Origin of the sequence: Cellulomonas jepli (assembly GCF_047229345.1) — a bacterium.
Classification (GTDB): Bacteria; Actinomycetota; Actinomycetes; order Actinomycetales; family Cellulomonadaceae; genus Cellulomonas_A.
In genome coordinates, this window is the sequence record NZ_JBFTER010000036.1 from 1 (window position 1) to 41190 (window position 41190).

At 75.5% G+C, this 41190-nt stretch carries 39 protein-coding genes and 1 riboswitch; of the genes, 16 read left to right on the plus strand and 23 right to left on the minus strand.

Annotated elements, in window-relative coordinates; genetic code table 11:
- Positions 1-616, minus strand: a 616-nt coding sequence (locus tag AB6N24_RS10405; RefSeq protein ID WP_412869335.1) for a hypothetical protein, incomplete at its 3' end; no start/stop codon positions are given.
- Positions 617-779: 163 nt separating this feature from the next.
- Positions 780-1328 (minus strand): type 1 glutamine amidotransferase domain-containing protein, encoded by a 549-nt coding sequence (locus AB6N24_RS10410; RefSeq protein WP_412869336.1) that lies wholly within the window; start codon positions 1326-1328, stop codon positions 780-782.
- 104 nt (positions 1329-1432) lie between these two features.
- Here AB6N24_RS10410 and AB6N24_RS10415 point away from each other — a divergent pair, with 104 nt between their 5' ends.
- Positions 1433-2230, plus strand: a complete 798-nt coding sequence (locus AB6N24_RS10415) for a CPBP family intramembrane glutamic endopeptidase (protein ID WP_412869337.1) — start codon at positions 1433-1435, stop codon at positions 2228-2230.
- 12 nt (positions 2231-2242) lie between these two features.
- Here the strand turns inward: AB6N24_RS10415 and AB6N24_RS10420 are convergent, their stop codons facing one another.
- The 3 genes from AB6N24_RS10420 to AB6N24_RS10430 form a co-directional block, all read right to left on the minus strand.
- Positions 2243-2926, minus strand: coding sequence for a DNA alkylation repair protein (locus AB6N24_RS10420; RefSeq protein WP_412869338.1), 684 nt, complete (start codon positions 2924-2926; stop codon positions 2243-2245).
- Positions 2927-3031: 105 nt separating this feature from the next.
- Complete coding sequence (locus AB6N24_RS10425; RefSeq protein ID WP_412869339.1) at positions 3032-5083, minus strand: flagellar hook assembly protein FlgD; 2052 nt, start codon at positions 5081-5083, stop codon at positions 3032-3034.
- A 96-nt stretch (positions 5084-5179) separates the two neighbouring features.
- The gene (locus tag AB6N24_RS10430; RefSeq protein WP_412869340.1) at positions 5180-5398 is read right to left on the minus strand and encodes a hypothetical protein; all 219 of its coding nucleotides are present in this window, start codon (positions 5396-5398) and stop codon (positions 5180-5182) included.
- Between the two features lie 262 nt (positions 5399-5660).
- On the opposite strand from AB6N24_RS10430, the gene AB6N24_RS10435 reads away from it, so the two are divergent.
- The 4 genes from AB6N24_RS10435 to AB6N24_RS10450 all read left to right on the plus strand — a co-directional run bounded on the left by AB6N24_RS10435 (position 5661) and on the right by AB6N24_RS10450 (position 10192).
- Entirely contained in the window at positions 5661-6275 is a 615-nt protein-coding gene (locus AB6N24_RS10435) for a DJ-1/PfpI family protein (RefSeq protein WP_412869341.1), read from the plus strand.
- Positions 6272-6811, plus strand: a complete 540-nt coding sequence (locus AB6N24_RS10440) for a MarR family winged helix-turn-helix transcriptional regulator (protein ID WP_412869342.1) — start codon at positions 6272-6274, stop codon at positions 6809-6811. The genes AB6N24_RS10435 and AB6N24_RS10440 overlap by 4 nt, the downstream gene beginning before the upstream one ends.
- A 331-nt stretch (positions 6812-7142) precedes the next feature.
- Positions 7143-9659, plus strand: a complete 2517-nt coding sequence (locus AB6N24_RS10445; RefSeq protein WP_412869343.1) for a lysylphosphatidylglycerol synthase domain-containing protein — start codon at positions 7143-7145, stop codon at positions 9657-9659.
- 95 nt (positions 9660-9754) lie between these two features.
- Positions 9755-10192 (plus strand): VOC family protein, encoded by a 438-nt coding sequence (locus AB6N24_RS10450; protein WP_412869344.1) that lies wholly within the window; start codon positions 9755-9757, stop codon positions 10190-10192.
- Between the two features lie 52 nt (positions 10193-10244).
- On the opposite strand, the gene AB6N24_RS10455 is transcribed toward AB6N24_RS10450, so the two are convergent.
- Positions 10245-10769: a Rieske (2Fe-2S) protein gene (locus AB6N24_RS10455; RefSeq protein ID WP_412869345.1), complete on the minus strand. Its 525-nt coding sequence runs from the start codon at positions 10767-10769 to the stop codon at positions 10245-10247.
- A gap of 154 nt (positions 10770-10923) precedes the next feature.
- Positions 10924-11091, minus strand: coding sequence for a hypothetical protein (locus AB6N24_RS10460; protein WP_258725417.1), 168 nt, complete (start codon positions 11089-11091; stop codon positions 10924-10926).
- A gap of 17 nt (positions 11092-11108) precedes the next feature.
- Positions 11109-11184, minus strand: a riboswitch (cyclic di-GMP riboswitch).
- Between the two features lie 531 nt (positions 11185-11715).
- Between AB6N24_RS10460 and AB6N24_RS10465 the strand changes: the two genes are divergently transcribed.
- Entirely contained in the window at positions 11716-12549 is an 834-nt protein-coding gene (locus AB6N24_RS10465) for a phosphotransferase enzyme family protein (RefSeq protein WP_412869346.1), read from the plus strand.
- Between the two features lie 198 nt (positions 12550-12747).
- A complete protein-coding gene (locus AB6N24_RS10470) occupies positions 12748-13077 on the plus strand; it encodes a hypothetical protein (RefSeq protein WP_412869347.1) in 330 nt (109 codons plus the stop codon).
- On the opposite strand, the gene AB6N24_RS10475 is transcribed toward AB6N24_RS10470, so the two are convergent.
- Together AB6N24_RS10475 and AB6N24_RS10480 are read right to left on the minus strand one after the other, a co-directional pair.
- Positions 13014-15092 (minus strand): penicillin-binding transpeptidase domain-containing protein, encoded by a 2079-nt coding sequence (locus tag AB6N24_RS10475; protein WP_412869348.1) that lies wholly within the window; start codon positions 15090-15092, stop codon positions 13014-13016. The two genes, AB6N24_RS10470 and AB6N24_RS10475, sit on opposite strands and share 64 nt — an antisense overlap.
- A 191-nt stretch (positions 15093-15283) precedes the next feature.
- Positions 15284-15850 carry a TetR/AcrR family transcriptional regulator gene (locus AB6N24_RS10480; protein WP_412869349.1) on the minus strand — a complete coding sequence of 189 codons (567 nt, stop codon included), beginning with the start codon at positions 15848-15850 and terminating at the stop codon, positions 15284-15286.
- Between the two features lie 85 nt (positions 15851-15935).
- Here AB6N24_RS10480 and AB6N24_RS10485 point away from each other — a divergent pair, with 85 nt between their 5' ends.
- Complete coding sequence (locus AB6N24_RS10485) at positions 15936-16400, plus strand: VOC family protein (protein WP_412869350.1); 465 nt, start codon at positions 15936-15938, stop codon at positions 16398-16400.
- A gap of 56 nt (positions 16401-16456) precedes the next feature.
- Here the strand turns inward: AB6N24_RS10485 and AB6N24_RS10490 are convergent, their stop codons facing one another.
- The 7 genes from AB6N24_RS10490 to AB6N24_RS10520 form a co-directional block, all read right to left on the minus strand.
- Positions 16457-16819, minus strand: coding sequence for a cupin domain-containing protein (locus AB6N24_RS10490; protein WP_412869351.1), 363 nt, complete (start codon positions 16817-16819; stop codon positions 16457-16459).
- Between the two features lie 8 nt (positions 16820-16827).
- On the minus strand, positions 16828-17853 hold the full coding sequence (locus tag AB6N24_RS10495) for an alpha/beta hydrolase (RefSeq protein WP_412869352.1): 1026 nt from the start codon (positions 17851-17853) through the stop codon (positions 16828-16830).
- Positions 17854-17857: 4 nt separating this feature from the next.
- Entirely contained in the window at positions 17858-19312 is a 1455-nt protein-coding gene (locus AB6N24_RS10500; protein WP_412869353.1) for an MFS transporter, read from the minus strand.
- A gap of 18 nt (positions 19313-19330) precedes the next feature.
- Entirely contained in the window at positions 19331-20773 is a 1443-nt protein-coding gene (locus AB6N24_RS10505; protein ID WP_412869354.1) for an MFS transporter, read from the minus strand.
- Positions 20774-20920: 147 nt separating this feature from the next.
- Positions 20921-24013 (minus strand): glycoside hydrolase family 13 protein, encoded by a 3093-nt coding sequence (locus tag AB6N24_RS10510; protein ID WP_412869355.1) that lies wholly within the window; start codon positions 24011-24013, stop codon positions 20921-20923.
- A 136-nt stretch (positions 24014-24149) separates the two neighbouring features.
- Complete coding sequence (locus AB6N24_RS10515; RefSeq protein WP_412869356.1) at positions 24150-26546, minus strand: glycoside hydrolase family 31 protein; 2397 nt, start codon at positions 26544-26546, stop codon at positions 24150-24152.
- Between the two features lie 14 nt (positions 26547-26560).
- Positions 26561-26701: a hypothetical protein gene (locus AB6N24_RS10520; RefSeq protein WP_412869357.1), complete on the minus strand. Its 141-nt coding sequence runs from the start codon at positions 26699-26701 to the stop codon at positions 26561-26563.
- 248 nt (positions 26702-26949) lie between these two features.
- On the opposite strand from AB6N24_RS10520, the gene AB6N24_RS10525 reads away from it, so the two are divergent.
- The 3 genes from AB6N24_RS10525 (at position 26950) to AB6N24_RS10535 (ending at position 29582) form a co-directional block, all read left to right on the plus strand.
- Positions 26950-28011: a LacI family DNA-binding transcriptional regulator gene (locus tag AB6N24_RS10525; RefSeq protein ID WP_412869358.1), complete on the plus strand. Its 1062-nt coding sequence runs from the start codon at positions 26950-26952 to the stop codon at positions 28009-28011.
- Positions 28012-28060: 49 nt separating this feature from the next.
- Positions 28061-28609: an ATPase gene (locus AB6N24_RS10530; protein ID WP_412869359.1), complete on the plus strand. Its 549-nt coding sequence runs from the start codon at positions 28061-28063 to the stop codon at positions 28607-28609.
- A gap of 103 nt (positions 28610-28712) precedes the next feature.
- Complete coding sequence (locus AB6N24_RS10535) at positions 28713-29582, plus strand: AraC family transcriptional regulator (protein ID WP_412869360.1); 870 nt, start codon at positions 28713-28715, stop codon at positions 29580-29582.
- Positions 29583-29643: 61 nt separating this feature from the next.
- On the opposite strand, the gene AB6N24_RS10540 is transcribed toward AB6N24_RS10535, so the two are convergent.
- From AB6N24_RS10540 to AB6N24_RS10555, 4 genes are all read right to left on the minus strand, one after another.
- Positions 29644-30756: a family 43 glycosylhydrolase gene (locus AB6N24_RS10540; protein WP_412869361.1), complete on the minus strand. Its 1113-nt coding sequence runs from the start codon at positions 30754-30756 to the stop codon at positions 29644-29646.
- Positions 30705-31220, minus strand: a complete 516-nt coding sequence (locus AB6N24_RS10545; protein WP_412869362.1) for a family 43 glycosylhydrolase — start codon at positions 31218-31220, stop codon at positions 30705-30707. Before AB6N24_RS10545 ends, AB6N24_RS10540 begins: the two co-directional genes overlap by 52 nt.
- 99 nt (positions 31221-31319) lie before the next feature.
- Positions 31320-32165 (minus strand): ATP-grasp domain-containing protein, encoded by an 846-nt coding sequence (locus tag AB6N24_RS10550; protein ID WP_412869363.1) that lies wholly within the window; start codon positions 32163-32165, stop codon positions 31320-31322.
- A gap of 166 nt (positions 32166-32331) precedes the next feature.
- Positions 32332-32727: a hypothetical protein gene (locus AB6N24_RS10555; protein WP_412869364.1), complete on the minus strand. Its 396-nt coding sequence runs from the start codon at positions 32725-32727 to the stop codon at positions 32332-32334.
- Positions 32728-32814: 87 nt separating this feature from the next.
- Between AB6N24_RS10555 and AB6N24_RS10560 the strand changes: the two genes are divergently transcribed.
- On the plus strand, positions 32815-33936 hold the full coding sequence (locus tag AB6N24_RS10560) for a GNAT family N-acetyltransferase (RefSeq protein WP_412869365.1): 1122 nt from the start codon (positions 32815-32817) through the stop codon (positions 33934-33936).
- Positions 33937-33994: 58 nt separating this feature from the next.
- On the opposite strand, the gene AB6N24_RS10565 is transcribed toward AB6N24_RS10560, so the two are convergent.
- Positions 33995-35794: an FAD-dependent oxidoreductase gene (locus AB6N24_RS10565; protein ID WP_412869366.1), complete on the minus strand. Its 1800-nt coding sequence runs from the start codon at positions 35792-35794 to the stop codon at positions 33995-33997.
- Between the two features lie 105 nt (positions 35795-35899).
- On the opposite strand from AB6N24_RS10565, the gene AB6N24_RS10570 reads away from it, so the two are divergent.
- Positions 35900-37525 carry a PP2C family protein-serine/threonine phosphatase gene (locus tag AB6N24_RS10570; protein WP_412869367.1) on the plus strand — a complete coding sequence of 542 codons (1626 nt, stop codon included), beginning with the start codon at positions 35900-35902 and terminating at the stop codon, positions 37523-37525.
- Positions 37526-37588: 63 nt separating this feature from the next.
- A complete protein-coding gene (locus tag AB6N24_RS10575; protein ID WP_412869368.1) occupies positions 37589-38233 on the plus strand; it encodes a GNAT family N-acetyltransferase in 645 nt (214 codons plus the stop codon).
- A gap of 40 nt (positions 38234-38273) precedes the next feature.
- Here the strand turns inward: AB6N24_RS10575 and AB6N24_RS10580 are convergent, their stop codons facing one another.
- Positions 38274-38636 carry an ArsR/SmtB family transcription factor gene (locus tag AB6N24_RS10580; RefSeq protein WP_412869369.1) on the minus strand — a complete coding sequence of 121 codons (363 nt, stop codon included), beginning with the start codon at positions 38634-38636 and terminating at the stop codon, positions 38274-38276.
- 130 nt (positions 38637-38766) lie between these two features.
- Between AB6N24_RS10580 and arsM the strand changes: the two genes are divergently transcribed.
- Positions 38767-39753, plus strand: coding sequence for an arsenite methyltransferase (gene arsM / locus AB6N24_RS10585; RefSeq protein WP_412869370.1), 987 nt, complete (start codon positions 38767-38769; stop codon positions 39751-39753).
- A 134-nt stretch (positions 39754-39887) separates the two neighbouring features.
- Here the strand turns inward: arsM and AB6N24_RS10590 are convergent, their stop codons facing one another.
- A complete protein-coding gene (locus AB6N24_RS10590; RefSeq protein ID WP_412869371.1) occupies positions 39888-40415 on the minus strand; it encodes a MarR family winged helix-turn-helix transcriptional regulator in 528 nt (175 codons plus the stop codon).
- Between the two features lie 91 nt (positions 40416-40506).
- Here AB6N24_RS10590 and AB6N24_RS10595 point away from each other — a divergent pair, with 91 nt between their 5' ends.
- Entirely contained in the window at positions 40507-41148 is a 642-nt protein-coding gene (locus AB6N24_RS10595; protein ID WP_412869372.1) for an FMN-dependent NADH-azoreductase, read from the plus strand.
- Positions 41149-41190: the final 42 nt, after the last annotated feature.

Genomic DNA, 41190 nt, shown 5'->3' on the forward strand with positions numbered 1-41190 from the left:
GCCCCGGACCGGACGCGCCGGCCACCGGCTCCTCGCCGGGGCGCGGCGGCGTGCGGTGCGCGTGCGACGCGGGCCGCAGGACCTCGTCGAGCACCGGGGAGATCGCGGGTCGCGCGTCGAGGGCGTGCAGCGCCGCGGCCCGGGTGGTCACGACGCCCAGCGCCACGAGCCGCAGCAGGTGCAGCGTGCGGAGCGCCGCGGTCGGGATGTCCAGCCGGCCGCCCGCGCCCGGGCCGGTCGCGTGCGCGACGTAGAGCGCGTCCCACAGCGCGTCCACGACCGGGGCGTCCGGGTCGACGTCGTTCAGTCCCGCCGCCGTCACGAGGTCCGCGGCGGGCAGCGGGACGTCCGGGTCGAGCGCCCGGCACGCGTCCACGAGCACGCGGCGCGCGTCGGCGAGCGGACGGAAGGGCGTCAGGTCGACCTGCGCCCACGCGCGGAGCGCGACCTCGGGCGAGGACGCGTACTGCCGGGCGGCCTTCGCGAGCTCCTCGAGCCGCGCCGGGTCGCCCGCACGCCGGTCCCGGACGACGCCGAGGCGCCCCTCCTCCTCGGAGGCGAGCCGGACCGGCCGGACGGCGACGAACTTGAGGATGTCGGACGACGAGGGAGCCATGTTCGAGGGCACCAGCGCGGCCCGGCCGCGTCAACGGTCCACGGCGGGGCGCGGCCCGCTCGGGCACCGATCGTGCGCCATCGGGAACGGGCGCACCGGACGGCGACGGCCCCGCCGCGCACGTGCACGCGGCGGGGCCGTCGTCGGCGTCGAGCACCCCGGGTCAGGCGGTCTGCTCCGCGTGCTCGCCCTCGCCGATCTCCTCGACGAGCTTGGCGTTGAACGCCGGCAGGTCGTCGGGCACGCGGCTGCTCACGAGCCCGGAGTCGACGACGACCTCCTCGTCGACCCACGTCGCGCCCGCGTTCGTCAGGTCCGTGCGCAGGCTCGGGTAGGACGTCAGGGTCCGGCCGCGCAGGACGTCGGCGTCCGTGAGGATCCAGCCGCCGTGGCAGATCACGCCCACGGGCTTGTGCTGGGCGAACACGTCGCGCACGAACGCGACGGCCTTCTCGTCGAGGCGGATCTTGTCGCCGTTCGCGACGCCGCCGGGCAGCACGAGCGCGTCGAAGTCCGTGGCGGCCGCGTCGGCCGTCGTCCGGTCGACCTGCGCCTCGTGGCCGTTCTTGCCGGTGATCGTGCCGCCCTCGGACGACACGAGCACCGCGGTCGCACCGTGCTCGGTGACCGCCTGCCACGGGCTCGTCAGCTCGCTGTCCTCGAAGCCGTCCGTGGCCAGGAACGCGACCGTCTTGCCGGTGAGGTGGGACATGCGTGCGGCTCCTCTCGCTGGGGTGTGCGGTCCTTCGACGGTAGGCGCGCCCGCGCGCGACGGCACCCGGAGCGACACCCCGGGCGACCACCTACCCTCGGACCATGACGACGGCACCGGGGACCGCGCCCGCGCCGTCGTTCCCGGCGCTCCGGCGCCGGCTCACGACCGAGATCTGGATCGTGCTCGGCCTCTCGCTCGGCCGCTCGGGCGTCTACGCGGTCGTCAACATCGTCGCGCGGCTCACCGAGGGCACGCCGCTCGCCGAGCAGTCCGCGACGCTCAACGCGAGCCGCTCGCCGCGCCCGTACCTCGACCTGACCTACCAGCTCCTGAGCATCGGCTTCGCGCTCCTGCCCGTCGCGCTCGCGCTCTACCTGCTCTCCGCGCACGGCCGCAGCGCGGTCCGGCGCATCGGGCTCGACGGCACGCGACCCGGGCGCGACCTCGGCGTCGGCGTCGGGCTCGCCGCGCTCATCGGCATCCCGGGCCTCGCGCTCTACGCCGCCGGGCGAGCGCTCGGCGTGACCGTCGAGGTGCAGGCGTCGGCCCTGAACGCCGCGTGGTGGACCGTCCCCGTGCTCGTCCTCGCCGCGCTGCAGAACGCGCTGCTCGAGGAGGTCATCGCCGTCGGCTACCTGACCGAGCGCCTGCGCGAGCTGCGCTGGCGGACGCCCGCGATCATCGCCGCGAGCGCCCTGCTGCGCGGCTCGTACCACCTCTACCAGGGCTTCGGGCCGTTCGTCGGGAACGTCGTCATGGGGGTCGTGTTCGCCGAGTACTACCGGCGCAGGCGGCGGGTCATGCCGCTCGTGGTCGCGCACACCGTGCTCGACGTCGTCGCGTTCGTCGGGTATGCGCTCGTGCCCGCGGAGTGGCGCGACGCGCTCGGGCTGAGCTGACGGGCCGGCCCCTCAGCCCTGGCGGCGGACCATCTCCCCGATCCAGATCGGCGCGTACGGCGACGTGCAGCCGGGCGGCGTCGGGTAGTCCTTGAGGACCTCGAGCCGCTCGCCGATCGCGAGCGCACGGGCCCGGAGCGCGGGGTGGTGGATGCCGATCATCGCGAGGCACTCGTTCATCGCCCACTGCAGGTTCTCGGGCGCGTCCTTCATGTGCGCCTCGACGAGGTCGAGCAGCCCCGGGAGGTCGAGGCCGTCGGGCGCCTTGGCGACACGGTCGCTGGTCAGGGCCCAGCCCGAGCCCGCGACCGCCGGGTCGGGGTCGTCGAACCACGCCGTGCGCAGCTGCTCGACGTGCGGGCTCTTCTTGACCACGTAGCCGACGAGCCAGTCCCGCACCTTCGGCACCCGCGCGTCCCGGAGCATCGCGTCGAGCTCGGCGGCGGAGAGGTCCTTGGGGCGGCAGACCAGGATCGCGACGAGCCGGGCCGCGGTGTCGCCCGTCGCCCACAGCTCGAGCGCGAGGTCGTGCTGCGTCCTGAGCCGCTTCGCGACCGCACGGAGCTGCGTGAGGTTGACCCCGTGGTCGTCGCCGTGGCGCTCGTTGACCGCGCGGATGCGGGGGTCCTCGAGGGCCGCGAGCTCGGCGCGCACCTCGTCGACGCTGACCTGGGGTGGTGCGGTAGGTGCCGCCACGGTGACCTCCTCGTGCTGGGTGTGGTCCCAGCATGCACGGCGGTGCGGCGGGCGTGCGGCGGCACGCCCGGCGCACGCGGGGGTCGGCCGCGCGGGCGGGCCGGGTCAGCCGAGGCGGCGCCGCAGCCGCGCGGCACCCACGAGGGCGGCACCCACGGCCACCATGCCGAGCCCGACGAGCCCCGGGGTGACGTCGGTCCCCGTCCGGGCCAGCGCCGACGTGCGCCCCTCACGGGAGACCGGCGCGCGGGTGCCCGGGTCGGGCCGGACCGCGGACGGCGCGCCCGGCCGGGCGGACGGAGCGGCGGGGTCGACCGGCGCCACCGGAGCGGCAGGCACCCCGGGGACGGCCGGGTCGACCGGGTCCACCGGGTCGGCCGGGGGCGCCGGGTCCTGCGGAGCCGGCTCCGGGGCGGCGGGGACCACCACCACGACCGAGGTCCGCGCCTCGCCGGGGACGTAGGACCACAGGTCGAGCCCCTTGGCGTCACCGAAGCTGCCGGTGCACTGCGTGTTGGTGTTGGCACCGCCGCCGGCGCCCGCGCCGAACGCCCGCTGGGTCGAGGTCGTGTCGAAGCCGACGTCGGGGTCCGCGACGGCGACCGACGGGCGCGAGCCGACGCCCGCGCACAGCAGCTCGCCCGGGGTGCCGACCGCCACGCCCGCGCTCGTCACGTACCCGCGGTCGTCGTAGAAGGCGCGCGTGCAGTTCGTGCCCGTGCTCACCTCGCCCGTGAACGGGCACACGCCGCCCGGCGGGTTCTCCAGCGTGATGCTCGGGCCGCCGCGGAGCGCGCTCTCCACGTCGAGGATCGGCGCGTGGTACTCCCCGCCGCGCAGCGTCGCCCGCACCGGGTACTGCCCGGCCGGGAACGCGGCGCCCGTGTTGTCGAGGCCGTCCCAGGCGACGTCGTGCGTCCCCGCGCCGACGAACCCGCGCAGCACACGGTTGCCGGGAGCCCCGGGGTCGAAGTCGGCGCCGTCACGGGAGAGGACGATCTCGTAGGCCCCGGCGGTGCCCGTGCTGAAGCGGAGGCCACCGCCCCGGCCCTCGAACGCGACGTCGCCGCCCGCCGATCCCGCGAACCCGAGCGGTCCCATCGCGGGCTCGGCACCCTGCGTGGGGATCCCGAGCGCGGCGAGCGTCTCGGGCGCGAGCGGCTCGACCGACACCGGGTACTCGGCCCGCGCCAGGTGGACGCCGCCGACCGTGTCCGTCAGCGTCTGCTGGTTGCTGCCCGAGCCGAGCACGTCGCGGTGCAGCGGGGTCACGCCGTCGGCGTCGTAGAAGCCGACGGAGTTGCCGTAGAAGACGAAGCCGAAGGGGTCGAAGGACCGGGTGGAGACCCGGTAGCGGAAGCCGTCGGTCGTCGTGATGTACGTCGAGAAGTCGGTGGGGCGGTCGCTGCCGCCCGTGAAGCCCGCGTAGACGTAGGTGAACGCGCGCCCGGGCAGGTCGGCGGTCGAGGCCGGCGCGGCCGGTCGCACGGTGAGGTCCCACGCGGCGACGGTCGTCGAGCTCTCGGCCTGCGCGACGACGCCCGTCCCGACCTGGGCGCGCGTGGGCACCCCGCCGGAGAGCGCGCCGCCGGGGCCGACGGAGCCGTAGAACGCGACGCGGTGCAGCCCGGTCGTCGTGACGGTGTGGACGCAGGGCACGTAGCCGTCCGGGTTCGCGGTGCCGTCGACGGACCGCGCGCCGGCGAGCTCCTGGGTGCGCGACGAGATCAGGCCGAGCGCGGGGTCGCCGCTCGCCTCGCGCTGCGCCGCGCAGCTCGAGGAGGGAGCGGGCAGCGTCGCCGCCTCGGTGTCGGTGACGACGCCCGGCTCCCACACGACGACGTCCGCGAGCCCGGGCGCGACGCCGAGCGCCGACGAGCCGAGGAGCAGCTGCTCGCCCTGGCGCGCGAACACCGTGAACAGCGTCCGGCGGACGATGTGGGTGCCGTCCGCGGGCCCGTAGGTCGCGACGTTCCACTCGATGGGCGCGCGGCACCCGGCGCCCGTCCCGGTCCCGCACACGGCGTCGTCGGGGAACAGGTCGCCGCTGCCGGTCGCGGCGGCGGGGGCGGCGGTGAGCCCGACGCCGAGGGGCAGCGCGAGGGCGGCCAGGGTGAGCAGGATCCGGTGCCGGCGGAGCGGTCGAGGTCGAGGCATGCCCTACCCTCACCCGGACCACCGAATCCCGTCCAACCGGTCAGTTGTCCAGGTCAGCGGCCCGGAGCGCGGCCGGGACCGTCCGGTGAGCGACCCTCAGCCGACCCGCGAGAACCGCGATCCGCCGTACTTCTTGTGCACCGCCTGCTTGCTGACACCGAGCATCGTCGCGATCGACGCCCACGGGATCCCCGCGACGCGCGCGCGCCGCACGACGACGGCCTCGCGCCGGTCCGCCTCCCGCCGGAGCTGCGCGAGCGCCGCCAGCGCCTGCAGCGGGTCGTCCCCGTCCGCCTGCCGCACGAGCATGCTCATGTCGACCTCCTCCATGTCCGCCTCCGGCTCCGTCGGTCAACCTGGGTTGACGCCATCGACGCTAGGCGACAGCGGTGGTCGGAGTCAACCTGCGTTGACTCGGAGCCGGGGCCGGCCGGCCGCGCGAGACCCGGGGCGCCCCCACCGCACCCCCCCCCGGCACGGGCGCCCCGCACGCTCCACGCGCCCCGCACGGCCACTGTTGACAGCATCCTGTCAATCTCTTAGGTTTGACAGTACGCTGTCAACCAAGGAGGACGACATGGGAACCGTGGTGCTGTACGGCCTGGACACGATGGCCGACTGGGAGTACGCGTACCTGACCGCCGGGCTGACCGTCGCCGCCGAGCAGGGCGACGACCGCTACCGCTTCGTCACGGCCGGCCCCACCGGGACGACGCAGGTCACGACGACCGGCCGGCTCCGCGTGCTGCTCGACACCCAGTTGGACCAGGTCCCGTTCGAGGACATCGCCGCGCTCGTCCTGCCCGGCGGCGAGTCCTGGGGCGAGGGTCACGAGCAGGTGCTCGGCCTCGCCCGCCGCTGCGTCGACGCGGGCGTCCCCGTCGCGGCGATCTGCGGCGCGACGCTCGCGCTGGCCCGCACCGGGCTGCTCGACGACCGCGAGCACACGAGCAACGCCGCCGACTTCCTCGCGCGCGTGCCCGGGTACGCCGGGCACGCGCTGTACCGCGAGGCGCGCACCGTCGTCGACCGCGGCGTCATCACCGCCCCCGCGACCGCACCCGTCGACTTCGCCCGCGCGGTCTTCGAGGCCCTCGAGCTCTTCCCGCCGGCGATCACCGAGGCCTGGTACGGGCTCTACACGACCGGCGAGCGGCGCTTCTACGACCAGCTCTCCGGCGCGGGCGCGTGACGCGACGCACCCCGGCGGGCGGCGCGGGCGGTGCGGGCGGTGCGGACGATCGGCCCGGCGACGCACCGCCGGGCCGCTCCCCCGCGGGCGACGCGCTCACCGCCCTCGTCCTGCCCGTGTTCGAGCTCGACGGCGAGCTGCTCGCCGCCGCGCGCGACATCGCCGAGCCGGCCGGGCTCACCCCCGCGTGGTGGCAGGTGCTCGGCGCGACGCTCGACGAGCCGCTCACCGTCTCGGACGTCGCCCGGCGCGTCGGACTCGGGCTCGCCCGCCAGAGCGTCCAGCGCACCGCCGACCTGCTCGTGGAGAAGGGCTGGGCCCGGTACCTCGACAACCCCCGGCACGCGCGCGCCCGGCTCCTCGAACCGACGTCGCGGGGGCGGGAGACGCTGCTCCGCCTGCGCGAGGCGCAGCACGCGTGGGCCGACGCGGTCGGCGCGGCCGTCGGTGTCGAGGAGCTGCGCGCGTTCCGGGCGACCGCGGAGCGCATCGCGGCGGCCTCCCGGGCGTACCGGGAACGGCAGGCCCCGCGGTAGCGACGCACGGCCCCGACGCTCGGACCTCTCCCGCGGCGAAGTCCACCCTCGCCCCGCGGGACGGCGCGCGTACGGGGCGCAGCTCCGCGTCGTCGCCGTGAGCCCCCGGGGGCCCGTCCTGATCCCGACACGGAGGCGGGGCGCTGCTGCGGACCGTGCGCCCGCGGTCCCGACCCGGGTCCCGCCCCTGAGCCGACCCCGAGCGCGACCCGACCGGGGTAGTCCCCGCGACCGACCCAGGTCGCGCGGCCGTCCTCCTCGGGGCGCAACTTGCCCCGGCGCACGTGAGAACGCCGGGGCCCGGGGGGACCCGCTGCCTACACTCGCCGGTATGCCCGAGCTGCCGACGACCGCCCGCCTCGGTCTCGGCCCGTCGCCCGACGACGACGCCGACCGCCTCGCCGGCGTCGAGATCGTCGACACCCCCGCGGTCCGCGTGCACCACCCCAGCGACCTCCTGGGCGTGGTCGTCGCGACGCTCGGCATCGCGCTCGTGCTCGTCGCCGCGACCTACGCGCAGAACACCACGACGGGCGTCGCCGAGGACGTCCAGGGCTTCCGGTCGCTCCTCGGGCAGATCCTCATCTTCCCCGTGACCGTGCTCGAGCTGGTCGTGGTCGTGCTCGCCCCCGTCGCGGTGCTGACCGAGCTCGCGGTCCGACGGCTCGGGCGCCAGCTCCTGGAGGCGCTCGCCGCGGCGCTCGGTGGGCTGCTGCTGTGCATGGTGCTCGGCTGGGCGGTGCACAGCTTCGGTCCCGAGGAGCTCGTCACCGGGATGTCGGTGCGGCTGCGCAGCGGCGAGTGGGTGCTCACCATCCCCCCGTACGTCTCCCTCATCGCCGCGCTGCTCACGACGGCGGGCCCTCGCACCCGGCGCCGCACGGTCGCGTGGTCGTGGAACCTGCTGTGGGTCTGGGTCGGGGTCGTGCTCATCACCGGCGCCGTGTCGCTGCCCGGTCTCGCCGTGGCGCTGCTCGTCGGGCGCGTCGCCGGGCTCGGGGTGCGCTACCTGTCCGGCGTGCGGTCCGAGCGCGCGTACGGCGTGAGCCTCGTCGACGGCGTGCGGCGCGCAGGCTTCGAGCCGGTCCGCATCGCCCGCGTCCCCGACGCGGACACGGACGCGGAGGACGCCGACGGCACCGCTGCGGCCGCGGGGCCGACGACGGCCGCCCGCGCGATCGCCCGGTACTCCGACCACCGGGTCTACGAGCTCGCGACGGCCGACGGGCAGGACCTCGACGTCGTCGTGCTCGACGGCGACCGCCAGGTCGTCGGCATGCTGTCCCGGCTGTGGCGCTCGCTGCGGCTGCGGGGGCTCGACGGGCGCTCGGTCGTGTCGCTGCGGCAGGCCGCCGAGCGTGCCGCGCTGCTCGCCTACGCCGCCCGCGCGGCCGGCGTCCGGACCCCCCGCCTGCTGAGCATCTCCGAGGCCGAGGACTCGATGCTGCTGGTCCAGGAGGCACCCGGGACCGCGCGCCCGCTCGCGGACCTCGACGCCGAGGACATCACCGACGAGATGCTCGAGGAGGTCTGGGCGCAGCTGCGGCTCGCGCACGGCGCCGGGATCGCGCACCGTGCGCTGACCAGCGACGTCGTGCTCGTCGACGTCGTCGTCGGGCGTCCCGTCGTGTGGCTCGTCGGCTGGGAGCAGGGCGACGTCGCGTCCTCCGAGCTCGCCCGCCGCATGGACGTCACCCAGCTCGTGGCCCTGCTCGCCCTCCGGGTCGGCGCGACGCGCGCCCTGGAGTCGGCGTCGCGGGTGCTGCCCGACGACGACATCGCCGCGGTCGGCCCGCTGCTCCAGACGATCGCCCTCCCCCAGCGCACGCGCGACGAGATGCGCGCCCACAAGGAGGTCCTCGCCGAGCTCCGGTCCGCGCTCGTGCAGCGGCTCCCCGAGGCGGACGTGCACCCCGAGCAGCTCGTGCGGTTCGGGGCCCGCACGCTGCTGACGATCTTCCTCACGACCGTCGCGGTCGTCGTCGTCCTCACGAGCATCAACGTCGACGAGATCACCGACGCGGTCAGCGAGAGCGACTGGCGCTGGAGCCTCGTCGCGTTCGGGCTCGGCCTGCTGACCCTGTTCGGCGCGGGGCTCGCGTTCGTCGCGTTCTCGCCCGTGCGGCTGCCGGTGTGGCGCGCCACGCTCGTGCAGACCGCGGCGACGTTCGTCGCGCTCGCAGCCCCCGCCGGGATCGGCCCTGCCGCGCTCAACCTGCGGATGCTCACGCGGCGCGGGGTGTCGACGTCGCTCGCCGCGGCGACGGTCGCGCTCGTGCAGGTCTCCCAGTTCGTCGTGACGATCCTGCTCCTGCTCGGGCTGTCCGTCGCGTCCGGGACCCAGCAGGCATCTCCGTTGCCCGCGTCGCCGCAGATGTTCCTCGCGATCGGGATCCTCGCGCTGCTCGTGGCCTCGACGCTGCTCGTGCCGGCGGTGCGCGCGTGGGTCGCCTCGAAGACCCTGCCGATGCTGCGTCAGACGTGGCCGCGGCTCATCGAGGTCGTCGGGCAGCCCCGGCGGCTCGCGCTCGCGTTCGGCGGCAACGTGCTCATGACGATGGGCTACGTGCTCGCGTTCGACGCGGCCCTGCAGGCGTTCGGGCAGGACGTCTCGCTCGTCCAGGTCGCGCTGCTCTACCTCGCCGGGAACACGGCGGGCTCGCTCGTGCCGACCCCGGGCGGCCTCGGCACCGTCGAGCTCGCGCTGACCACGGGCCTGACGTCCGTCGGCATCAACGCCGGTGTCGCGGTCTCCGTGGCGTTCCTCTTCCGCGCGCTCACGTTCTGGCTGCGGATCCCGATCGGGTGGGCGGCGATGCGGTACCTGCAGCGCAAGGGCGAGCTGTAGCGGCCGGTCGCGGAGGGCGGCTCACCCCGTGGTGCGCGTCGGACCCCCTCGGTAGCGTCGGGACCCCGAGGGCGGCCGACGAGGTGGGAGCAACCATGGCGCTCGAGTTCCAGGTGACCTTCGACGCGGCCCGGCCGCGCGAGCTCGGCCAGTTCTGGGGAGAGGTGCTCGGCTACGTCGAGCAGCCCGCACCGGAGGGGTTCGCGTCGTGGGACGCGTTCCTCGACGCGCAGGGCGTCCCCGAGGGCGAACGGAACTCCGCGTACTCCGTCGTGGACCCGACGGGGAGCGGCCCGCGCCTGCTGTTCCAGCGCGTGCCCGAGGGGAAGACCGCGAAGAACCGCGTGCACCTCGACGTCACCTGCGGGGGCGGGCGGGGCGTCCCGCTCGACGAGCGACGGCGCCGCGTCGACGAGCGCGCGGCGGAGCTCGTCGAGCACCACGGCGCGCGGCGGATCGGCGACGGCACCGAGCCGGGGGGCTACTGGGTCGTGCTGCAGGACCCCGAGGGCAACGAGTTCTGCCTGCAGTGAGCCCGCGGCGCCCGCGGCGGGACGGCCGACGCGGCCACCGGCCGAACACCGCTCAGGCGGCGACGACCTCGCCGTCCACGACCTCGACCGGGAAGTCCGCGAGCGGCTCCTCGGCCGGACCCACCGTGACCGAGCCGTCCTCCGTCGAGAACACCGAGCCGTGGCACGGGCACACGAGCGCCTCGCCGTCGGCCACGACCGTGCAGCCCTGGTGCGTGCAGACCGCGACCAGCGCCACGACGGTGCCCGCCGTCGGCTGCAGGAGGAGCAGCGGCACGTCGTCGGGCCCCGTGACCGCGAGCGCACCGCCGACGGGGACGTCCGCGAGCTTCGCGAGGACCCCCGAGCCGCTGCCGGCCGACGCCCCACCCGCCGGGTCGGCGGGCTCCTGCCCCGTGCCGGACGGGCCGGCGCACGCGGCGAGCGCGAGAGCGGCGGCCCCGAGCGAGGCGGCTCCCGCGCCGCGGAGCACGCTGCGGCGCGTGAGCCCGTGGCACGCATCCCCGCACGCGCCCGCGGGGTGCGCGGCCCGGTCGGACGCCGGCTCGGTCGACGTCGGGTCGGTGGTCTGCGTCATCGTCGGACTCCTTCGCGCGGTGGGCTCACGGGTACCCAACCACGGGGACGACGGCCGTGGAGACGACGGCCGTGGAGACGACGACGGCCGTGAGACGACTCAGGGCAGCACGCGGGTGCGTGCTGCCCTGGTTCGGGAGAGGAGCGGGGTGCGCTCAGGCGGCGTACTCACGCTGCGTCGGCACGAGGTCGTGACGCGCGGAGCGGACGGCGGCCATGCGGGCCCACGAGGCGAGGCGCGCGGCGGGCGCGGTGTCGCGGTCGGGGCGGGGCGAGTCGGTCTCGGCGGGCTCGTACTGGCCGAAGAATCCACGCTGGTCCATGAGGCACATCCATTTCGTTCGGTAGCCCGGCTGACCTGCGTGGGTCCCGTGGCTTTGCGTCCCCTCCTTGCGGAGGGTTTGCCTGTTCGCTGACAGAGGAGACATTAGAGGACTATGAGAGCGCGTGGAAGCCCCTCGTGCCACTCGAAGCCGGACATAGCCCCGTTTCACCCGCTCGGCGCACGGCGCGCCTGCGTGACGTGCGACAACGATGTCGCCCGGTCGTGGAGTCGTTCGTGCTGTGACTCATGTCACACGGGAGTCACTGTGAGATCGGGGCCCCTGCCGGACATCTCCAGGTGTCGGACCGCTCGGCGCGGTCCGACCGGGGGACGTGGTGCGGACGGCCCGCAGGGGGGACCGTCCGCACCACCCCCCACCACCGCCACCGCGACCCGGGTCTGCGGTGCCCCCGGCCTCCGCAGCCACAGCTGTCACGCCGACTCGAGGGGCGCCGCGGTCGAGGCGTCGCTGCGGTCGAGGCGTCGGCGCGGTTGGTGCGACGCCGCGGTCGGCGCGGTTGGCGCGGTTGGCGCGACAGCGCGGTCGGCCCGACGCCGCGGTCCGCGCGACGCCGCCGCGGGCTCGTGGGAGACGTCGGGCCGGGCTCGGTAGCCTGCCGGGGTGGACGCCGACGAGCCGGAGCTGGTCCTCGCTGCCGACGGCGTCACGCACGTCGTGCGCCGCGGCGACACCGTCCGCCGCCCCGTGCGGCCCTTCAGCGCGACCGTCCAGGCGTTCCTCGCGCACCTGCACGCACGCGGGTTCGACGCCGCCCCGCTCCCCCTCGGTTACGACGAGCAGAGTCGCGAGGTGCTCTCGTTCGTCCCCGGCGACGTCCCCGTGCCGCCGCTGCCCGACTGGGCCGTGTCGCTCGACGCGCTCGCGACGCTGGCCCGCCTCGTCCGCCGCGCGCACGACGCCGCCGACGGCTGGGAGCCGCCCGCCGACGCCGTCTGGGGCGACCTGCCGGGCGGCCCGGCGACCCGGCCGGCACCCACCGACGGGGCACCGCCCGGCGCGCCGCCCGAGCCCGTGCTCGTCGCGCACCAGGACTACTGCCCCGGCAACGTCGTCTTCCGCGACCACCGGCCGGCCGCCTTCATCGACTTCGACCTCGCCCGGCCCACCACACGCGTCGCCGACGCGGTCAACGCCCTGCACTGGTGGGCGCCGCTGGCCGACCCGGTCGACCGCAGCCCCGCGCTGGCCGACGCCGACGCGGCCGAGCGGGCGCGGGTCTTCGCCGACGCCTACGGGATGACCGCCGAGCAGCGCGCCCTCGTCGTCCCGCGGGCGCTGTGGCGCGCGCGCCGCTCGACCGCGAGAATGCGCGCCGCGGCGGAGGTCGACCCCGTGTTCCGCCGCTGGTGGGACGAGGGAGTCAAGGACCGGGGACCGCGCACGGAGCGGTGGCTCACCGCCGAGGCACCGCGGATCGCCGAGCGGCTGCGCTGAGGCCGACGGACCGTGGCCGGCTCACGGCCGGACCAGACGCGTGCGCGCGCTGCGCCGCCCCGGACCGGTGGGCGGCGCCCGGCAGCCGCGCTCCGGCTCCGTGGAGCGACCGCGTTCCGGTCCCGAGGAGCAGCCGCTCCGGCTCCGCGGAGCCCGTGCGCCCGGGCGCGACCTCCCGGACGCTGCGAGACTGCCGGGATGGGCGCCGGGCCGACCGACTGGGTGAGCGGGGAGCGCGTCTTCGCGCCGCCCACCGGCACCGTCGACGTCGACTGGCTCGTGCCGGCCGTCCTCGAGGCGGTGCCGTCCGCCGCCCCCTCCGATGCACGCACGGCCCTCGCGGCCGTGTGGACCGCACGCCGCGCCGGAGAGGCGGCACCGGCGGGTGACGAGCTCGCCCGCGTCGCGCAGACGGTCGTCGACGAGGCCGTCGCGCTGTTCCGCGCCGGACCGGCACATGCGGGTCAGCCGCCGTGGACCGCCGCCAGGAAGGCCTCGAGCAGCGGACCGGACGTCGTCGAGCCGTAGTCGCCCACCTCGACGAAGACCGCGACCGCGAGGTCGTCCTGGACCGCGATCATCCAGGCGTGGTTCTGCAGCGCGTCCGCGGCGCCGAACTGCGCGGTGCCGCTCTTCGCGAGCACCTCGCCGCCGGGCTCGTCCTGCAGGAAGTCCCCGCCGCCCTCGGTCACGAACGCGCGCATGAGGCCCCGCAGCGCCTCGGCCTCGGCGGCGGTGAGCGGCACGGGCGTCGCCGAGCTCGCGGCAGCGGCCTCCGAGGGTGCGGCGGACGCGCCGGCGTCCTCGGTCCCCGCGGCGGGCGCCACGGCCCCACCCTCGGGCGGGACGACGAGGCGCGGGGTCACGAGCGCGCCCGCACCGACGGACGCGGCGACGCGGGCCATCGCGAGCGGCGACGCCTCGGTGCGGCCCTGCCCGATCATCGACGCCGCGTGGTCGGTGCCCTCGGACTCCGCGGGGACGGACCCGAGGAACGCCGGGAAGCCGACGTCGGCCGCGGCCCCGAGCCCGAGCGACGCGGCCGCCGACGCCAGCGCCTCCTGCGGGACCTGGTCGCGCGCGCCGATGAACGCGGTGTTGCACGAGTTCGCGAGCGCCGAGCGCAGCGGGATGTCGCCGATCGCGCTCGCCGGGTAGCCGGGGTAGTTGCGGAACTCGCGACCCTCGACCGCGACGGTCGGCGGGCAGCTCAGCGTCGAGTCCGGGGTCAGCCCCGCCCGCAGCAGCGCGAGGGACGTCGCGACCTTGAGCGTGGAGCCGGGCGCGTACTTCCCGACCGTCGCGGTCGACAGCCCCGCGCTGCCCGGACCGCTCGCGGCCACGAGCACGTCGCCCGTCGAGGGGCGGAGCGCGACGATCGCGGACGGCACCTCGATCGGTTCGAGGATCGACTCGGCCGCGTCCTGCAGCCGGACGTCGAGCGTCGTCACGAGCGGCTGACCGGCGACCGGCTCGGAGCGGAACAGCTCACGCTCGGCCCCGCCGTCGGCCGCGACGGCGACGACCGCGAGCCCGGGCAGGCCGCGCAGCTGTGCGTCGTACTGCCGCTGCAGGCCGCTCAGCCCGGCGACGTCCCCGGCCGCGACCGCCCCCTGCGACTCCTCGACGATCTCGGCGGTCGCCTCGCCGACGGTGCCGAGGAGCGGGCGCGCGAAGCGGCGGGTCGGGGCGAGCGGCAGCGTGCCGGCCACGACGTTGACGCCGGGCAGCTCACCGAGCGCCGCGGGGTCGTACGCCGGGTCACCGGACCGCACGACGATCGCCTGCACGAACGCCTTCTCGCCCGCGGCGGCGACCTGCGCGGCGTACGCGACCGGGTCCATCTCGAGGGCGGTCGCGAGCCCCTCGGCGGCGGCGGGCTGCTCGGGTGCGGCGACCCGCGTCTTGTCGATGCCGATGCGGAACACGTCGCGGCTCGTGACGATGGGCTCGCCGCCGGCGCCGAGCACGTCGGCGCGGGCCGCGGGCGTGCGCCGCACGGCCAGCGTCTCGCCGGGCACGAGGTCACGCGCCAGGAGGTACGTCGACCAGGCCGCCGTCCACTCCTCCTCGCCGCGCGTCAGGCGTGCGGTCGTCTTGTAGGTCCAGTCGGTGTCGCTCGCGTCGACGTCCCACGTGAAGGTGAGCGTCGCCGTCGCCTGGTCGGGCTCGTCCTTCGTGACCTGCGCCTCCGCCGCGGTCACCGTGGGCTGCCAGGGCGCGAGCCCCTCGAACGCCGCGGTGCGCTGCGCGGCGGCCTCCTCCGCGGTCGCGCCGGTGATGGGCACGCCGTCGAACGTGCCCGTGGTCAGGGCCTCCGCGAGCGCCTCGGCGGCGACGTCCGGGTCCGGCCCCTCGGGGGTGCACGCCGTGACCGACCCGAGCGCGAGCACCGCGCCGAGCACCGCCGCCCACCGCCGGCCCGCCGGTCCGCGCCCGCCGTCCCGCCGCCCGGCGTCCCCGCCGCGGCCGGGCTGCTCCTCGTCGGCCCTCGCGGCCGCCCTCGCCCGGTCCTGCACACCACGCTGCACCACGACGCCCACGTCGGATCCCTTCGGCCCCCTGCGGCCGCGCGGCTGCCTCCGTGCGGTCCGCCCGTCATCCTGCCCGATCGGGCGGCCGTTTCCGGCGGGAACGACTGCCGAGGCCGCGCGGGTCGCGCGACGGGCCGGCGGCGGGACGCCTCGCCGCGGGGCCGGCCGACGGACCGTCCCGGTCGGCCGGTCGGTCGGTGTCAGCGCCCGCTCGCCCGCAACCCGCGCAGGACGTGCCGCAGCGTCGCGAGCGCGACCTCGGTGCTGCCCCCGTCCGCGAGCCAGAGCGCGAGCTCGTTCATCGCGCCGCTGAGCACGGCCGTCGCCGCGCCGACGTCCACGGCGAGGTCGTCGAGCGCGTCGAGGCCCTCGCCGAGCAGCCGCTGGGAGCCCTGCGCGTCGAGCCTGCGCCACTCCTGCCAGCCGAGGACCGCGGGACCGTCGGTCAGCAGCACGCGCCGGACGTCCGGGGCGAGGCTCGCCTGCAGGAACGCGACGCAGCCCGCCTCGAGCGCGTCCCACCCCTCGCCCGTCGCGGCGGCGGCCACCGCGGCGGCCACGGACGCGTGCACGTCGGCGAGGACCGCGACGAAGAGGCCCTGCTTGTTCTCGAAGTGGTGGTAGACGGCGCCGCGCGTGACCCCGGCAGCGGCGGCGACCTCGTCGAGGCGCAGCGCGGCGTACCCGTCGCGCACGAGGAGACGGCGGGCCTGGGTGCGCAGCTCACGCTCGGTCCGTTCGCTGGCCTCGCGGCTGGCTCGTGGCATCCTGCCCACCCCCTCGATTTACGTGCACCGTGTATGTATCGTAGCCGTCGTCGATACGTACACGGTGCACGTAAAGGAGCGTCCGATGGTCACGAGCATCTACCCCGTCCTGATGAGCGACCGCGTCGCCGAGACGGCGGAGTTCTTCCGCAGCGCGTTCGGGATGGAGGTCGCGTTCGAGAGCGACTGGTACGTCTCGCTCCGCGCCGGCGCGTGGGAGCTCGCCGTCGTCGACGGGGCCCACCCGACCGTCCCGCCGGCCCACCGGGGGACGGCGAGAGGGGTCCTCGTCAACATCGAGGTCGAGGACGTCGACGCCGAGCACGCCCGGCTCGTCGGCGTCGAGGGCCGCCGGGTCGCGCTCGACCTGAGGTCCGAGGACTTCGGGCAGCGCCACTTCATCCTCGTCGCGCCCGGCGACGTGCTCGTCGACGTGATCCAGCCGATCCCGTTCACCGGACCGTACGAGGGGCTCGACGCCCCTGCCGAGCCCGCCCGCGCCACGCCGGTCACGCAGCCCGCCGCACGCGGCGAACGGCCCACGAGCTGAGCCGCGGCCTCACCGGCCGTCGGTCCGCCGGCCTACCGCCCGACGCCCGGAGGCCGTCAGCTCGTGCGGGCCTCGCGCTCCTCCGCGGGCTCGTCGATCCCCGTGACGGTGGTCAGGAGGAACACCGAGTCCTCGACGGCCGTGACGCCGTGCCGCTCGTGCGTGATCTGGTGCAGGGAGCCCGTCGGCAGCGTGACGTCGTCGTCGCCGCTCGACGAGGTGACCCGGACGAGCCCGTGGAGCACCTGGAGCGTCGCCGCGTGCGGGGCGTTGTGCTCGCCGAGCTCCTGGCCGGCCGCGAGCGCGATGACCGTCTGGCGGAGCTCGCCGTCGTGCACCACCCGCTCGGCGCTGCGCCCGTTCGGTGCCTGCTGCGCGGCCTCGAGGTGTCGCCAGGTCAGGGTCTGCAGGTCGGGCATGTCGCTCCTCAGGTCGTCGTGCGCTCCATGCTGGCCGTGCCGGCGGGCGTGCGCCACTCCCGCGACCGGGCGTCGAGCCAGCCGAGGACGACCGCGAGGTACGTGTCGCGGGCGGGCCGGGCGGACAGCGCGAGGTCGTGCACGGCGCCCTCGATCGGCTCGTACGTCACGTCGGCGCCGAGCAGCGGGGCCCGGTACGCGATCTGGCGGACGTCGAGCACGGTGTCGGAGCAGCGCAGGTCCGGGTTGTCCTCGCTGTTGGGGCCGCTGCGCGCCGCCGAGCACACGAGCACCGGGACCCGGACGTCGAGCCCGCGCGAGAGCCGGGCGTGACCCCGCCGGACGGCCCGCAACCAGCCGGCGCGCGGCGGGTAGCCCCCGGGCGGCTTCAGCGCGAGGTCGTACTCCCACTCGCCGCCGTTGCTCACGTGCAGGCTGCGCGAGTAGGCCGACGGACCGCCGCCGATGACACGGTGCGGGTCGAGCGGCCCGAGCGCGTCGAGCACGCGGGTCGAGACGACCCGGTCGAACCAGTGCGCGTTGAGGTCGAACCACGGCGAGTTGAGCACGAGCGCGTCGAGCAGGTCCGTCTCCCGCACGCTGTGCGCCCAGAGGCTCGCGGTGAGCCCGCCGGTCGAGTGCGCGTTCACCACGAGCCGGTCGTGCCCGAGCTCGTCGCGCAGGACCCGGGCCGCGAGCGTGAGGTCCTCGGCGTACTCGCGCAGGTCGGAGCAGTAGTGCGGCGTCGTCCAGGGGCGGATCGAGCGCCCGCAGCGCCGCAGGTCGAGCGCGTAGAACGTGTACCCGTGGGCCTCGAACGCCGCGGCGAGGTGGGTCTGGAAGAAGTAGTCGTTGTAGCCGTGCACGTACAGCACCGCGGGGCCGCGCCGGACGGGGTCCCCGGCGGGTGGGGCGTCCTCGGCGGGCGGGGTGCGGCGCACGAGGGTCGCGACGACCGGGCCGTCCGCGTCGGCCCCCAGGTCGAGCGTGCGCGCCTGCCAGCCCGGGAGGGCGTCGGGCTGCCAGTCGGTCACGGGGTCATCGTGCCCCGTCCGGGGCGTCACCGAGCGCGGAACCCGACGGACGGGCGGAGCCGGACGCGTCCCGGCCGCCGACCTTCACGGGGAGCAGCAGCACGAGCCCGAGCAGCAGCACGGCCATGATGCCGAGCACGCCCCAGTACTGCTCCCCGGCGATCGCGATGGTCGTCGAGAACGCGAACGACGCGAGGAACCCCGCCGCGCGACCGGTCGTCGCGTACAGCCCGAAGAGCTCGCTCTCGTGGCCCTCGGGGCTCAGGCGGGCGAGCAGCGAGCGGCTCGCGGACTGCGCGGGCCCGACGAACACGCACAGGAGCAGCCCGAAGACCCAGAACGCCCCCTGGCCCGCGTCGTGCAGCAGGAACACCGCGGTGCCCGCGACCACGAGCCCGACGAGCGAGCCCACCACGACCGCCTTGGGACCGATGCGGTCGTCGAGCCAGCCCGCGGCGATCGTCGCGAGCCCGGCGACGACGTTCGCGGCGATCGCGAACTGGATGACCTGCCCCGCGGAGAACCCGAACGTCGTCGAGGCGATGATCGCGCCGAACACGAAGACGCCCGAGAGCCCGTCACGGTAGACCGCGCTCGCGACGAGGAAGCGGACCGTCGGGCGGCTCGTGCGCCACAGGCGGACGACGTCGGCGGCGAGCGACCGGTACGCGGCCACGACGCCGCGGCGCTCCGGCCGGCCCTCGACCGGGAGCTCGGGGACCGCGAAGAACACGGGCAGGGCGGAGATCCCGAACCAGATCGCCGAGACCAGCACCGCGGCGCGGATGTCGAGCCCGTTCTCGCTCGTGACCCCGAACCAGCCCACGTCCGGGTCGATGAACCCGACGAACAGGATCAGCAGCAGCACGATCCCGCCGACGTACCCGGCGCCCCACCCGATGCCGCTGACCTTGCCGACGGTCCCGGGCGTCGAGACCTGCGCGAGCATCGCGTTGTAGTTGACGCCCGCGAGCTCGAAGAACACGTGCCCGACGGCCAGCAGGAAGATCCCGAGCAGCAGGTTCTGCTCGAGCGAGGCCGGGTCGGGGGTGACGAAGAACATCGAGATGCTGATGAGCACGGTGATCGCGGTGTGCACGCCGAGCCACCGCTTGCGCCGCCCGGTGCGGTCGGCGCTCGAGCCGGTGACGGGCGCGAGCAGCGCGATCAGCACCCCGGCGCCCGCGAGCCCCCAGCCGAGCCACGCCGAGTGGTCCGCGAGGGCCGCGTCCAGCAGCGCGTTCGCCGGTCCCTCGCCGCCCGCCTCCGCCTCGGCGGCCGCGACGGTCGCCGGGTCGACGAACGCGTCGGAGGTGATCCACCGCGTGAACACGAACGTCGTGATGACGGCCTGGAACGCGGCGGACCCCCAGTCCCACAGCGCCCACGCGAGCACGCGCCGACGAGGGACGGGGACGGGCGCCGTCGCCCGTGGGGTGTCCTGCGAGGTGTCCGCCACGCGCGCAGCGTAGGTCGTCTACTCGTCCAGCGGGAGACCTTGGCGTTCCGGGAGGGTGAACGCGCCGACCGCGGCGACCACGAAGACGGCGGCGAAGACCCCGAAGAGCAGCGCGGTGCCGCCCGCGTCGCGCAGGAACGGCACCGCGAGCGGGGCGAGCACCGAGGCGATCCGCCCGAAGCCCGCCGCGGCCCCGGCGCCGGTCCCCCGCATCGTCGTCGGGTACAGCTCCGGGGTGACGGCGTACAGCGCACCCCACGCCCCGAGGTTGAAGAACGAGAGCAGCATCCCGGTCACGAGCACGCCCTGCTCGGTGTCCGCGGACGCGAACAGCGCGGCGGCCACCGCGGAGCCGACGAGGAACGTGGACAGCGTGGGCCGCCGCCCCCACACCTCGACGAGCACGGCCGCGGCGGCGTACCCGGGGAGCTGCGCGAGCGTGATCCACAGCGTGTACTCGAACGAGCGCACGAGCGTGAACCCGTCGGCCACGAGGATCGTCGGGAGCCAGATGAACGCGCCGTAGTACGCGAAGTTGACGGTGAACCACACGACCCACAGCGCCACCGTGCGGCGGCGGAGCGACGGCGTGAACAGCTCGGCGAGCCTCGTCCCGCGCGCCGCCGGTCGCGGCGGGCTGGTGGGGGTGCCGTCGGGCACGACGGGGTCGGACTCCTCGGCCGACGGTCGTCGCGGGCCCGGCACCATCGGCTTCGGGGTCCACGACCCGCCCGGGGTCGTCGTCGCGCGGGCCACGAACGCCGGCGCGGGCGCGACGCCGGCGGACCGCTCGAACCGGGTCACGACGGCCTCCGCCTCGACGACCCGGCCGCGCGACTCGAGGAAGCGCACCGACTCGGGCAGCACCGTGCGCACGACCGCGGAGTACAGGGCGGGGAGCGCACCGATCGCGAGGGCCCAGCGCCACCCGTTCTCGGACGCGGGCACGACGAAGTACCCCACGACGGCCGCGAGGCTCCAGCCCACGGCCCAGAACGCCTCGAGCGCGACGACGACCCGGCCCCGGATCCGCGGCGGCGCGAACTCGCTCACGAGCGTCGACGCGACCGGCAGCTCCGCGCCGAGCCCGAGGCCGACGACGAGCCGCAGCACGATCAGCGCGGCGACGGACCCCGCGAGCGCCGACGCGCCCGTCGCGAGCCCGTACACGAGGAGCGTGAGCGCGAACACCGAGCGCCGCCCGACGCGGTCCGCGAGCAGCCCGCCGAGGCTCGCGCCGAGCGCCATCCCGACGAACCCCGCCGACGCGATCCACGACAGCTCCGTCGGCGACGCACCCCACTGCACGGCGAGCTGCGCGAGCACGAACGAGATGAGCCCGACGTCGAGCGCGTCGAGGGCCCACCCGGCGCCCGAGCCGAGCAGGAGGCGCAGGTGCTCGCGCGTGAAGGGCAGGGCGTCGAGACGTTCGGTCCGGGTGGGGGCGGGCGGCGGGGTCATGGGTCTCCTTCCCGGTCGCTTACCTTCCACCGCGGGGCCGACGCGCACAACTCGCCGACCGGGTGCCGAGCCGGGACGCGCACACCGCCCGGGGACTGCCGGGCGGTGCGCGCGTCCGTGCTCAGCCGGGCCCGCGTCGAGTGCCGCTCACTCCGGGGACCAGACCGCGACGAGCGCCTCGGCCTGGCCGCGGAGCCGCTCCAGGGCCTCCGGCGACACCGTGCTGTACCGGCCGGGCGACTCCAGGTGGTCGACGAACCGCCCGAGCTGGCGGACGGCCGCGTCGAGCCGTCCGCGCTCGTGGTGGCGCGCCGCCCTGTCGAGGTCCTGGGTCAGGCGGCGCGAGACCGGGCCGGTGACCTCCCCCGACTCCTGTGCCGCCGCGAGGTCCGCCCGCAGCGCCTCGATGCTCGGGGCCGGGGCCTCGCCCGAGAGCAGCACCGTGCCACCGAGCGGCGGCACGGTGATCGTGAGGCTGCCGTCCACAGGCGTCGCCACGGCGCCGGTGAGCGCGTCGGTGAACGTCTGGTCCCCGTCGCCGGCGGGGATCTCGACGGTCACCTCGTGCGCTTCCGTGTCGTTGTTGTACGCGGTGACGGCCCGCGCGCCCTCGTGCTCGCGCAGGAGCACGACGAGGTGCTCGTCGAGGTGCAGCGGAGCCCCCAGCGACCCGCGACGCAGCACGTCGTGCTCGTTGCGCAGCGCGATGAGCCGCGTGACGTCGTCGAGCAGCTCGGTGTCGGGCTCCCCGCCCTGGTCCGCCCACGGGTAGGTCGCCCGGTTGAACGGGTCCTCGCCGCCGGTGACGCCGACCTCGTCCCCGTAGAACACGGTCGGCGCGCCGGGGAACGTCATCTGGAACAGGACCGCGAGGCGCAGCCGCTGCTTCGCCTCGGCCACCTGCTCCGGCGGCGTGCCCTCTCCGGTGTACCCGAACTGGTGCAGCGCCCGGGCCGAGTCGTGCGTCGAGAGCAGGTTCATCAGGGCGTGGAACGCCTGCGGCGGGTACGCCTCCCGCATCAGCTCGATGTTCTGGTACGCCTCACCGGCGTCCCGGCCGTCGGCGTAGTCGAGCACCGCGTTGCGGAAGATGTAGTTCATCGTCGTGTCGAAGGTGTCCCCGAGGAAGTACTTCGAGGAGTCGAACCAGGTCTCGGCGACGGTCAGCGCCTCCGGGTCCTTCGCCTTGACGGCCGCACGCCACTCACGCCAGAACTGGTCGCTGACCCACGGGGCCACGTCCATGCGCCAGCCGTCGACGCCGCGGTCCTGCCACGTGCTCATGACCGAGTCGGGCGCACCGAACGCGAAGTCCTTGAAGCTGTCGGACTCCGTGAGCTCGGGCAGCGTGCTCACACCGACCCAGCCGGCGTACTGCCGGTCGGGCTCGGTCTCCTCGGGGAAGAACCGGTACCAGTCCGCGTACGGCGACCCGGGGCTGATGGTCTCGCCCTCGAACGCACCGAGGGCGTCGAAGTTGCTGTAGCGGTCGAAGTAGACCGAGTCGCTGCCGGTGTGGTTGAGCGAGGTGTCGAGGATGACGCGCATCCCGCGCTCCTCGGCCTGCTCCGTGAGCCGGGAGACGTCCTCGTTCGTGCCGAAGCCGTCGTCGACGTTCAGGTAGTCCGCCGTGTCGTACTTGTGGTTGCTGCCGGCCTCGAAGATCGGGTTGAGGTACAGCGTGTTGACGCCGAGGTCCTTCAGGTAGTCGAGCTTCTCGATGATCCCCGCGAGGTCGCCGCCGAAGAAGTCGTTGTTGTACTGGTCGTCGTCGGTCGTCGACCCGTCGCTCTCCCCCGGGACCCAGGGCGTGTCGAGCCAGTCCTCGTGCACCTCGACCGGGCCGTCGAGGTACGTGTCCTCGTCCGGACGGGGGTCGTTCGCGGTGTCGCCGTTGCGGAAGCGCTCCGGGAACACGTAGTAGTACACGGCGTCGGCCGCCCAGTCGGGCACGGTGAAGTCCGGGTCGTACGCGGTGTGCCGGTACCGCCGGATCTCCGCGCGGTCCTCCGGGAGGAAGTCGACGCGGCCGACGCCGCCCGAGCCACGCTCGAGCGTCCAGTAGATGGTGTCGGCGTTGTTCTCGTAGACGTACGTCCGCTCGCCGTTGACGAGCTCGACGTAGTAGCCCGAGACGCTCGCCGTGCCGAAGGTGTGCGACGCGGTCCAGCGCTCGACGTCGGCGGCCGGCTCGCGGGTCATCGGGATCCGGACGGGGTCGCGGTACTCGAGGACCTCCTGGTTGCCCTCGAGCACGCGCGTCTCGACGACGAGGGTCGCCGAGTCGAGGCCCGCGGGCGCCTGGATCGCGAACTCGACCGGCGTGCCGGTGGGCTGAGCGCCGAACGGTGCCTTGAACGTGGTGTCCCGCGAGTCGAACCGCACCCCGCGCAGGACGGGATCGGTCACGGGGAGCGGGATCCCGGGGTTGACGAACGTCCGCTCGCCGATCGTCAGGACGGGCCGGGCGTCGTCGCCCTCGAACCCGACCCGGAGCGTGTGCTCGCCGGTGAAGTCGAACGTCAGCGGCTGCACCTCGCCGACGTCCTCGCCGGAGACCAGCGGGAACGGCTCGTCGGCGGTCACGACGTCGTTCTCGGCATCCGGCGCCCCGAACGTCGTGGCGCCGGTGCCGAGGGGGTCGGTGATCGTGAACTCCTGCGTGCCCTCGACGTCGACGTTGAGGTAGTAGGCGTCGCAGGCGTACACGAAGTAGTCGGTCGGTGCGGGCCGACCCCCGTTCAGGCTCCCGGACAGCGCCAGGAGCGCGTCCTCGAGCGGCGGCGCCGGGCACTGCGTGATCGTGAGCGTGGGCGTCTGCGCCGACGCCGACACGTCGAGCACGACCTGCTGGGTGCCGTCGAACGCGAACGTGAGGTTCGGGCCGTGGATCGCCAGCGGGAGCGGCTCGCCGGCCGTGAGCTCGCTGCCGGCGGCGCCACCGCCGAAGTCGGCGTCGGCGGACCACGTCGCGTCCGCGACCTTGAACGAGCTCGTGCCGCTGAGCTCGAGCAGCAGCTCGAACCGGTTGCAGTCGTAGACCATCTCGTACTCCGGCAGCGCGTTCCAGCTGCTGAACCCGCCGCGCAGGTAGATCGAGCGGTCGCCGAAGGGGTTGTCGACGCACACGCCGTCGGCGGCCGAAGCCGGGGCAGGGCGCGCGAGCACCCCGCCGACCACGCTGACGAGCGCCAGCACGACGGCAACAGCCGCCGTCCTGACGCGCAGGGACCTTCGCATCTTCGTCTCCTCACTGGTACCGACCGGTCCGGCGGAGCCGTCGCCGCGGCCAGGAGGCCTCGGACGCGACGCTGCGCCGTGTGCGCGGCCGCAGCCGCGTGGTTCCGTGCTCCCTCCTGCGGGGTGGTACCGCCGCTCAGCCCGGGCGGCGGGTGTCGTCGGACGCGCGCGCCAGCAGCAGCTCCCCGACCGCCGACGCGAGAGCGGCGTCCAGGTCGAGGGCCTGGAGGTGCGAGACCCGGACGGCCAACGGCCGGCTCGACGTCGCGACGTCCATGACCCGCCGCTTCGTCTCGTACGCGATCTGCGCCCGGTCGAGCAGCGTGAACAACCGTCCCGGCACGTCGTTGTCCCGCAGCCGTGGGCGGCCCCCCAGGTCCACCCGCACCGTGGACGTCACGGCGACGTCCGGGGCGGTGACGGACGTCCGGGTGCCGTCGTGGCGGACCGCCGCGTCCACGGGCGCGCCGTCCACCGTCACGGCGGGCTCGACGCGCGGGTCCAGCGCGGGGAAGGTGAGGGTCCAGGTCCTCGTCGCGGGCACGGCGTGCAGCGGGCCCTGCGCCGGGTGGACGACGAGCGAGCCCGTCTCCTGCGTGAACGTCGTCCGCGTGCGGACGAGGTCGCCGGTCGTCGTGTCGTCGTCCTCCAGCAGCTCGAAGGCCCCGTCCGCACCGACCACGACGAGGAGCTCCAGGTGCGCGGGGTTGACCGGGTCGTTGCCGGGCTCGGCGCTCCCGTCGAGCGGGACGACCGCACCGGCGGCCGCGAGGACCGGGACGGTCGTGAGGTCGCGGTGGAGGTGGATCTCGCGACCCCCGTCGTAGACCAGGTCGGTCAGCACGTCGACCCACGTGCCGTCGGGCAGCCACGCCGTGACCCTCCCGAGCCCGGTGCTGCGGTCCGCCGGCGCCGTGACCGCGGCCACGACCAGCTCGGTGCCGAACTCGTACTGCTGGGGCACGCGGTAGGCCTCGTCGGCCCGCGGGTCGCGGTAGTACATGGGCAGCACGAGCGGCAGACCCTGGGCCGCCGCGCGGTGGTTCATCGTGTGCAGGTACGGCACGAGGCGGTGCCGCAGCCGCAGGAACGCGACCATCACCTCCCGGAAGTGCGCGGGGAACGTCCAGGGCTCCTTGGTGAGGAAGGGGTGGCTGCCCGCGTGCAGCCGCATGATCGGCGAGAAGGTGCCGAGCTGCACCCACCGGGTCGCGAGCTCGTCGTCCCGCGCCCCGAAGAAGTGGCCCCCGATGTCGTGGCTCCACCACCCGTAGCCGATGTTCGCGGCCGTCGCGGTGAAGTGCGGCTGGAACGCCAGCGAGTCCCACGAGATGACGGTGTCGCCCGAGAACCCCACGGGGTAGCGGTGGCTCCCCGGACCGGCGTACCGGGAGAACGTCAGCGCCCGGCGGCCGTCGCGGCCGTTGTCCAGGAAGTGGAAGTGGTTGAGCATCCACAGCGGGTCGATCCCGGTGACCCGCGAGTGCGGGCCCGACTGCCAGTCGAGCCACCAGAAGTCGACGCCGTCGGCCTCCAGGCCCCGGTGCAGGACCTCGAAGTAGGCCGTCAGGAACTCCGGGTCGGTGACGTCGAACGCGATCGGCTCCCCAGCGGCCACGTCCCGGCCGAGGGCGGCGGCCATCGCCGGGTACGCCTCCTCGAACGCGCGCACGCCGTCGGCGGGGTGGACGTTGAGCGTGACCCGCAGGCCGTGGTCGTGCAGCCAGGACAGGAACGCCCCCGGGTCGGGGAAGAGGTCGCGGTTCCAGGTGTAGCCGGTCCAGCCGCTGCCGTGCTCCGGGTCGACATCGACGAGGTGCCAGTCCATGTCGACCACGGCCACCGAGAACGGGATGCGCTCGCGCCGGAACCGCGTCATGAGCTCGACGTAGGACTCCGCGGTGTACCGGTGGTAGCGGCTCCACCAGCTGCCGAGCGCGAACCGGGGCAGCACCGGGGCGGGCCCCGACACCGCGTGGAAGGCGCGGAGCGCGTCGGCGTAGTCGTGGCCGTACGCGAACACGTACAGGTCGACCCGGTCCGTGTTGTCGGCCGCGACCCAGCCCTCGTCGTCGAAGAGGAACGAGCCCGAGTCGTCGACCACCGCGAAGCCGGTGCGCGAGACGACACCCGGACCGAGCGGGACGGCCCCGTCGGCCCCGTCGAGCGTCCTCGCCGTCCCGCCCAGGTCCTCCGGCGCCTGCCCGTAGCGCCAGACGGAGTGGTAGCTGCTGATGCCGCCGCGCACCTCGAGGCTCAGGCCGCTGGTCGTGAACGGGCCCTTGTCGTAGGTCAGCCGGAAGCGTGACGTCGTGATCTCGAGGTGCCGGCCCGTGTCCACGACGTGGTGCTCGGGCACGGGGAGCTCCCGGTTCACGGCGAACGTCGACGCCCGGTCCTCGAAGCGGCCGTACGCGGCGTGCTCGAGCCGGACCAGTCCGTCGGTCAGCACCGTGATGCGGTAGCCGTCGCCACGGACGACCGCGGCCGGGTCGGCCACCGGTCGGGACGGGAGCGGGTACGGGAAGCGCATGGTGGGAGGTCCCGTCAGCGCCACGAGCCGGTCGCGGTGCACGCGGTGGTGGTGAGCAGCGCGGCGACGACGCTCGCGACGAGCAGCGGGGTGCGCCGCTCGGAGCGGGTGCGCCGGGTGGTGGTCCGGCTGTGCGGGCGGAGAGTCGGCGTCATCGGGACTCCTGGGTGTGTGCGCGGCCGTGGCGACGGGAGGAGGGGCGGTGCGCGGTGCGCGGGTGGGCTCGGGCCGCGGAGCTCGACGCGTTGCGCATGGTTTCGGAAGCGCTTACGTCGAGCATCGCCGCCCTACCGGCAGGGTGTCAATGGGGGCGTCACGATTCTCGAGACTGCACGACTCGACGCGACACGGGTCTCCACCGCGGTGGACGCAAACGTTTTCGTCCTCGGTATATCGTCGCACCGTGGCGAACAAGGGGACCATGAACATGGCGGACCTGGCCGAGCGGGCAGGGGTCTCGATCGCCACGGTCTCCCGCGCGCTCAGCGGCGCAGCCGGCGTCTCCGACGCGACGCGCGAGCGGATCCGGAGCCTGGCGCAGGACCTGTCGTACACGGTCTCACCCGACGCCGCGCGTCTCGCCCGCGGCTCGAACGGCCGCATCGCCGTCGTGACCCCGGACGTCGCGCACTGGTTCTACGCCTCGATGCTCGACGGCATCGTGACGGCGCTGCACGACTCGGACCTCGACGTCCTCCTCTACGAGGTCCAGGAGGAGCGCGAGCGACGCCGGTTCTTCGACGAGCTCCCCGCCCGCCGGCAGGTGGACGCGCTCGTGCTCATCGCCCTGCCGATCAGCGACGACGAGCGCCGCCGCCTGGACCTCATGGGCGTCCCCGTGGTCATGGCGGGCGGAACCCTCGGGGACCATCCCCACGTCCGGATCGACGACGTGGCCGCGGGACGCCAGGCCGCCGCCCACCTCGTCCTCGCCGGGCACGAGCGGATCGCGATGATCAACGCGACCGGCCACTGGACCCTCGAGTACGCCGCGCCGAGCGAGCGTCTCCACGGCTTCCGCGGTGCGCTCGACGAGGCGGGGCTCGCCCTGCACGACGAGCTCGTGGTGTACGAGCCGTGGGGCAGCACCGGAGGCTCCGACGGCATGAGCCGGCTCCTGAGCGTGTCCCGACCGCCGACCGCCGTCGTCGCCTTCTCCGACGAGATGGCCTTCGGCGCCCTGCGCACGCTGCGTCGCGCCGCCGTCCCCGTCCCGCACGCCGTGGCCGTCGTCGGCATCGACGACCACGCCCTGGCGGACGTGCTCGACCTCACGACGGTCCGCCAACCGGTCGTCGAGCAGGGCAGGGCCGCGGGGCACCTCGTCCAGCAGGTCGTCCAGGAGGGCGGCGCACCCGAGCCGCACGTCACGCTCCCCACCCACCTGATCGTCCGGGCGACGACGGGGCCCCCGCAGCCGCGCGCGCGCCCGGACGCCGCCCCGGCCCCCGGCGCCCGCCGCTGAGCCGACCAGCACGGCGGACGGCGCTCCCCCCACCGGTAACCTCCGACGCGTGGGAGCACCGGAGCACGAGGACGACCACCGCCCCGGCACCGACGCGTCCCACCTCGTCGTGCTCGGCGGCCGGTCCGGCGTGGGCAAGACGACGACCGCGCTCGCGCTGCACGCGCTCCTGCGGGCCGACGACGTCCGGCACGCCGTGGTCGAGGGCGACAACCTCGACCTCGCGTGGCCGCCGCCGTGGGAGCACGGCCTCGACCTGCGCAACCTCGCCGCCGTCTGGGCCAACTACCGCGAGCTCGGCTACCGGCGGCTCGTCTACACGAACACCGTGAGCGTGCTCGCCGCCGGCGCGCTCGCCGCCGCGATGGGCGACTCCCCCGCGGTGACCGCGGTGCTGCTGACCGGCGCGGACGACGTGGTCGACGCCCGGCTCGCGACCCGGGAGACCGGCGCGGAGCTGGCGGCGCACCGCGAGCGCTCGGCCGCCGCCGCGCGCCGCCTCGACGCGGAGGCGCCGGCGGGGACGCACCGGATCGCGACCGAGGGCCTGACGCCCCAGGAGCTCGCCGCGCGCGTGCGGGCGCTCGCCGGGTGGTGACCCGCCGGGCGGTGACGCGCCGCACCGGCTGATCGCACCGGACCAGGACGATCGGGCGCCGGGCCGGGCGGCGGCGGCAGGGTGGGAGTCGGAAGGGAGCACCGTGATCGCCTGGCTCAACCAGCTCGTGGACGTCGTCGAGGAGGACCTCGCGGAGGACCTCGACGTCGTCCGCCTCGCCGCCGCGCTCGGCACGACCGAGTACCACCTGCGCCGCATGTTCTCCGCCCTGGCCGGGATGCCGCTGTCGGAGTACGTGCGACGCCGGCGCATGACCGTCGCCGCGGCGGAGGTCGTCGCGGGGAGCCGGGACCTGCTGGACGTCGCCGTGCGCCACGGGTACGGCTCGACCGAGGCGTTCGGCCGGGCGTTCCGGTCCGTGCACGGCGCCGGCCCCGGCGAGGTCCGGCGCGACGGTGGCCCCCTCCGCACCCAACCCCGCCTCAGGTTCCGCCTGACCGTCGAAGGAGCTCACCCGATGGACGTCCGCCTCGTCTCCCGCCCCGCCTTCCGCCTCGCCGGCCGTGCGGCCCGCGTCCCGCTCGTGCACCACGGGGTCAACCCGGCGATCCAGCGGCACGTGACGTCGCTGGCGCCGGAGGAGCACGCGCGCCTCAAGGCGCTGGGCGACACCGAGCCCCCGGGCCTGCTCGCCGTGAGCAGCGACCTCGACCCCGACCGCCGGGAGGGCAGCGAGCTGACGTACCTGCACGGGGTCGCCGTCACGGACTCGACCGCGGTGCCCGGCGACCTCGACGTGCTCCCGGTCGCGGCGGGCTCGTGGGCCGTGTTCCGCGCGACGGGCCCGTACCCGCAGACCCTGCAGACGCTGTGGGCCGCGACGGCGACCGAGTGGTTCCCGTCGAACCCGTGGCGGCTGCGCGAGGGACCGGAGATCGTCGCGGTGCTCGAGCGCGCGGACGACTTCAGCACCGCGACGGTCGAGCTGTGGCTGCCGGTCGAGGGCGCCTGAGGGCGTCGCGCGCCGGCCCGCGCGCGCCGTCCGGCCTGCGCGCCCCGTCCGGGGGAGCGTCCTACGGCAGCAGGTACTCGACCGTGCGGACCGTGACGGTCGTCGAGGTGGGCCGCCCGTTGCTCGTCCCGTAGACGCCGAGCCACAGCCCGACGAACCCGCCCGTGGCGACCGTGTCGAGCTCCCGGCCGTCGACGACCGCGACCACCTCGCCGTCGCCGTCGCCGCCCGCCCGGGCCGTCGCAGCGGTCAGGGCGTAGTCCTGACCCCGGGCGCGGACCGTGAGGACGAGCGGCTCGTCCGGGCCCGCGGCGAGCGTCACCCGGCCCCGCTCGTGGTCGACGCCACCGCGCCGGTGCACGGCGACGACGTCCCGGACCTGCCCGTCACCCGTCGGCGCCGTCACGTGCAGGCGCACGTGGTCGTCCTCGGACTGACGGATCACGAGCCCGGCCTCCTCGTCCGAGCCCTCGGCCAGGGGTGCGGTCAGGCGGACGCGCAGGTCGACGTCGGCGTGCTGCTGGCGCAGGCCCAGGAACGCGGGAGTGCCGGGCTCGGCGAGGGTCGTCGGGTTCAGGCGGAGCCGCCACGCGTCGCCGTCGGGCGTCGCGACGGTCTCCGCCAGGCCGCGCAGCGAGGTCCACCGCACGTCGTCCGGCCGCACGACCCCCGACGTGGTCCCCTGCGTGACGCCCGGCCGCTGCTCGCCCGCGAAGGGCACGTCGACGGCCGCCGGGACCCGTCCCTCGCCCGGGGCGAACACGGGCCAGCCGTCCTCCCACGCGACCGGTAGCAGGAACGTCTCGCGCCCGAGGTTGTAGTGGTACCCGCCGTAGGGCCGCATGCCGAGCGCGACGGCCCACCAGGAGCCGTCGACCGCCTGCACGAGGTCGGCGTGCCCGACGCCGACGACGTCCGCGCCGCGCCCGAGGTGGCGGTGCGTCAGCACCGGGTTGCCGCGGTACCCCTCGTACGGTCCGGTCGCCGTGTCTGCACGCGCCACGGACTCCGCGTGGTGGAACTCGGTGCCCGCCTCCGCGGCGAGCAGGTAGTACCGGCCGTCGACCGCGTACAGGTGCGGCGCCTCCGCCCACACCGCGTTCTCGAGCGCGCCGTGCCAGATCACGTGCTCGTCGCCGACCAGCCGTCCCGTCGCGGTGTCGAGCTCGCGCACCCACACCTCGGTCTGGTCGTGCCAGAGCGGCTCCGCCGGGTGCCGTGCACCCACACCCGGCCGTCGTCGTCGAACAGGAACGACGGGTCGATCCCCGACTCGTCGAGCCACACCGGGTCCGACCACGGTCCGGCCGGGTCCGTCGCCGTGACGTAGAAGTTGCCGCCGGGGGCACCCTCGGGCTGCCCGACGAGCGTGCAGATCAGCCAGAACGTGCCGTGGTGGTGGCGCAGCGTCGGCGCGAACAGCCCGTGCGACGACCGGACGCCGGTGAGGTCGAGCTGGCCGGGCCGGTGGATCGCGTGCCCGACCGGCTCCCAGCTGACCAGGTCCCGGCTGCGGTGGACCGGCAGGCCCGGGAGGTACTCGAACGTCGAGGTGACGAGGTAGTAGTCCTCCCCGACGCGGCAGATCGAGGGGTCGGGGTAGCACCCCGGCAGGATCGGGTTCCGGGCCGAGCCCATGTGGTGACCTCCGCGGGTGGGTGGACGGCGTCGTCGCGCGACGACGCTAGCCCAGCCCGCGGGGCCCGGACGGGATCCGCCGCGCCGGAGGGTCCACGGCTAGAGCCGGGCGAGCAGCGCCTCCGCGAACCGGTCGGCCGAGCCGGGCGCGAGGTCGAGGAACAGCTCGGGCTCGACGAGCTCGAGCTCGATGAGCAGCGGCGCGTCCTCGGGCCCGACGAGGTCGACCCGCGCGTACAGCAGCGCGTCGGACCCCCCGGGCACGCACGCGAGCGCCGCGTGCGCGACGGCGACCTCGGCGTCCGTCGGAGTGTGCGCCGCGTCGGTCCCGCCGTAGCTCGCCTGCACCCGGAAGTCCCCTGCCGCCGGCGTCTTGCGGACGCCGTGCGAGACGCGCCCGCCGATCACGACGACCGACCGCTCCCCCGTGACGATCTCCGGGAGGTACGGCTGCACGAGCACGTCGCCGGTGGCGGTGAGCGTGCGCAGGTGGTCCGCCGCCTCTGCGGAGCCCGTCGGGAACCGCCCGAGGCCCCACGCGTTCGCGGAGACCGCGGGCTTGAGGATCACCTCGGGGGCGTCGACCGGGGGCACCGCGGCGCCGCTGCCCGCCGGGACGAGCGTCGTCGGCACCGTCGGGACCCCCGCGGCCGCGAGCTCCAGCAGGTAGGACTTGTGCAGGTTCCAGCGGACGACGTCGAGCGGGTTGAGCACCGGGGCGGCGAACGCGCCCAGGACCGCGCGGAACTCCTCGGGGTGCTCCTGGTAGTCCCACGTCGAGCGGATCACGACGACGTCCGCGGGCACGTCCGCGACCGACGGCTCACGCCACGGCGAGACGATCACGGTCGCGCCGCGGGCGCGCAGCGCGGCGACGACGCCCGGGGTCTCGACGTCGTGGCCGTCGGGGTCGTCGAAGGTCAGCAGCAGCACGTGAGGAGGCACCGGGCGATGCTCGCACGCGGCGAGCGCGTCGTGGAGGGCCTGGACGTCCGTGGCGCGCGGACGTCTTCCTCACCGGCGAGGAGTGAGGTGGGCGCTCACCCGAGCCCCGTACGCGTCGCCGACGCGCCCGGTCTCCGGCACGAGTGCGCGCGCACCCGGACGTCGCCTACGCGCCGGGTTCGCCGCCACGCCCGAGGACGTACGGCGCGAGCGCGCCGGGCACCGGGTCGACGCCCGGGCCACCCGCGTCGAGCCAGCCCGCGAGCGCCCCGGTGAGCTCGTCGCCCGCCAGGCGCTCGAACCAGACGGGCCGGCCACCGGCCGCGCGGCGGGCGTCCCCGCTCGGGCGCGCGACGACCACGTCCCCGCGCTCGCACTCGTCGAGGCACTCCGCGAGCGTGAGCTGCGCCGTGCCGCGGGCCGCGAGCGCCCGGAGCCGCGCGAGCTGACCGCCCTCGAGCGCGTCGTCGGCCCCGAGCGTCTCGCCCACGCAGAGGCTGCACGCGGTCAGCCCCGGGACTGCACCCGGGGGCCGCGTCCCGCACGCACGCTCGCTCGTCACGCCGTCGAGGATAGGTCGCGCGGGGCGCCGGGCCGCGCACCCACAAACCCCTCGACCCGGCCCGCCACCCGGTGCCACGCTCGCAGGATGACGGCGTGGTCGGTGGTCGAGGCGGAGCTCCCGGCGAGCATCGAGGACCCGGCGGCCGGCGCCGTCAGGGGGGCGCACCGGCTGAACGCGGAGACGCAGCGCCGGACGTGGGGCCACGAGGACTTCGTCGAACCGCCGCAGCACTGGCTCGGGACGCTGCGGAGCCAGGAGTACACCGACCGCGTCGTCCTCGTCGCGGTCGTGCCCGGCACCACCCCCGTCCGCCCGGGGGACGTCGCGGCGCACGACGTGGTCGGCGCCGCGGTGCTGGAGCTGCCGCGCACGAGCAACCACCACCTCGCCGAGCTCGACGTGTGGGCCGACCCGGACCGCCTCCACCGGGGTGTCGGCTCGGCGCTCGTCGACGCCGCCGAGCGTGTCGCGGCGGAGCGTGGGCGCACGACGGTCCAGGGGATGACGTACCACCGCGGCGAACCCCCCGAGGGGCACCCCGACGCGCTCACCGCGACCTCCGGGAGCGGGCGCCTCGACGCCTCCGTCCCCGGCGTGCGGTTCGCCGCCGGGCGCGGGTACACCCCGGAGCAGGCGGAGCGGTACAGCGTGCTCGACGTCCCCCTCGACGACGCCGCGCTCGCCCGCCACCTCGACGGTGCGGCCGCAGCCGCCGGCCCGGCGTACCGCCTGCACTCGTGGACCGACCGCACGCCCGACGCGTGGCTCGACGACGTCGGCGTGCTGCTCACGCGCATGAGCACCGACGTGCCGCTCGCGGGCCTCGACGTCGAGGAGGACCCCTGGGACGCCGAGCGCGTCCGCTACGGCGAGGACGTCGCCGCGGCGAGCGGCCGGGGGTACGTGGTGACCGTCGCGGAGCACGTGCCGAGCGGACGGCTCGTCGCCCTCACGCGGATCGAGCACCCGGTGGCGCAGCCCGAGTGCGCGTGGCAGGAGGACACGCTCGTGCTCCGGGAGCACCGCGGCCACCGGCTCGGGATGCTCGTGAAGGCCGCCAACCTGCGCCACCTCGCCCGCGAGCGCCCGGCGACCCGGCGCGTGCACACGTGGAACGCCGAGGAGAACGGGCACATGCTGGCGATCAACGTCGCGCTCGGGTTCCGGCCGGCGGGCGTCTACGCGAGCTGGCAACGCCGGCTCTGACGCGGACGCGACGCACCCGGCGCACCCGGCAGCAGCGGTCCGGGTCGGTCCGCCGCCCTCACGCGCCGGCCGGACCGGCGGACGACGAGCGCCGCGCACCCGCGTCGTCCCGTCGCACCCGCAGCGCCGCCGGCGCACCGGCCGGCACCACCGGGCGCCCCGGCGCCACGGGTTCGACGCGCACGTAGCGCTCGCCCTGCGCCGGGCGGGGGTCCACGCCGCCGCGCTCGGGCCACAGCGAGACGGCGCGCTCGGCCTGCGCGGCGATCGTGAGCGACGGGTTGACGCCGAGGTTCGCGGTCACCGCAGCGCCGTCGAGCACGTGCAGCGTGGGGTAGCCGTGCACGCGCTGGTACGGGTCGAGCACGCCGTCGTCGGGGGTCGCGCCGATGGGGCAGCCGCCGAGGAAGTGCGCGGTCATCGGCATCGCGGCGAGGTCCCCGACGCTGCCTCCCGCGACGCCGCCGAGCTCGTCGGCGAGGAGCGTCGCGGTCGTGTGGGCCTGCGGCACCCACGTGGGGTTCGGCTCGCCGCTGCCCTGCCGCGACGTGAGCCGGCGCAGCCCGACCGGCAGCGGGACGCCCAGCAGCCGCGGCGCGAGCGACGTCGTGAGGGAGTTGTCGAGCGACTGCATGACGAGCGCGATCGTGGTGCGCTCGCTCCACCGGTAGGGCGCGAGCGCCCGCACGGTCGTCACCGGGCGCGTCACCAGGCCGCGCGCGAGCGAGCCGAGCCACCCGCCGACCCGCCGCACCGCGGCGCCGCCCGGCACGAGCGCGGTCTGCAGCAGCGCCATCGCGTTCGAACCCCGGCCGTAGCGGACGGCCTCGACGTGCGTGGCGTCGTCGACGAAGAACGACGACGTGATGGCGACGCCGGCCGACAGGTCGCGCGCCGGGTCGACGCGCGGGGCGCTCGCGCCGACGAGGGCCTCCGAGTTGGTGCGCGTGAGCTCGCCGAGGCGCGGTGACAGACCCGGCAGTGCGCCGCTCGCGCGCATCCGGTGCAGCAGCGTCTGCGTGCCGTACGTCCCGGCCGCGAGCACGACGTGGTCGGCGTGCCAGGTCGTGCCGCCGCCCGGCTCGCGTCGTCGGGCACCCGACCCGCCCAGCAGCCGCCCGAGCCGCCCGCCCGTCGGCCGCGCCGTGACCTCCCAGCCGCCGCCCGGACGCGGCGCGAGGCCCGTCACGGTCGTGAGCGGCTCGACGTGCACGCCCGCGCGCTCCGCGAGGTGCAGGTAGTTCTTCGTCAGCGTGTTCTTCGCGCCGACCCGGCATCCCGTCATGCACGAGCCGCACTGCGTGCAGCCCGCGCGCTCGGGGCCGGCACCACCGAAGAACGGGTCGGGCACGCGGACGCCGGGCTCGCCGAACAGCACGCCCACGTCGGTCGGACGCACCGTCGCCTCCCGGCCGAGCCGGGTCGCGACCCGGCGCAGCAGCGCGTCCGCCGGCGTCGTCGCGGGGTTGCGCGTGACCCCGAGCATGCGCGCGGCCTGGTCGTAGTGCGGCGCGAGCTCGTCCTCCCAGTCGGTGATCGACGCCCACTGCGGGTCGTCGTAGAACGCGCGCAGCGGCCGGTACAGCGTCGTGCCGTAGACGAGCGAGCCGCCGCCGACCCCCGCCCCCGCGAGCACGAGCGAGTCGCGCAGCAGGTGGATGCGCTGGATCCCGAAGCAGCCCAGCGCGGGCGCCCACAGGAACGTGCGCAGGTGCCACGACGTGCGGAAGTCCTCGTCGGCGAACCGCCGGCCGGCCTCGAGCACCGCGACGCGGTACCCCTTCTCGGCGAGGCGCAGCGCGGCGACCGAGCCACCGAAGCCGGAGCCCACGACGACGACGTCGTACCGCTGCACCATCCGCGCATCGTGGCATACGCCCGGCGGCGGCCCGTCGCGCGCACCGGTGCACCACCTGGACAGCCGTACGACGTGCGGGGACGCGGTCGCGGACTACCCTGAGCCGTGCCCGACACGTGGTTGGCCCGCGCGACGGGCGAGACGCCGACCGGTGTCCTCGCGCGCTCGTTCGACTGGGCCTCGACGTCGCTCGGCCCCCCGCGGACGTGGCCGCGCGCGCTGCGCGCCGCCGTGAAGATCTGCTTCAGCACCGAGTTCCCCCTCTTCATCGGCTGGGGCCCGGACCTCGTGATGATCTACAACGAGGCCTACAGCCGCATGCTCGGCACGCAGAAGCACCCGGGCGCGATGGGCTCCCCGATGGCCGAGGTCTGGGCCGACGTGTGGGACGACATCGGCCCGCTCGCCGAGAGCGTCGTGCGCACGGGCGAGCCGGTCTACTTCGACGAGATCCGGCTGCTCATGGAGCGGTCCGGCTTCCTCGAGGAGACCGCCTTCACGTTCTCCTACAGCGCGCTGCGCGACGACGACGACGAGATCGCCGGGATGCTCGACATCGCGGTCGAGACGACAGAGAAGGTCGTCGCGAGCCGCCGGTTCGAGACGCTCGGGGCGCTCTCGACGAGCCTGCACCGCGTCAAGCTCGACATCGAGCTGACCGCCAAGGTCGCCGCCGACGTCCTGCGCGGCAGCCCCGACGTCACGCGGGCGGAGGTGCACCTCTGCACACCCGACGGCCTCGTGCCGCTGCTCTCGACGCACTCGCTCGCCGACGGCTCGTCCGCCGCGGCGGGCGGGGTGCCGCCCGAGGTGCTGCGGCGCGTGTGCGACTCGCGGGTCCCGGAGCGGTTCGGCGAGACGCTCGTCGAACCCGTGTCCACGGTGCTCGGGGACGCGCCCACCGGGGTCGTCGCGCTCACCGGCAACCCGCTGCGCCCCGACGACGAGGCGCAGCAGCTGTTCCTGCACCTCGTGGCCGCGTCGCTCGGCAACGCGCTCGCGGCCGCCCTCGCGCACCAGAAGCAGGTCGACGACCTGCAGACCGTCTCCTCCGCGCTGCAGGCAGCGATGCTGCCCGCGGACCCCGGCTCGCCGGGGTGGCACACGCGCTACCGCTCCGCGGACGACCGGCTCGCCGTCGGCGGCGACTGGTACGACGTGGTGCCGCTCGGCGACCGGAGGTTCGGGCTCGTCGTGGGTGACTGCGTGGGGCACGGGCTCGGCGCCGCGGCCGTCATGGGTCAGCTCCGCAGCGCCGCCCGCGCGCTGCTGCTCCAGGACCTCGCGCCCGCGGCCATCCTCGACGGGCTCGACCGGTTCGCGGCCACGCTGCCCGGCGCCGAGTGCGCGAGCGTCGTCTGTGCGGTCGTCGACGAGGAGACCCGGACCGTCACGTACTCGAAGGCCGGGCACCCACCGCCGCTGCTGCTGTCCGGGTCCGGGTCGCGCTGGCTCGACGACGCCACGGGCACGCTGCTCGGGCTGGCCGCGCGCCCGCGCCCGGAGGCCACCACGACGTTCGAGCGCGGCGAGACCCTCGTGCTCTACACCGACGGGCTGGTCGAGCGCCGCGGCGAGGGTCTCGGCGACGGCCTGGAGCGGCTCGCCCGCACCGCGGTCGCGACCCTCGCGCAGCGGCCGGTGCACCAGCTGGGCGACCTCCTCATCGGGACGCTGCTCGAGGAGGGCGCGCGCGACGACGTCGCCCTCGTCGTGTACGAGGCGCGCTGACCGCTGCCGGGCGCAGGACCTCCGCCGCTCGCCGTGCGGGTCCGGGTGGGAGAGCCTGGGAGCATGGACCTGCGCGACCCTGCGACGCCGCTCCCGCCCGAGCCGCCGTCGGTGCGGGCCGCGGCGCAGCTGCTCTCGAGCGCGCTGCGCGGGGACCCCGGCTTCTCCCACGTGCTGCCCGAGCCGAGCGCCCGGCGCCGCGCGCTCGACGCGATCCACCACATCGGCCTGACCGACGGCCTGCGCCACGGGCACGTCCTGGGGGTGCACGACGACGTCGGGGTCGCGGGCGTCGCCGTCTGGTACCCGCCCGGCGCGTACCCGATGACGACCCTGCGCAAGGTGCGGACGCTCGCGCCCCTCGTGCCGGTCGCGCTGCGGCACCCGTGGCGCACGGCCGCGCTGGCCCGGTTCGGGTCGGCGGTCGAGGCGGGCCTGCGCGACGCGGTGCCGCCCGAGGGCGCGTGGTACCTCGAGGTCCTGGGGGTGCGGCCCGACGCGCAGCGCCGCGGTCACGGCCGGCGGCTCGTCGGGCCCGTGCTCGCCGACGCCGACCGGACCGGGACGGCGTGCTACCTCGAGACCTCGCGCGAGGAGAACGTGCGCTATTACGAGGCCTTCGGGTTCCGGGCGGTCGGCGAGGTCACCGTGCTGCGCCCGCACGGGCCCGTCGAGGTGCAGATGCTGCGGGAGCCGCGGGGGCGCTGACGGCGCGACGCCCCCGTTGCCGCGGGCAGTGCGTGCACGCTCAGCCCGTGGGCGCGCCGGCGTGGCGCAGGACGTCCGCGAGCGCGCCGAGCGCCCCGGGCACGACCGCGTAGTACGCCCACACCCCGCGCTTCTCGCGCGTGAGGATGCCCGCCTTGACGAGCGTCGTGAGGTGGTGCGAGACGGTCGGCTGCGCGAGGCCGACGACGTCGTTGAGGTCGCAGGCGCAGACCGCCTCGTCGCTCGACGCGATGTGCGAGAGCAGCTGCAGGCGCGCGGGGTCGGCGAGCGCCTTGAGGACGCGCGCGAGGTTCTCGGCGTCGCCCCGGGCGAGCGTGCCCTCGTCGAGCGGCGTGCAGCAGGCGGTGACGTCGAGGACGGGAAGCAGCGTGGGAGCACTCACAGGTCGATCGTGCCGCAGATATTGACATCTGTCGATCCCTGCGTCACTGTGCAGACATCGACGCATATCGATGCGTTGTCGCTCGGGGGCCAGTCCGGACCCGACCGACCGACCGACCGTGGAGGACGACATGACCGAGAACCTCGTCGAGCAGGTGCGCAGCCGCTACGCGGAGGCGGCGCTCGCCGTGACCCGCAGCACGTCGCCGGGCAGCACCGGGGCAGGCGCGCAGGCCGGCGCGGCGTGCTGCTCCGGGGCCCGGGCCGGTGCGGCCGAGCCCTGCTGCGGGACGGCGGCAGAGCTGACGACCGGGACCTGCTGCTCGACGAGCGGCACGGCGGGGACCGCCGACGCGGGCGCCGCCGACACGCCCACCGGCGGCACCGCGGGCACCGGCCCGGTGACGACGCCCGACGCCGACCCAGGGCTCCCCGGCTCCGCCGCAGCGGCGGCGTGCTGCGGCACCACGCAGGCCCTCGAGACCGGCGACCAGTTCGGCGGCGCGCTCTACGACGCCGACGACGCCGCGGCGCTCCCCGAGGCTGCGTTCCTCGCGTCGCTCGGCTGCGGCAACCCGACCGCCGTCGCGGACCTGCGCGCCGGCGAGCGCGTCCTCGACCTCGGCTCCGGGGGCGGCATCGACGTGCTGCTGTCCGCGCGGCGCGTCGGCCCGACCGGGTTCGCGTACGGCGTCGACATGACGCCCGAGATGCTCGACCTGGCCCGCAGCAACGCCGCGACCGCGGGCGCGACGAACGTCGAGTTCCTCGAGGGCCGCATCGAGGCCGTCCCCCTGCCCGACGCCGCGGTCGACGTCGTGATCTCGAACTGCGTCGTCAACCTGTCCGTCGACAAGCCCGCGGTGCTCTCCGAGGTGTTCCGCGTGCTGGTGCCCGGGGGCCGCGTCGGCATCTCCGACGTCGTGGCCGACGACGACGTGACCCCCGAGCAGCGCGCCGAGCGCGGCAGCTACGTCGGGTGCATCGCCGGGGCCCTCTCGCGCGGGGAGTACCTCGACGGTCTCGCCGCCGCCGGGTTCACCGACGCGAGCGTGACGTTCACGCACGAGGTGGCGCCCGGCCTGCACGGCGCGATCGTGCGGGCGGTCAAGCCGTAGCCGCGCCGACACGCCGGGGGCCGGCGGCACGTGGTGCCGGCGGCGCGTAGGCCCGGTGGCGCACGGGCCGGCGGTGCATGGGCCCGCCGGCCCGGTGGCCCGAACGCGCGGGGACCCGGTCGCGGCGACGCGGGTCAGCAGCCGCCGTCCTCCCGGCACTCGTCGAGCGGCTCGGCTCGCGTCGCGGCGGTGATGGCGCGGGCGGCGGCCGCGAGCTCCGTGAGCTGCTCGGCGCTGAGCACGTCGACCACGAGCCGCCGCACCGCCCGGACGTGGCCGGGGGCGACCTCCTCGAGGCGCGCGAGGCCCGAGTCGGTGAGCCGGGCCTCGGTGTGCCGCCCGGCGCGGTCCGTGCAGCTGCGCCGCTCCACCCAGCCGGCGCGCTCGAGCCGCGTGACGGCGTGCGAGAGCCGGGACAGCGACCCGCGCGCGAGAGCGGCCAGGTCGCTGAGGACCATCGTGCGGGCGGGCGCCTCGGAGAGCGCGGCGAGCACCTGGTACTCGAAGGTGTTGAGCCCGGCGTCGCGCTTGAGCTGCGCGTCGAGGGCGGGCGGCAGGTCCATGAGCAGCCCGAACAGGGCTCGCCACTCGCGCTGCTGCTCGGCGGAGAGCCAGGGGACGTCTGCCTCCGCGACGGGGGCGCGGGGCGCGTCGGCGGTCACAGGAGGATCCTACGCCACGACTTGAACATTCAACTCGTGGCGTCTACGGTGCAACTTGAACGCTCAAGTCCCTTACCGCAAGGAGAATCTCGTGACCGTGCTCCGCGTCGACGCCAGCATCCAGGGCGACCGCTCCGCCAGCAGCGCCCTCGCCGACGTCGTCCTCGACCGGGTCGTCGCCGCCCACCCCCACGCCCCGGTCGTGCGGCGCCACCTCGGCGAGGACCCGCTGCCCGCCGACGCCTGGGCGGCCGCCATCTCCGGCAGCTTCACGCCCGAGGCGGACCGGAGCGACGCGCAGCACGCAGCCGTCGCCCTCGCCCAGGAGGTCGCCGCCGAGCTGCAGGCCGCGACGAGCGCCGTCCTCGCGCTGCCGCTGTACAACTTCGGGGTGTCCCAGCACGCGAAGACCTGGATCGATCTCGCGATCGCCGGCGCACCCCAGGGCACGCGCCTGCTCGACGGGACGCCCACCGTCCTCGTCACCACCCGGGGCGGCGCGTACGGCGCAGGCACCCCGCGCGAGGGCTGGGACCACAACACCGACTACCTGCGCCGCATCCTCGCCGACGTCTGGGGCGCCGACCTCACGGTGGTCGAGCGCGAGTTCACGCTCGTCGGCGTGAACCCCGCCCTCGACGACTTCGCCGAGGTCGCCGCCCACATGCACACCACAGCGCGCGAGGCCGCGGCCCAGGCCGGGACGGAGCTCGCCGCCCGCCGCGCCGCCTGACCGCCAGCGCCCGCACCGGCGCGCAGCCGTCCGGCACCGGGC

Coding starts and splice junctions, on each gene's coding strand:
- AB6N24_RS10455 (WP_412869345.1), bottom strand. CDS start 10,769: ATGACGCAGACCACCGACCCGACGTCGACCGAGCCGGCGTCCGACCGG.
- AB6N24_RS10470 (WP_412869347.1), top strand. CDS start 12,748: ATGGGCGCCGGGCCGACCGACTGGGTGAGCGGGGAGCGCGTCTTCGCG.
- AB6N24_RS10520 (WP_412869357.1), bottom strand. CDS start 26,701: ATGACGCCGACTCTCCGCCCGCACAGCCGGACCACCACCCGGCGCACC.
- AB6N24_RS10510 (WP_412869355.1), bottom strand. CDS start 24,013: ATGCGAAGGTCCCTGCGCGTCAGGACGGCGGCTGTTGCCGTCGTGCTG.
- AB6N24_RS10460 (WP_258725417.1), bottom strand. CDS start 11,091: ATGGACCAGCGTGGATTCTTCGGCCAGTACGAGCCCGCCGAGACCGAC.
- AB6N24_RS10545 (WP_412869362.1), bottom strand. CDS start 31,220: ATGGGCTCGGCCCGGAACCCGATCCTGCCGGGGTGCTACCCCGACCCC.
- AB6N24_RS10430 (WP_412869340.1), bottom strand. CDS start 5,398: ATGAGCATGCTCGTGCGGCAGGCGGACGGGGACGACCCGCTGCAGGCG.
- AB6N24_RS10565 (WP_412869366.1), bottom strand. CDS start 35,794: ATGGTGCAGCGGTACGACGTCGTCGTCGTGGGCTCCGGCTTCGGTGGC.
- AB6N24_RS10560 (WP_412869365.1), top strand. CDS start 32,815: ATGACGGCGTGGTCGGTGGTCGAGGCGGAGCTCCCGGCGAGCATCGAG.
- AB6N24_RS10575 (WP_412869368.1), top strand. CDS start 37,589: ATGGACCTGCGCGACCCTGCGACGCCGCTCCCGCCCGAGCCGCCGTCG.
- AB6N24_RS10485 (WP_412869350.1), top strand. CDS start 15,936: ATGGTCACGAGCATCTACCCCGTCCTGATGAGCGACCGCGTCGCCGAG.
- AB6N24_RS10490 (WP_412869351.1), bottom strand. CDS start 16,819: ATGCCCGACCTGCAGACCCTGACCTGGCGACACCTCGAGGCCGCGCAG.
- AB6N24_RS10410 (WP_412869336.1), bottom strand. CDS start 1,328: ATGTCCCACCTCACCGGCAAGACGGTCGCGTTCCTGGCCACGGACGGC.
- AB6N24_RS10415 (WP_412869337.1), top strand. CDS start 1,433: ATGACGACGGCACCGGGGACCGCGCCCGCGCCGTCGTTCCCGGCGCTC.
- AB6N24_RS10505 (WP_412869354.1), bottom strand. CDS start 20,773: ATGACCCCGCCGCCCGCCCCCACCCGGACCGAACGTCTCGACGCCCTG.
- AB6N24_RS10515 (WP_412869356.1), bottom strand. CDS start 26,546: ATGCGCTTCCCGTACCCGCTCCCGTCCCGACCGGTGGCCGACCCGGCC.
- AB6N24_RS10450 (WP_412869344.1), top strand. CDS start 9,755: ATGGCGCTCGAGTTCCAGGTGACCTTCGACGCGGCCCGGCCGCGCGAG.
- AB6N24_RS10435 (WP_412869341.1), top strand. CDS start 5,661: ATGGGAACCGTGGTGCTGTACGGCCTGGACACGATGGCCGACTGGGAG.
- AB6N24_RS10480 (WP_412869349.1), bottom strand. CDS start 15,850: ATGCCACGAGCCAGCCGCGAGGCCAGCGAACGGACCGAGCGTGAGCTG.
- AB6N24_RS10425 (WP_412869339.1), bottom strand. CDS start 5,083: ATGCCTCGACCTCGACCGCTCCGCCGGCACCGGATCCTGCTCACCCTG.
- arsM (WP_412869370.1), top strand. CDS start 38,767: ATGACCGAGAACCTCGTCGAGCAGGTGCGCAGCCGCTACGCGGAGGCG.
- AB6N24_RS10445 (WP_412869343.1), top strand. CDS start 7,143: ATGCCCGAGCTGCCGACGACCGCCCGCCTCGGTCTCGGCCCGTCGCCC.